Annotated in this window: 51 protein-coding genes, 1 tRNA gene and 1 pseudogene (1 of these 53 running past the window's edge); 34 read left to right on the top strand and 19 right to left on the bottom strand. The window is 70.0% G+C overall.

All coding sequences use genetic code 11. The annotated features are described in order from the left end of the window. The 11 genes from nuoE to recQ form a co-directional block, all read left to right on the top strand. A protein-coding gene (gene nuoE, locus ABZV38_RS24775) for an NADH-quinone oxidoreductase subunit NuoE (protein WP_356330341.1) crosses the window boundary here: on the top strand, positions 1 to 336 show its 3' end. It extends 492 nt beyond the left edge of the window; the window shows 336 of its 828 coding nt (coding positions 493–828); its start codon lies off the left edge, out of view; its stop codon occupies positions 334 to 336. Next, positions 333 to 1715: an NADH-quinone oxidoreductase subunit NuoF gene (nuoF, locus tag ABZV38_RS24770; protein ID WP_356330323.1), complete on the top strand. Its 1383-nt coding sequence runs from the start codon at positions 333 to 335 to the stop codon at positions 1713 to 1715. Before nuoE ends, nuoF begins: the two co-directional genes overlap by 4 nt. Next, positions 1712 to 4219, top strand: a complete 2508-nt coding sequence (locus ABZV38_RS24765; RefSeq protein WP_356330321.1) for an NADH-quinone oxidoreductase subunit G — start codon at positions 1712 to 1714, stop codon at positions 4217 to 4219. Before nuoF ends, ABZV38_RS24765 begins: the two co-directional genes overlap by 4 nt. Further along, positions 4216 to 5634: an NADH-quinone oxidoreductase subunit NuoH gene (gene nuoH, locus ABZV38_RS24760; protein ID WP_356330319.1), complete on the top strand. Its 1419-nt coding sequence runs from the start codon at positions 4216 to 4218 to the stop codon at positions 5632 to 5634. Before ABZV38_RS24765 ends, nuoH begins: the two co-directional genes overlap by 4 nt. After that, complete coding sequence (gene nuoI, locus ABZV38_RS24755; RefSeq protein WP_356330317.1) at positions 5627 to 6256, top strand: NADH-quinone oxidoreductase subunit NuoI; 630 nt, start codon at positions 5627 to 5629, stop codon at positions 6254 to 6256. The genes nuoH and nuoI overlap by 8 nt, the downstream gene beginning before the upstream one ends. Beyond that, positions 6253 to 7080: an NADH-quinone oxidoreductase subunit J gene (locus ABZV38_RS24750; RefSeq protein WP_356330315.1), complete on the top strand. Its 828-nt coding sequence runs from the start codon at positions 6253 to 6255 to the stop codon at positions 7078 to 7080. The genes nuoI and ABZV38_RS24750 overlap by 4 nt, the downstream gene beginning before the upstream one ends. Next, positions 7077 to 7376: an NADH-quinone oxidoreductase subunit NuoK gene (gene nuoK / locus ABZV38_RS24745; RefSeq protein ID WP_024493678.1), complete on the top strand. Its 300-nt coding sequence runs from the start codon at positions 7077 to 7079 to the stop codon at positions 7374 to 7376. Before ABZV38_RS24750 ends, nuoK (ABZV38_RS24745) begins: the two co-directional genes overlap by 4 nt. Positions 7377 to 7390: 14 nt before the next feature. Beyond that, entirely contained in the window at positions 7391 to 9286 is a 1896-nt protein-coding gene (nuoL, locus tag ABZV38_RS24740; protein ID WP_356330313.1) for an NADH-quinone oxidoreductase subunit L, read from the top strand. A 4-nt stretch (positions 9287 to 9290) separates the two neighbouring features. After that, complete coding sequence (locus ABZV38_RS24735; protein WP_356330311.1) at positions 9291 to 10862, top strand: NADH-quinone oxidoreductase subunit M; 1572 nt, start codon at positions 9291 to 9293, stop codon at positions 10860 to 10862. Beyond that, positions 10859 to 12523, top strand: a complete 1665-nt coding sequence (gene nuoN, locus ABZV38_RS24730) for an NADH-quinone oxidoreductase subunit NuoN (RefSeq protein WP_356330309.1) — start codon at positions 10859 to 10861, stop codon at positions 12521 to 12523. The genes ABZV38_RS24735 and nuoN overlap by 4 nt, the downstream gene beginning before the upstream one ends. Before the next feature lie 127 nt (positions 12524 to 12650). After that, positions 12651 to 14687: a DNA helicase RecQ gene (recQ, locus tag ABZV38_RS24725; RefSeq protein WP_356330307.1), complete on the top strand. Its 2037-nt coding sequence runs from the start codon at positions 12651 to 12653 to the stop codon at positions 14685 to 14687. Positions 14688 to 14690: 3 nt separating this feature from the next. Here recQ and ABZV38_RS24720 read toward each other — a convergent pair whose 3' ends face one another. The 3 genes from ABZV38_RS24720 to ABZV38_RS24710 form a co-directional block, all read right to left on the bottom strand. Continuing rightward, positions 14691 to 15335, bottom strand: coding sequence for a GPP34 family phosphoprotein (locus ABZV38_RS24720; RefSeq protein WP_356330305.1), 645 nt, complete (start codon positions 15333 to 15335; stop codon positions 14691 to 14693). Then, positions 15332 to 16561: a fumarylacetoacetase gene (gene fahA / locus ABZV38_RS24715; RefSeq protein WP_356330303.1), complete on the bottom strand. Its 1230-nt coding sequence runs from the start codon at positions 16559 to 16561 to the stop codon at positions 15332 to 15334. The genes ABZV38_RS24720 and fahA overlap by 4 nt, the downstream gene beginning before the upstream one ends. Positions 16562 to 16697: 136 nt before the next feature. Then, entirely contained in the window at positions 16698 to 18692 is a 1995-nt protein-coding gene (locus ABZV38_RS24710) for a CocE/NonD family hydrolase (protein ID WP_356330301.1), read from the bottom strand. A gap of 445 nt (positions 18693 to 19137) precedes the next feature. On the opposite strand from ABZV38_RS24710, the gene ABZV38_RS24705 reads away from it, so the two are divergent. The 5 genes from ABZV38_RS24705 (at position 19138) to ABZV38_RS24685 (ending at position 24421) form a co-directional block, all read left to right on the top strand. Then, a complete protein-coding gene (locus ABZV38_RS24705; RefSeq protein WP_356330300.1) occupies positions 19138 to 20148 on the top strand; it encodes a polyprenyl synthetase family protein in 1011 nt (336 codons plus the stop codon). Positions 20149 to 20376: 228 nt separating this feature from the next. After that, positions 20377 to 21651 (top strand): DUF2092 domain-containing protein, encoded by a 1275-nt coding sequence (locus tag ABZV38_RS24700; protein ID WP_356330298.1) that lies wholly within the window; start codon positions 20377 to 20379, stop codon positions 21649 to 21651. 116 nt (positions 21652 to 21767) lie between these two features. Beyond that, entirely contained in the window at positions 21768 to 22754 is a 987-nt protein-coding gene (locus tag ABZV38_RS24695) for an ABC transporter ATP-binding protein (RefSeq protein WP_356330296.1), read from the top strand. Continuing rightward, positions 22741 to 23631 (top strand): ABC transporter permease, encoded by an 891-nt coding sequence (locus ABZV38_RS24690; RefSeq protein ID WP_356330294.1) that lies wholly within the window; start codon positions 22741 to 22743, stop codon positions 23629 to 23631. The genes ABZV38_RS24695 and ABZV38_RS24690 overlap by 14 nt, the downstream gene beginning before the upstream one ends. A 199-nt stretch (positions 23632 to 23830) precedes the next feature. Next, positions 23831 to 24421, top strand: a complete 591-nt coding sequence (locus ABZV38_RS24685; protein WP_356330292.1) for a TetR/AcrR family transcriptional regulator — start codon at positions 23831 to 23833, stop codon at positions 24419 to 24421. Between the two features lie 37 nt (positions 24422 to 24458). Here ABZV38_RS24685 and ABZV38_RS24680 read toward each other — a convergent pair whose 3' ends face one another. From ABZV38_RS24680 to ABZV38_RS24670, 3 genes are all read right to left on the bottom strand, one after another. Continuing rightward, the gene (locus ABZV38_RS24680) at positions 24459 to 25010 is read right to left on the bottom strand and encodes an NAD(P)H-dependent oxidoreductase (RefSeq protein WP_356330290.1); all 552 of its coding nucleotides are present in this window, start codon (positions 25008 to 25010) and stop codon (positions 24459 to 24461) included. A 146-nt stretch (positions 25011 to 25156) separates the two neighbouring features. Next, entirely contained in the window at positions 25157 to 25963 is an 807-nt protein-coding gene (locus ABZV38_RS24675) for an HAD family hydrolase (protein WP_356330288.1), read from the bottom strand. A 140-nt stretch (positions 25964 to 26103) separates the two neighbouring features. Continuing rightward, positions 26104 to 26553, bottom strand: a complete 450-nt coding sequence (locus ABZV38_RS24670) for a VOC family protein (protein WP_356330286.1) — start codon at positions 26551 to 26553, stop codon at positions 26104 to 26106. 226 nt (positions 26554 to 26779) lie between these two features. On the opposite strand from ABZV38_RS24670, the gene ABZV38_RS24665 reads away from it, so the two are divergent. Continuing rightward, positions 26780 to 27388 (top strand): hypothetical protein, encoded by a 609-nt coding sequence (locus tag ABZV38_RS24665; RefSeq protein WP_356330284.1) that lies wholly within the window; start codon positions 26780 to 26782, stop codon positions 27386 to 27388. A 1-nt stretch (position 27389) separates the two neighbouring features. Here ABZV38_RS24665 and ABZV38_RS24660 read toward each other — a convergent pair whose 3' ends face one another. The 3 genes from ABZV38_RS24660 to ABZV38_RS24650 form a co-directional block, all read right to left on the bottom strand. Next, complete coding sequence (locus ABZV38_RS24660) at positions 27390 to 28928, bottom strand: FAD-dependent monooxygenase (RefSeq protein ID WP_356330282.1); 1539 nt, start codon at positions 28926 to 28928, stop codon at positions 27390 to 27392. Positions 28929 to 29031: 103 nt separating this feature from the next. Continuing rightward, the gene (rarD, locus tag ABZV38_RS24655; RefSeq protein ID WP_356330280.1) at positions 29032 to 30039 is read right to left on the bottom strand and encodes an EamA family transporter RarD; all 1008 of its coding nucleotides are present in this window, start codon (positions 30037 to 30039) and stop codon (positions 29032 to 29034) included. A 140-nt stretch (positions 30040 to 30179) separates the two neighbouring features. Beyond that, complete coding sequence (locus ABZV38_RS24650; RefSeq protein ID WP_356330279.1) at positions 30180 to 31040, bottom strand: SDR family oxidoreductase; 861 nt, start codon at positions 31038 to 31040, stop codon at positions 30180 to 30182. Positions 31041 to 31150: 110 nt separating this feature from the next. Here ABZV38_RS24650 and ABZV38_RS24645 point away from each other — a divergent pair, with 110 nt between their 5' ends. Further along, positions 31151 to 31540 carry a helix-turn-helix domain-containing protein gene (locus tag ABZV38_RS24645; RefSeq protein ID WP_356330277.1) on the top strand — a complete coding sequence of 130 codons (390 nt, stop codon included), beginning with the start codon at positions 31151 to 31153 and terminating at the stop codon, positions 31538 to 31540. A gap of 66 nt (positions 31541 to 31606) precedes the next feature. Here the strand turns inward: ABZV38_RS24645 and ABZV38_RS24640 are convergent, their stop codons facing one another. From ABZV38_RS24640 to ABZV38_RS24615, 6 genes are all read right to left on the bottom strand, one after another. Continuing rightward, on the bottom strand, positions 31607 to 33562 hold the full coding sequence (locus tag ABZV38_RS24640; protein WP_356330275.1) for an APC family permease: 1956 nt from the start codon (positions 33560 to 33562) through the stop codon (positions 31607 to 31609). A gap of 80 nt (positions 33563 to 33642) precedes the next feature. After that, on the bottom strand, positions 33643 to 34722 hold the full coding sequence (locus ABZV38_RS24635) for a 2-oxoacid:ferredoxin oxidoreductase subunit beta (RefSeq protein WP_356330273.1): 1080 nt from the start codon (positions 34720 to 34722) through the stop codon (positions 33643 to 33645). Continuing rightward, positions 34715 to 36679 carry a 2-oxoacid:acceptor oxidoreductase subunit alpha gene (locus tag ABZV38_RS24630; RefSeq protein WP_356330271.1) on the bottom strand — a complete coding sequence of 655 codons (1965 nt, stop codon included), beginning with the start codon at positions 36677 to 36679 and terminating at the stop codon, positions 34715 to 34717. Before ABZV38_RS24630 ends, ABZV38_RS24635 begins: the two co-directional genes overlap by 8 nt. 256 nt (positions 36680 to 36935) lie before the next feature. Further along, the gene (locus ABZV38_RS24625) at positions 36936 to 37595 is read right to left on the bottom strand and encodes a response regulator transcription factor (RefSeq protein WP_356330269.1); all 660 of its coding nucleotides are present in this window, start codon (positions 37593 to 37595) and stop codon (positions 36936 to 36938) included. Between the two features lie 275 nt (positions 37596 to 37870). Next, complete coding sequence (locus ABZV38_RS24620) at positions 37871 to 39226, bottom strand: sensor domain-containing protein (RefSeq protein ID WP_356330339.1); 1356 nt, start codon at positions 39224 to 39226, stop codon at positions 37871 to 37873. Between the two features lie 158 nt (positions 39227 to 39384). After that, positions 39385 to 40590, bottom strand: coding sequence for a sensor domain-containing protein (locus ABZV38_RS24615; protein WP_356330267.1), 1206 nt, complete (start codon positions 40588 to 40590; stop codon positions 39385 to 39387). Positions 40591 to 40769: 179 nt separating this feature from the next. On the opposite strand from ABZV38_RS24615, the gene ABZV38_RS24610 reads away from it, so the two are divergent. The 15 genes from ABZV38_RS24610 to ABZV38_RS24540 all read left to right on the top strand — a co-directional run bounded on the left by ABZV38_RS24610 (position 40770) and on the right by ABZV38_RS24540 (position 53639). After that, entirely contained in the window at positions 40770 to 41171 is a 402-nt protein-coding gene (locus tag ABZV38_RS24610) for an NADH-quinone oxidoreductase subunit A (RefSeq protein WP_356330337.1), read from the top strand. Next, entirely contained in the window at positions 41162 to 41794 is a 633-nt protein-coding gene (locus ABZV38_RS24605) for an NADH-quinone oxidoreductase subunit B family protein (RefSeq protein WP_356330264.1), read from the top strand. Before ABZV38_RS24610 ends, ABZV38_RS24605 begins: the two co-directional genes overlap by 10 nt. Next, entirely contained in the window at positions 41791 to 43098 is a 1308-nt protein-coding gene (locus ABZV38_RS24600; protein ID WP_356330262.1) for an NADH-quinone oxidoreductase subunit C, read from the top strand. The genes ABZV38_RS24605 and ABZV38_RS24600 overlap by 4 nt, the downstream gene beginning before the upstream one ends. Next, positions 43095 to 44063 (top strand): complex I subunit 1 family protein, encoded by a 969-nt coding sequence (locus tag ABZV38_RS24595; RefSeq protein ID WP_356330261.1) that lies wholly within the window; start codon positions 43095 to 43097, stop codon positions 44061 to 44063. Before ABZV38_RS24600 ends, ABZV38_RS24595 begins: the two co-directional genes overlap by 4 nt. Then, positions 44063 to 44659: a 4Fe-4S binding protein gene (locus ABZV38_RS24590; RefSeq protein ID WP_356330259.1), complete on the top strand. Its 597-nt coding sequence runs from the start codon at positions 44063 to 44065 to the stop codon at positions 44657 to 44659. The genes ABZV38_RS24595 and ABZV38_RS24590 overlap by 1 nt, the downstream gene beginning before the upstream one ends. Then, positions 44656 to 45216, top strand: coding sequence for an NADH-quinone oxidoreductase subunit J (locus ABZV38_RS24585; protein ID WP_356330257.1), 561 nt, complete (start codon positions 44656 to 44658; stop codon positions 45214 to 45216). The genes ABZV38_RS24590 and ABZV38_RS24585 overlap by 4 nt, the downstream gene beginning before the upstream one ends. Beyond that, the gene (gene nuoK, locus ABZV38_RS24580) at positions 45216 to 45611 is read left to right on the top strand and encodes an NADH-quinone oxidoreductase subunit NuoK (RefSeq protein WP_356330256.1); all 396 of its coding nucleotides are present in this window, start codon (positions 45216 to 45218) and stop codon (positions 45609 to 45611) included. The genes ABZV38_RS24585 and nuoK (ABZV38_RS24580) overlap by 1 nt, the downstream gene beginning before the upstream one ends. Beyond that, positions 45608 to 47608, top strand: a complete 2001-nt coding sequence (locus ABZV38_RS24575) for an NADH-quinone oxidoreductase subunit L (RefSeq protein ID WP_356330254.1) — start codon at positions 45608 to 45610, stop codon at positions 47606 to 47608. The genes nuoK (ABZV38_RS24580) and ABZV38_RS24575 overlap by 4 nt, the downstream gene beginning before the upstream one ends. 27 nt (positions 47609 to 47635) lie before the next feature. Beyond that, the gene (locus tag ABZV38_RS24570; RefSeq protein WP_356330335.1) at positions 47636 to 49186 is read left to right on the top strand and encodes an NADH-quinone oxidoreductase subunit M; all 1551 of its coding nucleotides are present in this window, start codon (positions 47636 to 47638) and stop codon (positions 49184 to 49186) included. Continuing rightward, on the top strand, positions 49183 to 50757 hold the full coding sequence (locus ABZV38_RS24565) for an NADH-quinone oxidoreductase subunit N (protein ID WP_356330252.1): 1575 nt from the start codon (positions 49183 to 49185) through the stop codon (positions 50755 to 50757). The genes ABZV38_RS24570 and ABZV38_RS24565 overlap by 4 nt, the downstream gene beginning before the upstream one ends. 128 nt (positions 50758 to 50885) lie before the next feature. Continuing rightward, positions 50886 to 51347 (top strand): MscL family protein, encoded by a 462-nt coding sequence (locus tag ABZV38_RS24560; RefSeq protein WP_356330250.1) that lies wholly within the window; start codon positions 50886 to 50888, stop codon positions 51345 to 51347. Between the two features lie 226 nt (positions 51348 to 51573). Further along, positions 51574 to 52437, top strand: a complete 864-nt coding sequence (htpX, locus tag ABZV38_RS24555; protein WP_356330248.1) for a zinc metalloprotease HtpX — start codon at positions 51574 to 51576, stop codon at positions 52435 to 52437. After that, the gene (locus ABZV38_RS24550) at positions 52434 to 52826 is read left to right on the top strand and encodes a YccF domain-containing protein (RefSeq protein ID WP_356330246.1); all 393 of its coding nucleotides are present in this window, start codon (positions 52434 to 52436) and stop codon (positions 52824 to 52826) included. Before htpX ends, ABZV38_RS24550 begins: the two co-directional genes overlap by 4 nt. Positions 52827 to 52928: 102 nt before the next feature. Beyond that, positions 52929 to 53267, top strand: a complete 339-nt coding sequence (locus ABZV38_RS24545; RefSeq protein ID WP_356330244.1) for a hypothetical protein — start codon at positions 52929 to 52931, stop codon at positions 53265 to 53267. Between the two features lie 99 nt (positions 53268 to 53366). Next, the gene (locus ABZV38_RS24540; RefSeq protein WP_356330243.1) at positions 53367 to 53639 is read left to right on the top strand and encodes a GlsB/YeaQ/YmgE family stress response membrane protein; all 273 of its coding nucleotides are present in this window, start codon (positions 53367 to 53369) and stop codon (positions 53637 to 53639) included. Here ABZV38_RS24540 and ABZV38_RS24535 read toward each other — a convergent pair. From ABZV38_RS24535 to ABZV38_RS24525, 3 genes are all read right to left on the bottom strand, one after another. Continuing rightward, complete coding sequence (locus tag ABZV38_RS24535; RefSeq protein WP_356330241.1) at positions 53633 to 54313, bottom strand: alpha-ketoglutarate-dependent dioxygenase AlkB; 681 nt, start codon at positions 54311 to 54313, stop codon at positions 53633 to 53635. The genes ABZV38_RS24540 and ABZV38_RS24535 overlap by 7 nt on opposite strands. A 59-nt stretch (positions 54314 to 54372) precedes the next feature. Continuing rightward, positions 54373 to 54882 (bottom strand): methylated-DNA--[protein]-cysteine S-methyltransferase, encoded by a 510-nt coding sequence (locus tag ABZV38_RS24530; protein WP_356330239.1) that lies wholly within the window; start codon positions 54880 to 54882, stop codon positions 54373 to 54375. Positions 54883 to 55095: 213 nt separating this feature from the next. Continuing rightward, positions 55096 to 55584, bottom strand: coding sequence for a YajQ family cyclic di-GMP-binding protein (locus tag ABZV38_RS24525; protein WP_030926258.1), 489 nt, complete (start codon positions 55582 to 55584; stop codon positions 55096 to 55098). A gap of 169 nt (positions 55585 to 55753) precedes the next feature. On the opposite strand from ABZV38_RS24525, the gene ABZV38_RS24520 reads away from it, so the two are divergent. After that, positions 55754 to 55835 (top strand) — tRNA-Tyr (locus ABZV38_RS24520). A 163-nt stretch (positions 55836 to 55998) separates the two neighbouring features. On the opposite strand, the pseudogene ABZV38_RS24515 reads toward ABZV38_RS24520, so the two are convergent. Further along, positions 55999 to 56320 (bottom strand): annotated as a pseudogene (locus ABZV38_RS24515) (site-specific integrase); the annotation flags it as partial. Between the last annotated feature and the right edge of the window lie 1165 nt (positions 56321 to 57485).

The following is a 57485-nucleotide window of genomic DNA, read 5'->3' as shown; positions in this document are numbered from 1 at the left end:
ATCGCCGGGCGCACCGTCGAACCCACCCGCGGCGCCCCGCTCTGCTCGTACAAGGAGACCGCGCGGATCCTGGCCGGTTTCCCCGACGAGCGGCCCGGCGCCGTCGAGGCGACCGGCGGCGCCGGCCCCGCCTCGCTCGTCGGCCTCCGGCTGGCGAAGGGCGAGGAGCTGCACCCGAAGGTCGTCGCTCCGCGCGGCGAGTCGGCACGCGCGGAAGCTCCGCAGGAGCGCCCGCAGCCGGGCGCCGAGCATCTCAGCTCCCACGACGCACCGCAGCAGACCTCTGCATCCGACCCGGACCACTCGGCCGGTCCCGCAGCTGAGGAGGGGGAGTGATGACGTTGGCAGCCGAAATCAACGACGGGGGCGGCAACGACAGCGGGGCCAGCCCCGAGAAGCTGCTCTCGCCCGTGCTCTCCGCCTTCTGGGACGAGCCCGAGTCCTGGACCCTGGACACCTACAAGCGGCACGGCGGCTACGAGGGGCTGCGCAAGGCCCTCGCCATGTCGCCGGACGACCTCATCGCGTACGTCAAGGACTCCGGACTGCGCGGCCGCGGCGGCGCCGGCTTCCCCACCGGCATGAAGTGGCAGTTCATCCCGCAGGGCGACGGCAAGCCGCACTACCTGGTGGTCAACGCCGACGAGTCGGAGCCCGGGACCTGCAAGGACATCCCGCTCCTCTTCGCCAACCCGCACAGCCTCATCGAGGGCATCGTGATCGCCTGCTACGCGATCCGGTCCTCGCACGCCTTCATCTATCTGCGCGGTGAAGTCGTCCCCGTACTGCGGCGGTTGCACGAGGCCGTGCGCGAGGCGTACGAGGCGGGCTACCTCGGGACGAGCATTCTGGGCTCGGGGCTCGACCTGGAACTCACCGTGCACGCGGGCGCGGGCGCGTACATCTGTGGTGAGGAGACCGCCCTGCTCGACTCGCTCGAAGGGCGACGCGGCCAGCCCAGGCTGCGGCCACCCTTCCCCGCGGTCGCCGGTCTGTACGCCTGCCCCACTGTGGTGAACAACGTCGAGTCCATCGCGTCGGTTCCCGCGATCCTGAGCAAGGGCAAGGACTGGTTCAAGTCGATGGGCAGCGAGAAGTCCCCGGGCTTCACGCTGTACTCGCTCAGCGGGCATGTCGCCAGCCCCGGCCAGTACGAGGCACCGCTCGGCATCACTCTGCGCCAGCTGCTCGACATGAGCGGCGGCATGCGCCCCGGTCACCGGCTGAAGTTCTGGACCCCGGGCGGCTCCTCCACCCCGATGTTCACCGACGAGCACCTCGATGTGCCCCTCGACTACGAGGGCGTCGGCGCCGCCGGCTCCATGCTCGGCACCAAGGCGCTCCAGTGCTTCGACGAGACGACGTGCGTGGTGCGGGCCGTCACCCGCTGGACCGAGTTCTACGCCCATGAGTCCTGCGGCAAGTGCACGCCATGCCGTGAAGGCACCTACTGGCTCGTCCAGTTGCTCCGCGACATCGAGGCCGGCAAGGGGCAGATGGCCGACCTCGACAAGCTGAACGACATCGCCGACAACATCAACGGCAAGTCCTTCTGCGCCCTCGGCGACGGCGCCGCCTCGCCGATCTTCTCCTCGCTGAAGTACTTCCGCGAGGAGTACGAGCGGCACATCACCGGCAAGGGCTGCCCCTTCGATCCCGCCAAGTCGACCGCCTGGGCCGACGAGAAGAACGCTCACCAGGGGGTGAACGCATGACAGTCACCACAAGTGCGCCCTCCGGGGGCGGCGAGGCGGCGGTCCCGCCCGAGGACCTTGTCACGCTGACGATCGACGGCATCGAGATCAGCGTGCCCAAGGGCACACTGGTCATTCGGGCCGCCGAACTCCTCGGGATCGAGATCCCGCGCTTCTGCGACCACCCGCTCCTCGACCCGGCCGGCGCCTGCCGGCAGTGCATCGTCGAGGTCGAGGGCCAGCGCAAGCCGATGGCGTCCTGCACCATCACCTGCACCGACGGCATGGTCGTCAAGTCGCAGCTCACCTCACCGGTCGCCGACAAGGCGCAGCGCGGGGTGATGGAGCTGCTGCTGATCAACCACCCGCTGGACTGCCCGGTCTGCGACAAGGGCGGCGAGTGCCCGCTGCAGAACCAGGCGATGTCGCACGGCGACCCGGACTCCCGGTTCGACGGGAAGAAGCGGACGTACGAGAAGCCCGTCCCGATCTCCACCCAGGTGCTGCTGGACCGTGAGCGGTGTGTGCTCTGCGCGCGCTGCACCCGGTTCTCCAACCAGGTGGCGGGCGACCCGATGATCGAGCTGCTGGAGCGCGGCGCGCTCCAGCAGGTCGGTACGGGCGAGGGCGACCCGTTCGAGTCGTACTTCTCCGGCAACACCATCCAGATCTGCCCGGTCGGCGCGCTGACCTCGGCGGCGTACCGATTCCGCTCCCGGCCCTTCGACCTGGTGTCGTCGCCGTCGGTCTGCGAGCACTGCGCGGGCGGCTGCGCGACCCGCACCGACCACCGGCGCGGCAAGGTCATGCGGCGGCTCGCCGCCAACGACCCCGAGGTCAACGAGGAGTGGGTCTGCGACAAAGGTCGCTTCGGGTTCCGTTACGCACAGCAGCGGGACCGGCTCACCACTCCGCTGGTCCGCGATGAGGACGGCGTCCTCGCACCGGCGAGCTGGCCCGAGGCGCTGGCGGCCGCGGCCACCGGACTCGCCGCCGCACGCGGCAGGACCGGTGTCCTCACGGGCGGCCGGCTGACCGTCGAGGACGCGTACGCATACAGCAAGTTCGCCCGGATCGCGCTCGACACGAACGACATCGACTTCCGGGCGCGGGTGCACAGCAGCGAGGAGGCCGACTTCCTGGCCGCCCGCGTCGCCGGGCGCGGACGCGACCTGGACGGCAGCGGTCTCACGTACACCACGCTGGAGAAGGCGTCGACCGTGCTGCTGGTCGGCTTCGAGTCCGAGGAGGAGGCCCCCGGCGTCTTCCTGCGGCTGCGCAAGGCCAACCGCAAGCACGGCCAGCGCACCTTCGCCGTCGCCTCGCACGCCACCCGCGGACTGACGAAGGCGGGCGGCACGCTGCTTCCCGCCGCACCCGGCACCGAGACCGAGTGGCTGGACGCGATCGCGGGCAGCGTCGGACTCGACGGCGACGGGGCCGCGGCCGCCGAGGCGCTGCGCGGCGAGGACGCCGTGATCGTGGTCGGCGAGCGACTGGCCGCGGTGCCGGGCGGGCTGACCGCCGCGGTACGGGCCGCGACCGCGACCGGGGCCCGGCTGGTGTGGATCCCGCGCCGGGCCGGCGAGCGCGGTGCGGTGGAGGCGGGCGCGCTCCCGTCGCTGCTGCCCGGCGGCCGCCCGGCCACCGACCCGCGGGCCAGGGACGAGGTGGCGGCCGTCTGGGGCGTCGCCGAGCTCCCCGCCCGGTTCGGCCGCGACACCGGCCAGATCGTCGAGGCCGCGGCCAGCGGCGAACTGGGTGCGCTGCTCGTCGCCGGCGTCGAGGCCGTCGACCTGCCGGACCCGGCGCGCGCCCTGGAGGCACTGGACCAGGTCGGCTTCCTCGTCTCGCTGGAGCTGCGGCCCAGCGAGGTCACCGAGCGGGCCGACGTGGTGTTCCCGGTCGCCGCGGTGGCCGAGAAGGCCGGCACCTTCCTCAACTGGGAGGGCAGGGCCCGGATGTTCGAGGCCGCGCTCAAGCCGGAGCAGCTGACGCGGACGCCCGCCCCGACGGACGCCCGGGTCCTGCACATGCTGGCCGACGCGCTCGACGTCCACTTCGCGCTGCCGGATCTGAAGTCCGTACGCCGTGAGCTGGACCGGCTCGGCGGCTGGACCGGCACGCACGCCACCGACCCGCACGCGTCGGCGCAGCCGCTGCCGCGGCCCGGCGACGGCGAGGCGGTCCTCGCGGGCCACCGGCTCCTGCTCGACCAGGGCAGGCTCCAGGAGGGTGACGCCGCGCTGGCCGGCACCCGGCACGCCGCGGTCGCCCGGCTCTCCGCCGTCACCGCCGCCGAGACGGGGGTGAAGGACGGCGATCTGCTGGCCGTCACCGGGCCGTCCGGCAGCGTCGAACTCCCGCTGCAGGTCACCGACATGCCGGACCGAGTGGTCTGGGTGCCGCTGAACTCCGTCGGGCGGGGTGTCCCGGCCGACACCGGCGCCCACCCCGGCGGATTGGTCCGGATCGGCCCCGCCGCACCGGGTACTCCCGACGTCACACCGGAGGTGCGAGCGTGACTGCCCTCGCTCAACTGGCCGCGGCACCCGACCGTGCCGTACTGGCCGCCGAGGATCTCTCGATGTTCGGCACCGACCCCTGGTGGCTCGTCGTCATCAAGGCGGTGTTCTGCTTCGCGTTCCTGATGGTGACCGTGCTCTTCTCCATCGTGTGGGAGCGCAAGGTCGTCGCCTGGATGCAGCTGCGCATCGGCCCCAACCGGCACGGCCCCTGGGGCATGCTCCAGTCGCTCGCCGACGGCATGAAGCTGATGCTGAAGGAAGACGTCATCGTCAAGCGGGCGGACAAGGTCGTCTATGTCCTCGCGCCGATCGTCGCCGCCGTACCGGCGTTCATGGCGATCGCGGTGATCCCGTTCGGCCCGTCCGGCAACGAGGTCTCGATCTTCGGCCACCGTACGGCGATGCAGCTCACCGACCTGCCGATCGCGATGCTCTACATCCTCGCGGTCGCCTCGGTCGGCATCTACGGCATCGTGCTGGCCGGCTGGTCCTCCGGATCGACGTACCCGCTCCTCGGCGGCCTGCGCTCCTGCGCGCAGATGATCTCGTACGAGATCGCGATGGGCGCCGCGTTCGCCTCCGTCTTCCTCTACTCCGGGTCGATGTCGACCTCGAAGATCGTGGAGGCGCAGCAGGACCGCTGGTTCATCATTCTGCTGCCGGTCTCGTTCATCATCTACATCGTCACAATGGTCGGCGAGACCAACCGTGCCCCGTTCGACATGCCGGAGTCCGAGGGCGACCTGGTCGGCGGCTTCAACACCGAGTACTCGTCGATCAAGTTCGCGATGTTCATGCTCGCCGAGTACGTCAACATGGTCACCGTCTCCGCGGTCTCCACGACCCTGTTCCTGGGCGGCTGGCGAGCCCCGTGGCCGATCAGCACCTTCTGGGAGGGTGCGAACCACGGCTGGTGGCCGATGCTCTGGTTCGTCATCAAGGTCCAGCTGCTGCTGTTCTTCTTCATCTGGCTGCGCGGCACCCTGCCCCGCGTCCGCTACGACCAGCTGATGAAGCTCGGCTGGAAGATCCTGATCCCGGTCTCCGTGGTCTGGCTGATGCTGGTCGCGACCGTGCGGGCCCTGCGCAACGACGGCTTCGACTTCACCAGGATCGTGCTGTACGTGGCAGGCGCCGTGATCGCGATCCTTCTGGTCTCCTTCGTCGCCGACATCTTCCGGGACCGGTCGGCCAAGGAGGCCGGGGCGGAACCGGAACCAGGACCCGCGTTCGACCCGATGGCGGGCGGATTCCCGGTGCCACCGCTGCCCGGACAGACCCTGCCGCCGGTACCGCGCCGCAGGCCACGGCATGAGCGGGAGCTCGTTGTCAGTGGCGGGTCGGATACTCAGAGTGACGACAGTCGGATGGGCGGAAGTCCGAGTGACGGAAAGGAGGCTGACGGTGCCTGAGTCATCGGAACCCTCGGGGGAGAAGTTCCAGAACCCTGTGGCCGGCTTCGGCGTGACCTTCAAGGCCATGTTCAAGAAGCGGCTGACCGAGCAGTACCCGGAACAGCAGAAGGTGACGGCGCCGCGCTTCCACGGACGGCATCAGCTCAACCGTCACCCTGACGGTCTGGAGAAGTGCGTCGGCTGCGAGCTGTGCGCCTGGGCCTGTCCGGCGGACGCCATCTACGTGGAGGGCGCGGACAACACCGACGAGGAGCGCTACTCCCCGGGGGAGCGCTACGGCCGCGTCTACCAGATCAACTACGCGCGCTGCATTCTCTGCGGACTGTGCATCGAGGCCTGCCCGACCCGGGCGCTGACGATGACCAATGAGTTCGAGCTCGCCAACACCACCCGCGAGAGCCTCATCTACACCAAGGACGAGCTGCTCGCGGGGCTGGAGGAAGGCATGGTCGACACCCCGCACGCGATCTACCCGGGGATGGACGAGCAGGACTACTACCGGGGTCTGGTGACGGAGGCCGCGCCCGGTACGGAGCGTCAGACCGCTGTCTCCGAGGGCGAGAAACCGTCCGACGGCGAGAACGAGAACAACGGCGCGGCCCAGGAGGTGGACGCATGACCGGCCTCGCCGCAGCGGCCTCCGACACATCGCTCGGGGAGGCCGTCCAGTTCTGGCTGCTCGGCACGGTCGCCGTGCTCGGTGCGCTGTCCACCGTACTGATGAAGAAGGCCGTGCACAGCGCGCTGAGCCTCGCCGGGACCATGATCGTCCTGGCGGTCTTCTACCTCGCCAACGGCGCGTACTTCCTCGGCGTCGTCCAGATCGTCGTCTACACGGGCGCGATCATGATGCTGTTCCTCTTCGTGGTCATGCTCGTCGGTGTCACGGCGGCGGACTCGCTGAAGGAGACTCTCAAGGGGCAGCGCTGGCTGGCCGCGGGCTGCGGACTCGGCTTCGGTGTGCTGCTGATCGCGGGCATCGCCCACGCATCCCTGAACAGCTTCAACGGACTCGGCACCGCCAACGCCGCACACGGCGGGAACGTCGAGGGGCTGGCCAGCCTCATCTTCACCAAGTACGTCTTCGCTTTCGAGCTCACCGGCGCCCTGCTGATCACGGCGACCGTCGGCGCGATGGTGCTCACCCACCGCGAGCGCACCGAACGGGCCAAGACCCAGCGGGAGATGTCCGAGGAGCGCGTACGCGGCAAGCACCTGCCGCCGCTGCCCGCCCCCGGTGTCTACGCCCGGCACAACGCGGTGGACATCGCCGGCCTGCTCCCGGACGGCACCCCGTCCGAGCTCACCGTCATGCAGACGCTGCGCAAGCGCGGCCAGATCCGTGACGTGTCGAACGAGTCGCTCACCCAGCTCAAGGCGCTGGAGCAGCGCTCCGAGGAGCGGCTCGGCCGGGACAACGAAGAAGAGGAGGTCACCAAGTGAACCCGGTCAACTACCTCTATCTCGCTGCCCTGTTGTTCACCATCGGCGCGTCCGGGGTGCTGATCAGGCGGAACGCGATCGTGGTGTTCATGTGCGTCGAGCTGATGCTCAACGCCTGCAACCTCGCGTTCGTCACCTTCTCCCGGATGCACGGCAACCTCGACGGCCAGATCATCGCCTTCTTCACGATGGTCGTCGCCGCCGCCGAGGTCGTGGTCGGGCTCGCGATCATCGTGTCGCTGTTCCGTTCCCGCCACTCGGCCTCGGTCGACGACGCCAGCCTGATGAAGCTGTAAGGGGACGCTGAATCGTGGACAACCTCATTGCGCTGCTCGTTGCGGCGCCTCTGCTCGGAGCGGCCGTCCTGCTGTGCGGAGGCCGTCGGCTGGACCGCTTCGGACACTGGATCGGCACGCTGCTCGCCGCCGTTTCCTTCGTCATCGGTGCGGTGCTCTTCGTCGACATGCTGGGGAAGGGCGCCGACCACCGGGCGCTGCACCAGTACCTGTTCAGCTGGATCCCGGTCGAGGGTTTCCAGGCCGATGTGGCCTTCCAGCTGGACCAGTTGTCGATGACGTTCGTCCTGCTGATCACCGGTGTGGGCACGCTGATCCACATCTACTCGATCGGCTACATGGAGCACGACGAGCGCCGGCGCCGGTTCTTCGGCTATCTGAACCTGTTCCTCGCGGCGATGCTCCTGCTGGTCCTCGCCGACAACTACCTGCTGCTGTACGTCGGGTGGGAGGGCGTCGGTCTGGCGTCGTACCTGCTGATCGGCTTCTGGCAGCACAAGCCCAGCGCGGCCACCGCCGCCAAGAAGGCGTTCCTGGTCAACCGGGTCGGCGACATGGGTCTGTCGATCGCGATCATGCTGATGTTCACCACATTCGGCACGTTCGCCTTCGGTCCCGTCCTGGCATCGACCGGGGAGACGAGCGAGGGCAAGCTGACGGCGATCGGCCTGATGCTGCTGCTCGCCGCCTGCGGCAAGTCGGCCCAGGTGCCGCTGCAGTCCTGGCTCGGTGACGCGATGGAGGGCCCGACCCCGGTCTCCGCCCTCATCCACGCCGCCACCATGGTGACCGCGGGCGTCTACCTGATCGTCCGCTCCGGCACGATCTTCAACGCCGCGCCGGACGCACAGCTGGTCGTCGTGGTCGTCGGTGCGGTCACGCTGCTCTTCGGTGCGATCGTCGGTTGCGCGAAGGACGACATCAAGAAGGCCCTCGCCGGGTCGACGATGTCGCAGATCGGCTACATGATCCTGGCCGCCGGGCTCGGCCCGATCGGCTATGTCTTCGCGATCATGCACCTGGTGACGCACGGCTTCTTCAAGGCCGGGCTCTTCCTCGGTGCCGGTTCGGTCATGCACGGCATGAACGACGAGGTCGACATGCGGAAGTTCGGCGGCCTGCGGACGTACATGCCGGTCACCTTCATCACCTTCGGTCTCGGCTATCTGGCGATCATCGGCTTCCCCGGCCTGTCCGGCTTCTTCTCCAAGGACAAGATCATCGAGGCGGCGTTCGCCAAGGGCGGCACCGAGGGCTGGATCCTCGGCGTCGTCACGCTGCTGGGCGCCGCGATCACCGCGTTCTACATGACGCGCGTGATGCTGCTGACGTTCTTCGGCGAGAAGCGCTGGCAGCCCGACGCGGAAGGCCACGCGCCGCATCCGCACGAGTCCCCGAAGTCGATGACCATCCCCATGATCATCCTGGCGTTCGGTTCGGTCTTCGCCGGAGGCTTCTTCTCCATCGGCGACCGCTTCCTGAACTGGCTGGAGCCGGTCACCGACCACAGCCACGGGGATTCGCCGGTCGGTGCCGCGACCGTCACCGCCGCCACCATGGTGGTGCTCGCCATCGGCGTCGCCATCGCCTGGGCGATGTACGGGCGCCGGCCGGTACCGGTCGTCGCCCCGCGCGGCTCGCTGCTCACCCGGGCCGCCCGCCGCGACCTCCTGCAGGACGACTTCAACCACGTGGTCCTGGTCCGCGGCGGCGAGCACCTCACCCGCTCCCTGGTGTACGTCGACCACACCCTGGTCGACGGCGTCGTCAACGGCACGGCCGCGTCGATGGGCGGGCTCTCCGGCCGGCTGCGCAAGCTGCAGAACGGCTACGCCCGCTCCTACGCGGTCTCGATGTTCGGCGGTACGGCGGTCGTCATCGCCGCGACCCTGCTGATGAGGGCGGTCTGATCACATGTCCTTTCCCCTCCTGACAGCGACGGCGGCGCTCCCGGCGATCGGCGCGATCGCCACCGCAGCCGTCCCGGCCGCCCGGCGGACCACCGCCAAATGGCTGGCGCTGCTCTTCTCGCTGGCCACGCTCGTGCTGGCGGGCGTCGCGCTCGCCCGCTTCGAGCCCGGCGGCGCCCGCTATCAGCTCACCGAATCACACGCCTGGATCAAGGATTTCGGCGTCCGGTACGAACTCGGGGTGGACGGCATCGGGATGGCGCTCATGGCGCTCACCGCCCTGCTGATCCCGTTCGTCATCCTGGCCGGCTGGCACGACGCCGACCCTCTGGAGACGAAGTCCTCGCGCTGGCGTCCCACCCAGGGCTTCTTCGCCCTGATCCTGATGGTCGAAGCGATGGTGATCCTCTCCTTCGAGGCCACCGACGTCTTCCTCTTCTACCTCCTCTTCGAAGCCATGCTCATCCCGATGTACTTCCTCATCGGCGGCTTCGGGGACCGGGCCCACACCGGCAGCGACGAGAACGCCGCAGCGCAACGCTCGTACGCCGCCGTGAAGTTCCTCCTCTACAACCTGGCCGGCGGGCTCATCATGCTGGCCGCCGTGATCGGCCTGTACGTCGTCGCGGGCACCTTCTCGCTCTCCGAGATCGCCGAGGCCCGCGCCAACGGCTCGCTCTCCATGGCTACCAGCACCGAACGCTGGCTGTTCCTCGGGTTCTTCTTCGCCTTCGCGGTGAAGGCCCCGCTCTGGCCGCTGCACACCTGGCTGCCCAACGCCATGGGCGAGGCGACCTCCCCGGTCGCCGTCCTGATCACCGCGGTCGTCGACAAGGTCGGCACGTTCGCGATGCTCCGCTTCTGCCTCCAGCTGTTCCCGGAGGCCAGCAAGTGGGCGACGCCGGTGATCCTGGTCCTGGCGCTGATCAGCATCGTGTACGGGGCGCTGCTCGCCGTCGGCCAGCGCGACATCAAGCGACTGATCGCCTACGCGTCGATCTCGCACTTCGGCTTCATCATCCTGGGCATCTTCGCGATGACCAGCCAGGGGCAGTCGGGTGCCACGCTCTACATGGTCAACCACGGCATCTCGACGGCCGCGCTGATGCTGGTGGCCGGCTTCCTGATCACCCGCCGCGGTTCGCGGCTCATCGCCGACTACGGCGGGGTGCAGAAGGTGGCGCCGGTCCTGGCCGGCACCTTCCTGATCGGCGGTCTCGCCACGCTGTCGCTGCCCGGGCTCGCCCCGTTCGTCAGCGAATTCCTGGTCCTGGTCGGCACGTTCAGCGCATACCCGGCGGCCGGCATCGTCGCCACCACCGGCATCGTGCTCGCCGCGCTCTACGTCCTCGTCCTCTACCAGCGGACGATGACAGGCCCGGTGAAGGCCGGTGTCCAGGGCATGGCCGACCTCAAGGCCCGGGAGCTGGTGGTGGTCCTCCCGCTGATCGCGCTGCTGATCTTCCTGGGTGTCTATCCGAAGCCGCTGACGGAGATCGTCAACCCCGCGGTGCAGCACACCATGTCGGACGTCCAGAAGAAGGACCCCCAGCCTGAGGTGGAGGCCGCCAAGTGAGCGCAACAGCTGTCCACAGCCTGTGGACAATGGCGGGCGGGGTGACTTCGGCCGCCCCGAAAGAGAAGTTCAACGCACCGGTCATCGAGTACGCCCAGCTGACCCCGGTCCTCATTGTGATCGGTGTCGCCGTCGTCGGTGTACTCGTCGAGGCCTTCGTGCCGCGCCGGGCCCGCTACTACACGCAGGTCTTCCTGACCGTCGTCGCCCTCGCCGCCGCGTTCGCCGCGGTCGTCGGCCTCGCGGCCGGGGGGTACGGCACGACGAAGGCACACATCGCAGCGATGGGCGCCATCGCCGTCGACGGACCCGCCCTGTTCCTGCAGGGCACCATCCTGCTGACGTCGCTCGTCGCCGTCTTCACATTCGCCGAGCGCCGGCTCGACCCCGTGGCGCACGGCAACCGGGTCGACTCGTTCGCCGCACAGGCCGCGTCCGTCCCCGGCAGCGAGAGCGAGCAGGCCGCGGTCAAGGCAGGCTTCACCACCACCGAGGTCTTCCCGCTGCTCCTCTTCTCCGTGGCCGGCATGCTGGTCTTCCCGGCGGCCAACGACCTGCTGACGCTCTTCGTGGCCCTGGAGGTCTTCTCCCTCCCGCTCTACCTCCTGTGCGCCGTCGCCCGCCGCAAGCGGCTGATGTCGCAGGAGGCCGCGGTGAAGTACTTCCTGCTCGGCGCCTTCTCCTCGGCGTTCCTGCTCTTCGGGATCGCCCTGCTGTACGGGTACGCGGGCTCCGTCTCGTACGCGGCCATCGCCGATGTGGTCGACGGCTCCGTCACCCAGATCGACCCGGCGCTCGCCGACACCATGGGCAACGACGTGCTGCTGCTGATCGGCGGCGCGATGATCCTGACCGGGCTGCTCTTCAAGGTCGGTGCCGTCCCGTTCCACATGTGGACCCCGGACGTCTACCAGGGCGCCCCGACCCCGGTCACCGGCTTCATGGCCGCGGCCACGAAGGTCGCTGCGTTCGGCGCGCTGCTGCGCCTGCTGTACGTGGTGCTGCCGGGCCTCAGCTGGGACTGGCGGCCGGTCATGTGGGCCGTCGCGATCGTCACGATGCTGGGCGGTGCGATCGTCGCCATCACCCAGACCGACATCAAGCGGCTGCTGGCCTACTCGTCCATCGCGCACGCCGGCTTCATCCTCGCCGGTGTCATCGCGACGACGCCCAGCGGCATCTCCTCGGTGCTCTTCTACCTGGGTGCGTACTCCTTCGTGACGGTCGGCGCGTTCGCCGTCGTCACCCTGGTGCGCGACGCGGGCGGCGAGGCGACGCACCTGTCGAAGTGGGCCGGGCTCGGCCGACGCTCGCCGCTGGTCGCCGCGGTCTTCGCGGTGTATCTGCTGTCCTTCGCCGGTATCCCGCTGACCGCGGGCTTCGCCGGAAAGTTCGCGGTCTTCAAGGCGGCGGCGGAGGGCGGGGCCGGCGGTCTGGTCGTGGTCGGTGTGATCTCGTCCGCGATCGCCGCGTTCTTCTACATCCGGGTCATCGTGCTGATGTTCTTCAGCGAGCCGAAGGCGGACGGCCCGACGGTCGCCGTCGCGTCGTCGCTGACGATGACCACGATCGCGGTCGGCGTCGCGGTCACGCTGGTGCTGGGCCTGGCCCCGCAGTATTTCCTGGACCTGGCGAGCCAGGCGGGAGTGTTCGTGCGGTAACGCGCAGAGACCACGACAACGCCGGACGGGCCCCAGAAGTCAAGCCCGTCCGGCGTTGTCGTACGCGGCGCCTATCGTGGCAGGGACGGTGCCGGACAGAACAGGGCAGACCCCGGGGGACAGAGCGATGAGCGGGACGGGCGTGACCATGGGTGTGACCGAGAGCGACGCATTGCGGACGCTGCATCGGGTGTTCGGGTACGAGGCGTTCCGCGGTGAGCAGGAAGCGGTCGTCGACCATGTGGTGGCGGGCGGTGACGCCGTCGTCCTGATGCCGACCGGTGGCGGAAAGTCCCTCTGCTACCAGATCCCGGCCCTGGTCAGACCCGGTACGGGCGTGGTGGTCTCCCCGCTGATCGCCCTCATGCAGGACCAGGTGGACGCGCTGCGGGCGCTCGGCGTGCGCGCCGGGTTCATCAACTCCACGCAGGACTTCGACGAGCGCCGCGCGATGGAGGCCGCCTTTCTCGCCGACGAGCTCGACGTGATCTATCTGGCACCGGAGCGGCTGCGCCTGGACTCCACTCTCAATCTGCTGGCACGGGGCAAGATCTCCGTCTTCGCCATCGACGAGGCGCACTGCGTCGCCCAGTGGGGCCACGACTTCCGGCCGGACTATCTGGCCCTGTCCGTGCTCGGCGAGCGCTGGCCCGACGTACCGCGGATCGCCCTGACGGCGACGGCGACGAACGCCACGCACCAGGAGATCACCCAGCGCCTCGGCATGCCCGACGCGAAGCACTTCGTGGCCGGCTTCGACCGGCCCAACATCCAGTACCGGATCGTGCCGAAGGCCGACCCGAAGAAGCAGCTGCTGTCCTTCCTGAAGGAGGAGCACGCCGGGGACGTCGGCATCGTCTACTGCCTGTCGCGCAACTCGACGGAGAAGACAGCCGAGTTCCTCTGCCGCAACGGCATCGAGGCCGTTCCGTACCACGCGGGTCTGGACGCCGGGACGCGGGCGCACCACCAGGCGCGGTTCCTGCGCGAGGACGGCCTGGTCGTCGTGGCGACGATCGCCTTCGGCATGGGCATCGACAAGCCGGACGTGCGGTTCGTCGCCCACCTCGACCTGCCGAAGTCCGTCGAGGGCTACTACCAGGAGACCGGCCGCGCGGGCCGCGACGGGCTGCCGTCCACGGCCTGGATGGCCTACGGCCTCCAGGACGTCGTGCAGCAGCGCAAGCTGATCCAGGGCGACGAGGCGTTCCGCCGCCGCGCGGCCGCCCACCTCGACGCGATGCTCGCCCTGTGCGAGACCGCCGACTGCCGCCGCACCCGGCTGCTGACCTACTTCGGCCAGGAGCCGCAGAAGGCGGCCTGCGGCAACTGCGACACCTGCCTCACCCCGCCCGAGACCTGGGACGGCACGGTGGCCGCGCAGAAGCTGCTGTCCACCGTGGTGCGGCTGAAGCGGGAGCGCGGCCAGAAGTTCGGCGCCGGCCAGGTCATCGACATCCTGCTGGGCCGCAAGACCGCGAAGGTCATCCAGTTCGACCACGACCAGCTGTCGGTGTTCGGCATCGGCGAGGAGCTGTCCGAGGCGGAATGGCGGGGCGTGGTGCGGCAGTTGCTGGCCCAGGGCCTGCTGGAGGTCGAGGGCGAGTACGGCACGCTGGTGCTCACCGAGCAGAGCGCCTCGGTGCTCGGCCGGGAGCGGGAGGTACGGCTGCGCAAGGAGGCGCCGAAGCCCGCGTCGCGCTCCTCGAAGGGCGAACGGAGCCCGAAGGCGGCGGCCGTTGCCGAGCTGGTCCCGGAGGCCGTACCGGTCTTCGAGGCGCTGCGGGCCTGGCGCGGCGCCCAGGCGAAGGAGCAGGGCGTCCCGGCGTACGTCATCTTCCACGACGCGACGCTGCGCGAGATCGCGTCGTTGCGCCCCGTCTCCCTGACCGAGCTGGGCACGGTCAGCGGCCTGGGTGAGAAGAAGCTGGCGACATACGGGGAGGGCGTGCTGGAGGTCCTCGCCGGGCTGCCCGCGTCCGAGGAGCCCGGCGCCGCTGCCGACGCCCCGGCCACGGACGGAGGCGCCTCCCCGGCCGCCCCCGCGCCGGCTCCCGCGCCCGCGAGCCGTCCGGCTGCTCCTGCCACGCGCCCTGCCGTGCGGACCACGCCCGTCGATGACCCGCACTCCGGCTGGGACGAGGAGCCGCCCGAGTACGAGTGAGAGTCAGTTGCCGTTCTGGCTGTTCTTGTCCTGACGAACGTTCCGGTGCACCGCGTGCGAGGCCCAGTGCGGGCGGACCAGGGCGCGCATCGCCGAGCGGCCCGGCCGGCCCCGACGGGTCACCGCGTGCGACAGGCCGATGGCGGAGGCGAGTCCGGCCAGGAGCCTGCTGCGGGGATCGGGAAAGCCCGCGGCCTCGGCGGCGGCGAAGCGCTCGCGGACCGGTGCCGACCATTCGTCCGGGCCCGCCGGGTGCCGGTAGTACGGGAACAGGCCCAGAAAGCGGCGGCGTTCCCTGACCAGTGCGCCCTGTCCGACCAGATGGTCCAGGTACAGGCCCGCGATCTCCCGGCCGGTGGCCCTGACCATCCGGTAGGTGCTGGTGCTCCCCGAGAAACGGTGCTTGGCCGGGGCGGGGAAGCTCGCCAGGATCGCGGCCAGGAGCGGGTCGCGCGGAGGCAGCGGGTTGATCACACTCAGTCGGCCGCGCTCCTCCGTGATCCGCCCCTGGAGCTCCAGTTCGGCCAGGGCAGCCCCCACGACCCCGTACCGCAGGAAGCGATTCCTGCAGTACGGGGTACCGCGCAGCGGATCCAGCGCGAGGAGCAGCAGCTCCTCGGGCAGGGTGAAGTCCGGCGGTGCGGTCATGGCGCGGGCACGATCCGTCCCGTCACTTCGCCCAGGCCGACCCGGGTACGGTGCGGCCCGGGTGCCCAGGCCGTCAGGGTGACCTCGTCGCCGTCCTCCAGGAACGTCCGCTTGCCGTCCGGGAGGTCCAGCGGGTCGCGTCCGTTCCAGGTGAGTTCGAGGAGCGAGCCGCGCTGGCCGGCCGCGGGGCCGCTGACCGTGCCGGAGCCGTACAGGTCACCGGTACGCAGCGACGCGCCGTTCACCGTCATATGCGACAGCATCTGGGCCGCCGTCCAGTACATGGTGGCGAACGGCGGCTCGGCGACCAGCTGACCGTTGATCGCGACGGCGATCCGCAGATCGAGGCCGCCGGGCTCCTCCTCGCCCTCGTCGTCCAGATAGGGGAGAAGCGGGAAGTCCCGGGCGGGCGGTGTGATCCGGGCCGATTCCAGGGCTTCGAGCGGGGTCACCCACGCCGATACGGACGTGGCGAAGGACTTGCCGAGGAACGGGCCCAGCGGGACGTACTCCCACGCCTGGATGTCCCGCGCCGACCAGTCGTTGAGCAGCGAAAGCCCGAACACATGGTCGCGGAAGTCGCCGAGCGCGACCGGCCGGCCCTGCTCGGACCCCACGCCGACGAGGAAACCGACCTCGGCCTCGATGTCCAGCTTGACCGAGGGACCGAAGACCGGGGCGGGGTCGGAGGGCGCCCTGCGCTGGCCGGAGGGGCGCACCACATCCGTTCCGGAGACGACGACGGTGCCGGACCGGCCGTGGTAGCCGATCGGGAGGTGCTTCCAGTTGGGGGTGAGCGGGTCACCGTCCGGGCGGAAGATCCTTCCGACGTTGGTGGCGTGGTTCTCGCTCGCGTAGAAGTCGACATAGTCCGCGACCTGGTACGGCAGATGGAGCGTCACCGACTCGACGGGGTGCAGCAGCGGCTCGATGTCCGCACGGTGTGCCGGGACCGTCACCCATGCGGTCAGCGCCCGCCGGACGTCCCGCCAGGCGGTGCGGCCGGCCGACAGCAGCGCGGTCAGGTCCGGCTGCGCGAGGAGCTGCGCGTAGGGCGAGCCGAGGGCGTGTGCTGCGGCTCCGGCGTCCAGCACATACTTGCCGATGCGGACACCGACGCGGCGCTCGCCGGGGTGGCCGGTCGTGGAGAACACACCGTACGGAAGGTTGTGCGGACCGAAGGGATCGCCCTCGGCCAGATCGAGCGGGCTGCTCTGCTCGGGCATCTGTTGCTGCCTCGCTTTCCAGGTCGCTTGGGGGACACGTTACGTCGGTGTGGCCACCGCGCGGCAGTGCCTCAACTTCGCCGCATTCCTGCAAAGTTCCGCCGTACCCCCACGTCGGAGCGGGTGCGGCGGTGGTTCAGTCCGCCGTGCGGGGGATCCGTCTCTCCCAGGTGCGGTGGAAGACGATCTCGTCGCCGTCCGTGCACAGCATCTCGTCGGAGGTGATGAAATCGTGCTCGTCCCCACTGATCTCGGACCGCGTCTCGATCTTCACGTCCCAGGCCATCTCCGGCCGGTGGAGCCTGATCGTCCAGTCGGAGCGGGTGCGCGCCGACAACGGGTCGTTCTCCTGGATCGTGTACGCATCCACCCCGTCCTCGGTGAATTCGAGGCCGTCCGGGTGAACGCGTGTGCCGCCGTAGCGCGGGTCGACCTCCAGCCGCCATTCGCCCTTGGCGACATCGCGGACCACCAGGCGCTCGGGGCGCGGCTCGTAGAGCATCACCGGGAGGACGACGACGAGTGGCTCCGCATGCTCCGCCTCCTCGAACGTGATCGGCGGTTCCTCGGTGCGGTGGCGCACCGGCAGTTCGACGAGGCTGCCGTCCGCGTCCAGGGTGAACCCCGCCGAACCGGCCTGCGGCCAGATCCACGGCCAGTACGAGGAGGAGACGGCGAGCCTGATCCGGTGGCCGGGCGGGAAAGTGTGCCCGATGCCGTTCAGCTCGAAGGTGACGTCCTCGGTCGCGCCGGGCGTCCAGTCGTCGGACCGGTCGCGGCCGTGCCGCGCGGACAGGTTGAGGACGCCGCGGGTGACGAGCGTGGAGGCACCGTCGGGTGCGACGTCGCAGAGCCGGGCGATCGCCTGGCCGCGCGGTACATCCATCCGGATCCGGAGCTTCACCCGCGGGCGGCCCAGGATCTCGATCGGGGCGTCCTCGACCGGGAACTCGAACGAGACCGACTTGGCGTCCTCGTCCCGCTGGTCGGGCGGCAGATCGGCGCCGTTGCCGAACGGGACGAACCGCCCGGCGTCCAGCCCGGTCTGCTGCGGCGAGTGCACGGTCTGCGGCCCGCCCAGGAGGGCGTATGCGACCGGCTCGACGTTCTTCGACGGCCAGGCTGCGTCGCCGACCCACCGGCCGGGAAGCGTCTCGTACACCGTCGCGGGCCGGTGCGACTCGCTGATCCAGGACCGCAGCAGCGGCTCGGACATGACACCGGTGCCCTCGTCCTTCAGATGCTGGTCCCACCAGCGCAGCGTCTCCTGGAGGAAACCGATCGACGGGCCCGGCGGCAGGCCGCGGTCCGGGTACTGGTGCGACCACGGCCCGATCAGCCCCCGCACCTTCGCCGGGCCGAGGTGTTCGACGAGCCGCAGCACGGTGTCGCGGTACGGGTCGTGCCAGCCGCCCACCGCGAGCACGTTCGCCTCGATGGCGGAGTAGTCCTCGCAGACGCTGCCGTGGGTCCAGTAGGCGTCGCGGGTCCGGTGCGCCAGCCAGGTGTGGATGGGCGGGGCGACCGCTTCGAGCCGCTTCAGCCACATGGCCTTCCAGCCGTCGCCGACGTGCGCCGGGTCCGGCGGCCGGGCGGCGAAGGCCAGCGTGGTGGCTGCCCGGGCGTGCATGCCGACGGCGAGGACCGAGCCGCCCATGTAGTGCGTGTCGTTGTCGTAGCGGTCGTCGGTCGAGCAGACCGTGACGATCGCCTTCAGCGGCTCGGGGGCGAGCGCGGCGATCCGGAGCGAGATGGAGCCGCCCCAGGAGATGCCGAACATGCCGACCCGGCCGGAGCACCACTCCTGCCCAGCCAGCCAGTGGATGACGGCGACCCCGTCGGCGGGCCCGGTCGCGTCGTAGGCGTCGCCCGGCAGTCCCTCACTGTTGCCGTGCCCGCGGACATCGACGCGTACGGAGGCGTAGCCGTGGCCCGCGTACCAGGGGTGGCGCTGCCGGTCGCGCGGCGCCGTCCAGTCGCTCAGCCGGTACGGCAGGTACTCCAGGAGTGCCGGTACGGGTTCGTCGGTGATCGGCCGCCAGATCCGAGCGTACAGCCGTGTGCCGTCCGGCAGCGGGATCCGGACGTCCTCGTGGACCGTGTCGTAGGGGAACCGGGTGCGGATGTGCATGGCGTACCTCGGCGGACGGGGCGCATGGGGCGCTTGAGCGGGGGTGCGGCGGCGCCGACGGTGACCTGGACCGCACCGCCGACGATCGGCCGTACGGCGTGGCTCCGGGGGCAAGGGGGAACGAGGCGTGGTGGCTGCGCCCGGCCAGGTGACGCCGGACCGGTACGTACGGGACCGGGCCGAACGTCATCCCGACGGCGGAGGCCACCCGGACCTCGGGGCCGGACAGGGGCGTGAACCCCCCGGCCGGCCGGAAAGGGCGTGGGCGACGCCGCAGGACAGCTGGGTCCGTTCGGCTGCGGCGGTGCTCCGGGACAACACGAACATACCGGCGGTGGCGGGAAGGCGCCCACGGTGATCCAAAGGGGACCGGATACGCTGACTTGAGTGATGACAGCGACACATCGACATTCCGTGTGATCGTCAGCAGACAGGAGATCCCCTCGTGACCGTCGTCGGGCCGTTCGGACTGAGCGTGCGGGACCAGGCTCTTGAGGCCGATGTCCAGACCGGTTTGGCCGCTGTCGAGGCGGGGCTGCTCGATGCCACCAAGAGTGACGTCCCCTTCATCACGGAGGCCGCGCAGCATCTCGTACGGGCCGGGGGCAAGCGTTTCCGGCCGCTGCTGGCCATGCTGGCGTCCCAGTTCGGTGACGCCGACGCGCCGGGGGTCGTCCCGTCCGCCGTGGTCGTGGAGCTGACGCATCTCGCCACGCTCTACCACGACGACGTGATGGACGAGGCGGATGTACGCCGCGGAGTCGACAGCGCCAACACCCGCTGGGGCAACTCGGTCGCCGTACTGACCGGCGACTTCCTCTTCGCCCGTGCCTCGCACATACTGGCCGACCTCGGTCCGGAGGCCGTACGCATCCAGGCGGAGGCGTTCGAGCGTCTGGTCACCGGTCAGATCCTGGAGACCGCGGGCCCGCGCGACGGCCGCGACCCGGTCGAGCACTACCTCGACGTGATGCGCGGCAAGACCGGCTCGCTGATCGCCGTGGCGTGCCGGTTCGGCGCGATGATGGCCGGCGCCGACGAGTCGGCCGTCGACATCCTCACCCAGTACGGGGAACGGCTCGGCGTCGCCTTCCAGCTCGCCGACGACGTACTCGACATCGCCTCCGACTCCCACGAATCCGGCAAGACCCCCGGCACGGACCTGCGCGAAGGCATCCCGACGCTCCCCGTGCTGCACCTGCGGGCACAGGCGGCAGCCGACGGCAAGCCGGACGACCTGGAGCTGCTGGAGCTGCTGGACGGCGACCTCAGCGACGACGCCCGGCTAGCCGAGGCGCTCCGCCGGCTGCGCGCGCACCCCGCGCTGGAGCAGGCCCGGCGGGACACCATCCGGTACGCGGAGGAGGCGCGGGCGGTGCTGGCGCCGCTGCCCGAGTGCTACGCGAAGGCCGCGCTGGAAGAGCTGTGCGACGCCGTGGTGCACCGCGCGGGCTGACCCCGGCAGGTGTGCTGTGCACCCCGACCCCTACGGGTCGGAGGAGGCCCGGCCGGGTGGTGTCATACCGCAGAGGTATGCGGAGTTGCTCCCGCGGGCTGACGCTTCGACACCTCGAATTTGGTCAGATGGAGAACAACCACTCCTGACCAAAACGGGTGAGAATGGCGGCACGGAGTGGACGAGTGCATCCGGACGGAAGCCGCCGACCACGGAGGTAGGGCACACATGGCACCGAACGACAGCGCAGAGACCACCGGTAACGCCGCGGACGAGGCCACCGGCACCACGGCCGGCCGCCGCGGGGCGGCGCGCTACATCGTCCCGGTCGCGGTGGCGGGGGTGGCGGCCGCGACGATCGGGCTGGTCCCGGCGCTCGCGGACTCCGGTGACCCCGATCTGCCGAAGATCACCGCACAGCAGCTCATCGAGAAGATCGCCGCATCGGACACCGAGCAGCTCTCCGGCACGGTGAAGATCAGCACCGACCTCGGCATCCCGTCGCTGGGCGGACTCGCCGGCTCGCTGGTGCCGGGCGGCAGCGGCGACGGGGCGCACGGCGGTGCGAGCGCCGACCCGCAGGAGAAGCTGACGGAGCTCGCGTCCGGTACGCACACGCTGCGGGTGGCCGCCGACGGCCCCGACAAGCAGCGCGTCTCGATACTGGACAGCGCCGCCGAGTACAGCGTGATCCGCAACGGGGACCAGGTCTGGGCGTACGACAGCAAGTCCAACGAGGCGTACCACGCGACCGGGGACAAGGCTTCGGGCCACGCGCAGAAGCGCGGCGGGGCCAGGACCCCGGAGGGCGTGCCGACCACGCCGAAGGCGTTCGCCGAAGAGGCACTGAAGGAGGCCGGCCCCACCACATCGGTGACGGTCGACGGCACGGCGCAGGTCGCCGGGCGTGACGCGTACAAGCTGGTCATCAAGCCCAAGCAGGGCGGCTCGACGATCGGCGCGATCACGATCGCGGTCGATGCGAAGAACGGCGTACCGCTCAAGTTCACGCTCTCCCCGAGCAGCGGCGGCAAAGCCGCGATCGACGCCGGGTTCACCAGCGTCGACTTCGCGAAGCCCGCCGCCTCCTCGTTCACGTTCACCCCGCCGAAGGGCGCCGAGGTGACCGAGGCCGACGATGCGAAGGCGCAGGGGCAGGCCGAGAAGCAGGCACAGGAGTTCACCGCGCCGGGCGGGCCGGCCGGGCTGGACAGGCTGGCCGGCGGCAAGGGCGTGAAGGTCATCGGTGAAGGCTGGAGCGCGATCGCGGAGATCGAGGCACCGGGCGGCCGGGCGATCCTGACGTCGCCGAAGTCCGGTGATGTACCGCCTGAGGCACAGCAGTTCCTGGACTCGTTCGGCGACAAGGTCACCGGCAAGTTCGGCTCGGGCACGGTCTTCAAGACCCGCCTGGTCAACGCACTGATGACGGACGACGGCAAGGTGTACGTCGGGCTGGTCACCAAGGACGCCCTCGTCAAGGCAGCCAACAGCGCCAACTGACGCCCCGGCACCACCCGTACTGCCCGGACGACCCGCACCTCCCGCACGGCGCGACCGCCCCGCCGTACGCTCCGTACGGCGGGGCGGTCGGTTGTCCGACCCATGGGGAGTTACGCATGACAGAGACCGGCGCCGTGATCGAACCCGAGGCGGTGCCCCGGACCGGAACGGCCGTGATCGAGACCCGCGGCCTCACCAAGCGGTACCGCGGCGGCCAGCTCGCCGTCGACAGCCTCGACCTCAGCGTCCCCGGCGGCAGCGTCTTCGGCTTCCTCGGGCCCAACGGCTCCGGGAAGACCACCACGATCCGGATGCTGATGGGCCTCATCGACCCGACGTCCGGCACCGCCCGGGTCCTCGGCCACCCCATGCCGCGCGCCGCCCGCACCGTACTCCCACAGGTCGGAGCGCTGATCGAAGGGCCCGCGCTGTACGGGTTCCTGACCGGCCGGGACAATCTCGTACGGTACGACTCCGCCGACCCGACCGCCGATCCGCGCACCCGCCGGACCCGGGTCGCGACCGCGCTGGACCGGGTCGGGCTCGGCGCGGCGGCGGGCAAGAAGGCGAAGGCGTACTCGCTGGGCATGAAGCAGCGCCTCGGCCTGGCCGCGGCCCTGCTCCGGCCGCGCCGTCTCCTTGTCCTGGACGAGCCGACCAACGGACTGGACCCGCAAGGGATGCGCGAGATCCGCGCCCTGGTCCGGGAACTGGCAGCGGACGGCACCACCGTCTTCCTCTCCTCCCACCTCCTCGACGAGATCGAGCAGGTCTGCACGCATGCCGCGGTGATGGCCCGGGGCCGGCTGATCATCCAGGGCCCGGTCGCCGACCTCGCGGCGGGCACCCGCGGCCGGCTCACCGTCACCACCCCCGACCCGGGCGACGCCGTCCGCATCCTCAAGGAGCTCGGCGTCACCGGCATCACCGCCGAAGGCGACCGGGTGGGCGCCGAGGCCCCACCGGGCGACGTAGAACTCGCCGACCTGAACGGGGCGCTGGTCCGCGGCGGGGTGCGCGTACGGTCGTTCGGCGTCGAGCGGGCCTCGCTGGAGGACGCCTTTGTCGCACTCACCGGAGAGGGCTTCGATGTCGCAGGCTGAAGCAGCCGGACCGGCAGGGGCGGGCCGGTCCCGCAACCCGCTGTGGACCTTCGGGATCCTCCGCTCCGAACTGACCACGACGCTGCGCCGCCGGCGCACACTCGCGCTCCTCGGGGTGCTGGCCGCCGTCCCCGTGCTGATCGGGATCGCGGTGCGGATCGAGACGAGCGATGGCTCGCCGGCCGGCCCGGGCGGGGGAGGCGGCGGCCCGGCGTTCCTCTCCCAGGTGACCAACAACGGCCTGTTCCTGGTCTTCGCCGCCCTCGCCGTGACCCTGCCGGTCTTCCTCCCGATGGCCGTCGGCGTCATCGCGGGTGAGGCGATCGCGGGCGAAGCCGGTGCCGGCACCCTGCGCTATCTGTTGGTCGCGCCCGCGGGCCGGACCCGGCTGCTGCTCGCCAAGTACGCCTCCACGCTGGCGTTCTGCCTGGTTGCGACGGTGGTCGTGGCCGCGTCGGCACTCGCCGTCGGGGCGCTGCTGTTCCCGGTCGGGGAGGTCACGACGATCTCCGGGACGCAGATCGGCTTCGGCGAGGGGCTGTTGCGGGCCGGGCTGATCGCGGTGACGGTGGCGGCGTCACTGATCGGGTTCGCGGCGCTCGGGCTGTTCGTCTCGACGCTCACCGGCAGCGGTATCGCGGCGATGGCCACGACGGTCGGGGTGCTGATCACGGTGCAGATCCTGGACTCGATCCCGCAGTTGAGCGGTATCCACCCGTATCTCTTCCCGCACTACTGGCTGTCCTTCGCGGACCTGCTGCGCGACCCGGTCTATGGGGACGACGTGGTCAAGAACCTGGGGCTGCAGGGGTTGTACGCGGCGGTGTTCGGCTCAGCGGCCTGGGCGCGCTTCACCGCGAAGGACATCACGGCCTGAGCGGTGGGGTGTTCGCGGCGCCCGTGCCGTCGGCCGGGCGAGCCGTCCCCCGATCGGCTCGTCGCGGCACGAACGGCACGAACGGTGCGAACAGCTGGAACGACCCGACACGGCACGTTCCGTTTCCGCCTCTGTATTGTTCGACTTCTGGCGACGGACTGTCAACAAGGATGGGACCGAAGACCCCTATGCTCACCGAATGATCACATCGCCGAGTTCTCTGCGTCGTAGCGAGCGATCACGACGGGCGACCCTGGACGCCGCCCTCGCGCTGTGCACGGAGAAGGGATACGGCCGCGTCACCATAGAGGCGATCGCGGCCCGGGCGGGCGTCAGCAAGAAGACGATCTACCGCTGGTGGCCGTCAAAGAGCGCGGTGCTGCTGGAGGCGTTCACGGAGGCGCTGGTCGACGCCACGCCGTTCGTCGACACCGGCGACATCGCCGCCGACATCCGTACCCATGTGACGAGTGCGGTGAGACTGCTCTCCACGCCGCCGTTCGGCCCCGCCTATGCCGGGATCCTCTCCGAGCTCCACCACGACGACGAGCTCGCCGAAACGGTCCGGACCCAGCTGATCGAACCCCGCTTCGGTGCGGCGGTGGCCCGGCTGCGCCGCGCCCAGGAACAGGGCCAGATACCGCCGGGTGCGGATCTGCCGCTGGCTGTGGAGATGCTCTACGGACCGGTCTACTACCGCCATGTGCTGCGCAAACCGAGCCAGGACGAGGCGACGATCGCGGCACTGGTCACGCATGTGCTGCGGGCGTTGGGTGCACCGGAACCGTGAGGTGGGCGGTGCACCGGAACCGTGAGGTGGGGCGCCGTCAGCCGAAGAAGGTCTTGGCGCGGGTGGTGGCGGCCGTGTCGCCCAGTACGTCACCGGGCCGGGTGCCGACTCCCAGCAGCATCCCGCCCCACTCCATCCGCATGTACGAGGCGATGGTCCGCAGCGTCCCCGTCGCCGGTTCGGCGACGCTCCGGTCGGGCGTCGCGAGCGCGGTGACGCCCCACAGGGTCCGCCCGCCCATCCGCTCCTTGAAGTCCAGGCCGGGCACCCGCATCCACCCCGACCAGTGGTCCAGATACCGCTTGGTGGAGGTGGACATGGCGTACCAGTACAGCGGTGACGCGAGCACCAGATCGGTCGCGCCGAGCGTCGCGTCCAGCAGGGTGGCGGCGTTCCCGGTGGGGACGGGGTAGCGGCCCTCACCGTCGTGCCGCAGGTCCTCGAAGTCGGGGAGGGCCAGTTCGTTCAGGTTCAGCCAGCGCTGCTCGGTCTCGGGCGGCAGCTGTTCGGCGGCGAGCCGCGCGAGTTCCTCGGTGTTGCCGTCGGTACGGCTGCTGCCGAGCAGGAACAGGAACGTACGACTGGTCATGGCTGGGTCCCCCGTGAACGGTTGCGTGCTGCGACTGTATGCGCCTGCACTATATGCGCGTGCATATGGTATGGGAAGGGGGCGCACTGCTTACGCTGCCCGGTGCCGTTCCGGCATCGCACGGATGTCCATCCGGGGAGGGTTGCTCAGCCGAACACCCGCTCCAGCACCACCGCAACCCCGTCGTCCTCGTTCGACCTCGTCACCTCGTCGGCTGCCGCACGCAGATCCGGATGGGCGTCGGCCATCGCGACCCCGTACCCGGACCGGCGGAACATCGGCAGATCGTTGGGCATGTCTCCGAACGCGATCGTGGTACCCGGATCCACGCCCAGGACCTCGGCGGCCAGCGCGAGCCCGGTGCCCTTGTCGACGCCGTACGGCTGGAGTTCGACCGTGCCGGGGCCGGACAGAGTGACGGTGGCCAGATCGCCGACGACCGCGCGGGCGGCGGCGGCCAGTGCGTCGTCCGTGAGCTCGGGGTGACGGACGAGGACCTTGACGATCGGGGTGGCCCACAACTCGTCCCGGTGGCTTGTCCGCTGGGCGGGCAGGGCGGGGTGCGGCATCCGGTAGCCCGGCTCGATCAGCGTCCGGCCCTCGGGCCCGTCCTGGTCCACGGCCGCGAAGACCGGACCCACCTGGGCCTCGATCTTGCCGAGCGCGGTGTCGGCCAGGTCCCGGTCCAATGTGGCCGCGTGCACCATGCGCCCGGTGCCGGCGTCGTACAGCTGCGTGCCCTGGCCGCAGACCGCAAGACCTCGGTAGTCCAGCTCCGCGAGCAGGTTGCGTATCCCCGGCACCGGCCGCCCGGTGACCACGAGATGGAGCGCCCCGGCCGCGGCAGCCCGCGCGAGCGCGGCACGGGAGCGGGGGCTGACGGTGTCGTCGTGACGCAGCAGAGTGCCGTCCAGATCCGTGGCGACAAGGGCATATGCGGGTGGGATGGGCATGGGTCAAGCCTAGGGAGATCCGCTTCCTGCCGTACGGCTCTGACCTGCACGGACGGTCGGGGTCCGGGGTGCGGTGGCGATCCGGCGGGGGCATAGCCGGAGGAACTGCGCAGAGCGGGAAGCCCGGCCCCGCCCCGGCGTCACTGCACGCAGAACTCGTTGCCCTCCGGATCGGCCAGTACCCACCAAGTGCCGCCCGGTTCCGCGACCTTGCGCAGCCGGGTCGCGCCCAGACCTTCCAGCCGGAACGCCTCGGCCTCGCGGCGTTCCGGGCCGGTGTGCACGTCCAGGTGCAGCCGGTTCTTCCCCGCCTTCGGTTCCGGTACGCGCTGGAACAGCAGTCGGCGTCCGAGGCCCGTACCGCTCTCCTCCTCGTACGGATCGTCCGGGTGCCGTACCGCCGCGAGGTCGCGCCAGGCCCGGCGGCCGTGCGACTCGACCGCCGCCGCCTCCGGTACGGCTCCGAGGGCGAGCAGCCGCTCGATCAGCGCGCTGTTGTCCTCGACCAGGTAGCCGAGAGTCCGGGCCCAGAAGTCGGCCTGGGCGTGCGGGTCCGTGGCATCGATGACGAGCTTCCAGTGCAGGGTCATGGAAGCCGTTCATAGTGGCTACCCGAGTGAGTCGGCAACCGGCGCGCCGGGACCGGTACTTCACGCCTGTGAACGGCGCCCCTGCCGCTTCGGTCCCGGCGCCCTCGGCCGACGGCCCGGATCGTTGCCCGCGCCCCCCACGCTGTCGACCGTGAGATACCTTCGCGCAGGTCAGTCAGTGGTGACAACAGCCCCCACTGCCCCCGCCGTCCAGAACAGGCGCCCCGTGACCAACCCGCCCGACAGCAGCCAGTCCATACGCTCCGCCAGGACCTCGACGGCTCGGATCCGCGTACGCCCGGTCCTCGCCGCCGTTCTCCTGGCCGCCCTGCTCACCGCCTGCGGCAGTCCCGCCGTGCCCACCGGCGCCGGCAGCTCCGCCATGCCCACCAGTCCCGGCAGCTCCGCCGGCTCGGGGGTGGGCGACGGCACCGTGCCGAGCCCGCCCGACCGCACCGTCTCGGGACTGCGCGACGACACCCGCCACGTCACGCGGAAGACCACCACGGGCACCCGGCCGCGCATGGTCAAGCGCTGCACACCCCGCGTCAGGAAGGTCAAGCACACCTCCACCAGCGGCACGGGCCGCAGGAAGAGGACCCGGACCTGGTACACCAACGACTCCTACCAGGACTGCAAGAAGGTCCAGCAGGGCACCACGAGCTACACCCGTGTGGTGCGCCAGGCACGCTGGTGCGTCGAACTCGACAATGTCGGTGGCAACTCCACCGAGGACGACATCTGGTACGAGGTCGAATCGGCCGTGTATCACAGGGCCACCGAGCTCAAGGAAGGCGCCAAGCTGTCCTTCACCCCGCTGCGCAGGGGCTGCTGACTCACCCCAGCCGGTCCAGGTAGTCCACGACGGCCCGGCCGTCCGCGGCCGGAGTGATCAGACCCACGTGGTTGTCGGGCCGGACCAGGACGAGGGTGTCCTCGCCCGGTGCGATCCCGTACGCCGGGCGGGCATGGCCCCCGTCGTCGGCCAGGCCGTCCGTGTCCGCCGGGTCCAGCGCGTATGCCCGTACCGTGTCGCCGTACTTCTCGGCCACCTCCTGCAGTGCCTCAGCCGTGCCTGCTCCGAAGCCCAGCAGGGTGAAGTGCGGTCCGGCGAACGCCTCGAACAGGCGGATCGGCGCACCGGTCGCGGTGTTGCGGCAGGGGGCGTCAGGGGCGCGGTCGCCCGCCCGCAGCGGACCGGTGGAGCTCCCGCCCGTGCCGTCGTGGGAGAGGGAGCTCCAGCGGTAGCCGCGGCTCAGGCCGGCGGTCTCCGGGGTGATCGCCGCGTCCAGCCCGCCGCCCGGCGCCTTGATCGCTTCGAGTGTCGCCCGCAGCCGCTCGGAGGTGATGTCCAGCGTCCAGGAGGCAACCGGCAGCCGCTCCTCCTCGTACGTGTCGAGCAGGGCCGGCCCTGCCTGGCCGCCGACGACCAGCGCGAGTTTCCAGCCCAGGTTGAACGCGTCCTGGATCCCGGTGTTCATGCCCAGACCGCCCGCCACCGCGTGCACATGCGCGGCGTCGCCCGCCAGGAACGCGCGGCCCACCCGGTAGTGGTCGACCATGCGGACATTGACCCGGTACGTGGACAGCAGGGTGGCGTTCGACAGGCGGGTGGCCGGCAGCCCGGCGTGCCGGGCGAAGAGCCGGCGGAAGCTCTCCAGCGACGGCGGTACGGGTGCTCCCGAAGCGTCGGTCTCGGGTCCCGCCTGGAACCACCAGCCCGACCGCGTACCCGGGATCGGGCACAGCATCACGGCGCCGTCCTCGTCGAACCACTGGTGCCAGTAGCCGCGGTCGAGGCCGTCCACCTCGACGTCGCCGCAGACCATCATCTGCTCCTCGGTCATCTTCCCCTCGAAGGGAAGAGCGAGCAGTTTCCGTACGGTGCTGTGGCCGCCGTCGCAGCCCACCGCATACCGCGCCACGATCTCCGAGCCGTCGGCGAACGCGGCGGTCACCGATGCGTTCCGCTCCGCCAGCCCCGTTACCTCGGCGCCCAGTTCGACATGTACGCCGTACTCCGCGAGCCGGGCCCGCAGGATCTCCTCCAGCCGCCACTGGGCGATGAGCCACCCCCGGTCGTACGGGGTGTCCGGCGTCGGGCGCGATTCCGCGTACGGGTCGGTGTCGGCGATCGGCACCCCGTTGCGGTACTTGCGCATGGGCAGTGGCGCCGACCCGGCGGCCAGGACCGCATCGACCACGCCGAGATCCTCCAGGACTTCCAGGGAACGGGGGTTGGGGCCCTTCGCCCGCGAGCTGCGCGGGAAGTCGGGGGACTTGTCGACGATCCGTACGGCGACGGAGCGCCGCGCGAGATCGCACGCCAGGGTCAGCCCGGTCGGTCCGGCGCCCACGATGAGTACATCGGTCATGACTGCTCCTCGGTTCTGGTTCCCGTTGGCTCCAGGGAAACGCAACCGAATTAAAAAAGCAACCGGGTAACATTTGTGGCGACGGTGATGCCGTGCGCGCTGATCACTGCTCCCGGGCTGCGTACGGGGAGGAGCCCTCGTCGGCCGGGAGCGGACGCGGAATCCGCTGCGACCGGGGTTGCGGCTGCGGCTCCGTCGACGCCGCGAGCTTCGTCGCCTGCGCCCTCGTCCGCCGTGCCGTCCGGAACGCGTCCCATGTCAGCAGCGTGAGCGCCAGCCACACCAGTGCGAACCCGGCCCAGCGCTCCGGCGGCATCGCCTCGTGGAAGTACAGGATGCCGATGGCGAACTGGAAGACCGGCGCCAGATACTGCAGCAGGCCCAGTGTCGACAGGGGTACCCGGATCGCCGCGGCCCCGAAGAGAACCAGCGGTGCGGCCGTGACGACACCCGTCGCGGCGAGCAGCGCCGCATGGCCGGCGCCCGCGGAGACGAACGTCGCGTCGCCCTGCGCGCCCAGCCGCAGCAGATATCCGAGTGCGGGTATGAACAGCACCGCGGTCTCTGCGCTGAGCGACTCCAGGCCGCTCATGTTGACCTTCTTCTTCACCAGGCCGTACGTCGCGAAGGAGAACGCCAGCACCAGCGAGATCCACGGCGGATTCCCGTAACCGATCGCCAGCACGAGCACCGCGGCGACGCCGGTGGAGACCGCCACCCACTGGGCGGGGCGCAGCCGTTCGCCGAGGAGCAGCACGCCCATGGCGATGGTGACCAGCGGGTTGATGAAGTAGCCGAGAGATGCCTCGACGACATGGCCGTTGTTCACGGACCAGATGTACAGACCCCAGTTGACGGTGATGACCGCCGCGGCGACCGCGATCAGTCCCAGCTTCTTCGGCTGCCGTACCAGCTCGCCGATCCATGCCCAGCGGCGCAGTGCGAGCAGCGCGATGCCGACGACGGCGAGCGACCAGACCATGCGGTGGGCGAGGATCTCGATCGCCCCGGACGGCTTCAGGAGCGGCCAGAAGAGCGGGACAACGCCCCAGAGGCCATAGGCGCCGAAGCCGGACAGCAAGCCCGCCCGCTGTTCATTTGTCCCTGCCACGGGCCCTCCCGGCGTCCCTCGCGTCAGCCATTCAGCTGCACCGTCAACTGGACGACGGTAACGCCATGAGGGCCCGGCGTCATACCCGTATCGCGATACGGTCATGACGCCGGGCCCGGTCCGGTCCGGAGGGAACGCCCCTACGCGGCGGCGACCGCGGCGGCCACCGTCTCGGCGAGCGGCGTCGTCGGGCGGCCGATCAGGCGGGCCAGATCGCCGCTCGTACCGGCGAGCAGTCCGCGCGCGATCGCCTCGTCGACGTCGACCAGGATCGCCGCGAACCCCTCGGGCAGGCCGGCGCCGACCAGGATCTCCTGGTGCACGGCGGCGGGGACGTCGGTGTACGCGATCTCCTTGCCGGTGGCCTTCGACACCTCGGCCGCGTACTCCGCGAACGACCAGGCGACATCGCCGCTCAGCTCGTAGGTCTTGCCGAGGTGGCCCTCGCCGGTCAGTACGGCGGCCGCCGCGGCCGCGTAGTCGGCGCGCGTGGCGGAGGCGACCCGGCCGTCGCCCGCGTTGGCGACGACGGCGCCGTGTGCCAGGACCGGGGCGAGGTTCGCCGTGTAGTTCTCCGTGTACCAGCCGTTGCGCAGGAAGGTGTGGGGCAGGCCGGAGTCGAGGATCAGCTGCTCGGTGACCTTGTGCTCGGCGGCCAGCTGGAAGTCGGCGCCGGGGCCGCCCAGCGCGCCGGTGTACGCGAGCTGCGCGACGCCCGCCGCCTTGGCCGCGTCGATGACGGCGGTGTGCTGCGGTACGCGCTTGCCGACCTCGCTGCCGGAGATGAGCAGGACCCGGTCCCCGGCCTTGAAGATGCCGGTGAGGGTCTCGGGCCGGTCGTAGTCGGCGATCCGCAGCTCGACGCCGCGGGCGGCCAGGCCGGCGGCTTTCTCCTTGTTGCGGACGACGGCGGCGATCTCGCTCGCGGGCACGGTGGCCAGCAGCTCGTCGACGACGAGACGGCCGAGCTCTCCGGTGGCTCCGGTGACGACGATGCTCATGGGGGGTTTCTCCTCTTTGGGTGCTCTGATCCTCGTTCGGGTTTTCTGTCACCCACCTTAGGAGCAGCACTAACCAGGGGAAAGTACCCACTCTGAAGTAAGGTACTGATATGAGCGTAAGCAAGGTCCCCGATGTGAACCGGCAGATGTGCCCCTCCCGGCTGGTGCTCGAACACGTCACCAGCCGCTGGGGCGTCCTCGTCCTCGCCGCCCTGCTGGAGCGCTCGTACCGGTTCAGCGAACTGCGCCGTGAGGTCGGCGGCGTCAGCGAGAAGATGCTGGCCCAGACGCTTCAGACGCTGGAGCGCGACGGATTTGTGCACCGGGATGCCAAGCCGGTGATCCCGCCACGGGTGGACTACACGCTCACCGGGCTGGGCAGGGAGGCCGCCGAGCAGGTGTGGGGGCTGGCGCGCTGGACCGAACGGCGACTCGACGCCGTACATGCGGCCCGCGACGCGTACGACGCGCGGAAAGCGACGCAGGACCAGCCGGGCTGAGGCGGCTCTCAGGGGGCAGTCGGGGAGCGGTCGGGAAGCGGTCGGGCCCAGGTGGGCAGGCGGCGCTCAGTCGGGCTCGGGGGCTCGCCCCTCCTCCAGCGTCCGCAGCGCCCGGGAGACGTCGAACGGCAGGATCGTCACCGCCACGTGCGGCAGTTGTTCCAGCGCGATGGCCATCGCCTCGCCGGTGCCCCGGTGCAGCAGCTTCCCGAGCGCGTTGGAGTACAGCCGCCGCGGCACCAGCACCGTCAGCGAGGTCTCACCGTCCGCCGTGGTCCGGGTCGCGAGCTCCTTCATCGCATGGCGCAGCCGCCGGTCCGGGCACGCCACCAGCTCCAGTGGCACGGACGTCGCGGATGTGGCCTCCCACCGGGCGGCCAGCCGCCTGCCGTGCGCCTCGTCGATCGAGAAGTGCACCGCACGGATCTCGTCAGGACGCAGCTCATGGGCGTACCGCAACGCCTTCAGCGTCGCCAGATCGAGCGTGTCGACGAGGACGAAGACCAGATGGCGCCGGACCCGCGGCCGGTCGGCGCCCGGCACCTGGAGGCTCTGCAGCGCGGCGGCCTCGTGCCGGTACTCGCGGTTGATCCGCATCAGCGCCCAGACACCGAGCGGGAAGATCACCACGACGAGCCAGGCGCCCTCGGTGAACTTGGTGACTGCGAAGATCAGCACCACGGCGGCCGAGATGACCGCGGTCAGCCCGTTGACCGCGATCTTCACCCGGCGGTACGGCTCGCGGCGGCGCAGGTGGTACGCGGTGAGGCCGGACCCGGCCATGGTGAACGCGGTGAACACACCGATCGCGTACAGCGCCACCAGCCTGTCCACGCTGGCGCCGGTGGCCAGCAGCAGCGCCAGCGAGACGACGGTCAGCGCGATGATCCCGTTGGAGAACGCCAGCCGGTGCCCGCGCCGGGTCAGCACCCGCGGCAGGAACCGGTCCTCGGCCACAAAGCTGGCGAGGAACGGGAAGCCGGTGAACGGCGTGTTGGCGCCCGTATAGAGGACCAGCGCAGTCGCCAGCTGCACGAAAATCAGCCCGGCCGTCCCCAACGGCCCGCTGCCGAAAGCGAGATGGGCCTCCTGCGCGATGACGGTCGGCGTGCCGTCGGTGTACGGCACGGCGTGCGTCAAGTGCGCCAGGGTGGACACACCGAGGACGAGGACGCCGAGCACACAGCTCATGGTGATGAGCGTGCGGCGGGCGTTGCGGCCCTGCGGCTCGCGGAACGCGGAGATGCCGTTGGAGATCGCTTCGAGTCCGGTGAGCGACGAGCCGCCGTTGGCGAAGGAGCGCAGCACGATGAAGAGCGAGGCGCCGTAGAGCCAGCCGTTGCCCGGCGTGCCCAGCGGAACCACCCCCGGCGCGTGCAGATCGGCGTGCGGGAGCCCGCCCGTCAGCCCGCGCGCACCGGCGACGACCAGTACCAGGCCGACCGCGGTCATGAAGAGATAGGCGGGCAGCGCGAAGGTCCGGCCCGCCTCGCGGATGCCGCGCAGATTCCCGTACGCGAGCAGCACGATCACCGCGACGGAGACCGGCAGCTGCAGATGGTCCAGACCGGTCCAGCCGCCCCCGATCAGATGGGCGAGGGAGATCAGGGCGTTGGTGCCGGCCGACACCTGGACGGCGACGGTCACGATGTAGTCGACGAGCAGCGCCACGGCGGCGATCTGCGCGATGTTCGGACCGAAGTTCTCCCGGGCGACGACGTACGAACCGCCCGCCCGGGTGTAGATCATGACGACATCGCTGTAACAGAGCGTCAGCAGCAGCAGGACGAGCAGGATCGCGCCGGTCACCGGCATGAGCAGGGTGAAGGCCGCCGCCCCGACGACCGGCACGAGGACCCGCAGCATCTCCTCGGAGCCGTACGCGGACGAACTGATGCAGTCGGAGGCGAGCACCCCGAGCGCTGTCCGGTTGCTCAGTTTCTCGTCGCTGATGCGCTCGGTGGTGAGGGGCTTGCCGAGCAGATGCCGTTTGATGCGGTACGCGGGACGGTCCAGGGCCATGGGCACATGAGAACGGGTGCCGGGCCGGGAGCGGTGAAGACTCCCCGGTCCGGCACCCGTACGGCGTGCCCGCCCGTGTCCTAGCCGATGACCGTCCAGTTGTCGTTGCCCGCGAGCAGCGCGGCCAGGTCGCCCTTGCCGTTCTGTTCGACCGCGGTGTCGAGCTGCTCGGCCATCTGCGTGTCGTAGACCGGGCGCTCGACGCTGCGCAGCACCCCGATCGGGGTCTGGTGCAGGGTGTCGGGGTCGGCGAGCCGGGACAGCGCGAACGCCGTGGTGGGGCTGGCGGCGTGCGCGTCGTGGACCAGGACCTGCGACTCGTTCTCCGCGGTGACCTCGACGACCTTGAGGTCACCGGTGGCCGGGTCGCGTACGACACCCTTGGACTGCCCGGTGCCGAAGCGGATCGGCTGCCCGTGCTCCAGCCGGATCACCGCGTTCTCGGCCTGGTCCTTGTCCTTGAGGACCTCGAACGCTCCGTCGTTGAAGATGTTGCAGTTCTGGTAGATCTCCACCAGCGCCGTACCGGGGTGGGCCGCCGCCTCGCGCAGCACGCTCGTGAGGTGCTTGCGGTCGGAGTCCACGGTGCGGGCGACGAACGACGCCTCCGCCCCGAGGGCCAGCGACACCGGGTTGAAGGGGGCGTCGAGCGAGCCCATCGGCGTCGACTTGGTGATCTTTCCGACCTCGCTCGTCGGCGAGTACTGGCCCTTGGTGAGCCCGTAGATCCGGTTGTTGAAGAGCAGGATCTTCAGGTTCACATTGCGGCGCAGCGCGTGGATCAGGTGGTTGCCGCCGATGGACAGCGCGTCGCCGTCACCCGTGACGACCCAGACGGACAGGTCGCGGCGGGACGAGGCCAGGCCGGTGGCGATGGTCGGGGCGCGGCCGTGGATCGAGTGCATCCCGTACGTGTTCATGTAGTACGGGAACCGGGAGGAGCAGCCGATGCCGGAGACGAAGACGATGTTCTCCTTCGCCAGGCCGAGCTCGGGCATGAAGCCCTGCACGGCGGCGAGAACCGCGTAGTCACCGCAACCGGGGCACCAGCGCACTTCCTGGTCGGACTTGAAGTCCTTCATGGACTGCCTGGCATCGGCCTTGGGTACAAGCTGGAGTGCCGGCAGACCGGTGGGGAGTGCCTCGTCGGTGTTAGGCATCGATGGCCTCCTTGAGAGCTGTGGCGAGCTGCTCGGCCTTGAACGGCATACCGTTGACCTGGTTGTAGCTGTGGGCGTCGACCAGATACTTCGCCCGGACGAGCGCAGCCAGCTGGCCGAGGTTCATCTCCGGGACGACCACCTTGTCGTAACGCTTCAGCACCTCGCCGAGATTCCTCGGGAAGGGGTTGAGGTGGCGCAGATGGGCCTGGGCGATCGCATGCCCGCCCGCGCGCAGCCGGCGGACGGCGGCGGTGATCGGGCCGTACGTGGAGCCCCAGCCCAGGACCAGGGTCCGGGCGCCGGCCGGGTCGTCGACCTCCAGGTCGGGGACCTCGATGCCGTCGACCTTCGCCTGGCGGGTGCGGACCATGAAGTCGTGGTTCGCCGGGTCGTACGAGATGTTGCCGGTGCCGTCCTGCTTCTCGATGCCGCCGATGCGGTGTTCGAGACCAGGGGTGCCGGGGACGGCCCACGGGCGGGCCAGGGTGTGCTGGTCGCGCTTGTACGGCCAGAACACCTCGGTGCCGTCGGCCAGCTCATGGTTGGGCCCGGTGGCGAACTGCACGCGCAGGTCCGGCAGTTCGTCGATGTCCGGGATCCGCCACGGCTCGGAGCCGTTGGCGAGATAGCCGTCCGAGAGCAGGAAGACCGGTGTGCGGTACGTCAGTGCGATCCGGGCCGCGTCGAGCGCGGCGTCGAAGCAGTCGGCCGGGGTCCTCGGCGCCACGATCGGCACCGGGGCCTCGCCGTTGCGCCCGTACATCGCCTGGAGCAGGTCCGCCTGCTCGGTCTTGGTGGGCAGACCGGTGGACGGGCCGCCGCGCTGGATGTCGATGATGAGCAGCGGCAGTTCGAGCGAGACGGCGAGCCCGATGGTCTCCGACTTCAGGGCCACACCGGGCCCGGACGTCGTCGTCACGGCGAGCGAACCGCCGAACGCCGCACCGAGCGCGGCACCGATGCCCGCGATCTCGTCCTCCGCCTGGAAGGTGCGGACGCCGAAGTTCTTGTGCTTGCTGAGCTCGTGCAGGATGTCGGAGGCCGGGGTGATCGGGTACGAGCCCAGGTAGAGCGGCAGATCCGCCTGCCGGCTCGCGGCGACCAGGCCGTACGACAGGGCGAGGTTCCCGGAGATGTTCCGGTACGTACCGGTGGGGAAGGTGTGCGCGGCGGGTGCCACCTCGTAGCTGACCGCGAAGTCCTCGGTCGTCTCACCGAAATTCCAGCCCGCCCGGAACGCGGCCACGTTCGCCTCGGCGATCTGCGGCTTCTTGGCGAACTTCGCCCGCAGGAACGCCTCGGTGCCGTCGGTCGGCCGGTGGTACATCCACGAGAGCAGCCCGAGCGCGAACATGTTCTTCGAGCGCTCGGCCTCCTTGCGGGAGAGCCCGAACTCCTTCAGTGCCTCGATCGTCAGCGTCGTCAGCGGCACCGGATGGACGTTGTACGCCTGCAGCGAGCCGTCCTCGAGCGGATTGGTCTCGTAGCCCACCTTCGCCATCGGACGCTTGGTGAACTCATCGGTGTTGACGATGATTTCGGCGCCGCGCGGCACATCGCCGATGTTCGCCTTGAGCGCCGCGGGGTTCATCGCGACCAGCACGTTCGGGGCGTCGCCCGGCGTGAGGATGTCATGGTCGGCGAAGTGCAACTGGAACGACGAGACACCCGGCAGGGTGCCTGCGGGGGCCCGGATCTCGGCCGGGAAGTTCGGCAGCGTCGACAGGTCGTTACCGAACGACGCCGTCTCCGAGGTGAACCGGTCACCCGTGAGCTGCATACCGTCTCCGGAGTCACCCGCGAAGCGAATGATCACCCGGTCCAGGCGGCGGATCTCTTTCTCGCCGGCGCCCGGTTTCTCGGGCCGGGGGGCTCGCTGCTCCCCGAGAACAGCCTCACTGGCCTGATCGGCGTCATTGGCCTCATCGGCTGGGCTACTGACCTGGCTGGTCACTGAACTGGACCTCCCTCGGGGCGGCGGCTCGGGACCGGCCGGCCCGCCGGCGGTCCCAAGGCCCACCCTACGTCGGTAAGGGTCGCCTTCCCGGGACCGGTCACATGGTGGACGCCACTATGAGACGCCCTTTCGCGCCGTTTTGCCATATTTCGCGAACCCCCTGGGCTGTCCGTCGGCGTGGCCGGCCGCCCGCAGGCGCTCATCACCGGGTCCCGGGCCCGCGCCGGCCATTACCTGACAGGGTGTCAGGTAATCAGGAGTTGAGGTAGGTCAGAACGGCCAGGACCCGCCGGTGGTCCCCCTCGCTGGGTGACAGGCCGAGCTTCAGGAAGATGTTGCTGACGTGCTTCTCCACCGCGCCGTCGCTCACCACCAGCTGCTTCGCGACCGCCGAGTTCGTCCGCCCCTCCGCCATCAGGCCGAGCACCTCCCGCTCGCGCGGCGTCAGCCCGGCCAGGACGTCCTGCTTACGGCTCCGGCCCAGCAGCTGGGCCACCACCTCAGGGTCCAGCGCCGTGCCGCCCTGCGCCACCCGGACCACGGCGTCCACGAACTCCCGGACCTCCGCCACCCGGTCCTTGAGCAGATATCCCACACCGCGGCTGCTGCCGGCCAGCAGCTCCGTGGCGTACTGCTCCTCGACGTACTGCGAAAGGACCAGGACCCCGATGCCGGGGTACTCGTTGCGCAGCCGCACCGCAGCCCGCACACCCTCATCGGTGTGGGTCGGTGGCATCCGCACATCGGCGACGACCACATCGGGCAGCTCGCCCTGCTCGGCAAGATCGCCCACGGTCTTGATCAGCGCCTCGGCGTCCCCCACCCCCGCGACGACGTCATGCCCGAGATCGGTCAGCAATCGGGTGAGCCCCTCCCGAAGCAGTACCGAATCCTCGGCGATGACTACCCGCACCCTGTCCTCCACCACGACGCTCTGTCCCCCTGCTGCTGCTGTCCGTCGCCTCACGGCGGCGACGGAATCCGTCCCCTTGTGCCTCCAGCATCCCAGCATCGGTCCGCGGATGGGGGCTGTGACGGATGCTTGTGCGGGCGGGGGACGCGACGTGGGCGCCCGGACGGGGTCCGGGCGCTGCACGACGATGCGTACCTGCGTACAGATGTGCGGTGCGCGATGTGCTGCGCGAGAATGTGCTGTGTGGCACGTGGTCCCCGGGGAGGCGCTCCGCCTCAGCCACGCCAGGGGAGCTCGGCCGTGACTCTCGTCGGGCCGCCCACCGGGGAGTCGACGACGAGGACACCGTCCACCGCGTCCAGCCGCTCGGCCAGACCGGCGAGACCGCTGCCCGCCGACAGACCGGCCCCGCCCCGCCCGTTGTCGGTGACCTGGAGCAGCAGCCGGTCGGCCGTACGCCACACGTCGACCGTCGCACGCGTTGCATGCGCATGCTTGCTGACGTTCTGCAGCAGCTCGGACACGGTGAAGTAGGCAATGCCCTCGATGGCCTGCGCGGGCCGGGACGCCAGGTCCACCTCGACCGTCACGGGGACGGTGCATCGGGAGGCGATGGCGGAGAGTGCGGCGTCCAGGCCGCGGTCGGTGAGGACGGCCGGGTGGATGCCGCGGGCGAGATCGCGGAGCTCCTGGAGGGCGACCTTCACCTCGCCGTGTGCCTCGTCGACCATGCGGGCGGCGGCCTCCGGGTCCTCGGCGAGCTTCTCCTTGGCCAGACCGAGCCCCATGGCCAGGGCGACGAGGCGGGCCTGGGCGCCGTCATGCAGATCGCGCTCGATGCGCCGCAGGTCCGCGGCGGCCGTGTCCACGACCACGCCACGGTCCGACTCCAGCTCGACGACGCGCGACGCCAGCCGGGACGGGCCGAGCAGCCCGTACACCATCACCCGGTCCACGGACGCCAGACCGCGGATGATCCACGGGGTGAGGAGGACGAGCACCAGACCGAACGCGCTGGTCGCGGCCAGCTCGAACGGCGAGTCGAGATAGATGTTGTGCGTGGCGTCGCCGTACAGCTGCACGCCGTCGACCCCCGCGTACGCCGGGAAGACCCACTGCCACAGCGGATACGTGAACGCCGCCCACCCGTACGCCCAGAACGTCAACGACACGGTGAAGGCGAAGACCGCCCACGGGAAGTGCAGCAGCGCGTAGAGCAGATGCCGCCAGGACACCCCGCTCTTCAGGACCGCACCCACCCAGGACATCAGGCCGCCCGTCCGGCCGCGCACCGGCGCCGGGTCCGCCACGTCCAGCTTCAGCAGCCCCCGCGCCCGGGCCCGCTCCAGCACGCCGAAGCCGCGGCACATCGCCAGACCGAAGGCGAGGACCGGGATGCCGAGGAAGGTGATCAGCAGGCCCGCGCCGAGCGACGTCATGGTGATCGCGAAGCTGAAGAGCACCACGCTGATCGGCAGACTCAGCAGCAGATAGCCGAACTCGCGCCAGGTCCTGGCCTCCAGCGGCGCGCGCAGCACCGCCGGGAAGAAGTGCTTCACCGGGGGGTTGCTCCCGGGGCCGGCACCGGACCGCTGATGGTCCCGAGTGTCCGGTCCGTATGCCGTGGCCATGGGTGCCGTCCGTTTCTTCTGCTCGGCGGTGGTCTTGTCAGGCACAGCCCGTACAGCGGCTGATACATCAAGGGTGCTGTTCTGCGGGACGGGACACCATGAGGCCGGTATCCCTCTTCGACCGGGGGTTTTCCCCACCCCCGGCCTCCGGGCTGCGGCTAGCGGCGCTCAGCGGCGCCCGCGCCGTCCCGACCCCGGTCCCGGTCCCGCCAGGGCAGCTCGGCGGTAACCGTCGTCGGCCCGCCGGCCGGCGAGTCGAGGACGAACAGCCCGTCGACCGCTCCCAGCCGCTCGGCCAGCCCCGACATCCCCGTACCGCCGTCCATCCGCGCCCCGCCCCGGCCGTCGTCGCTGACCTGGATCAGCAGTCGCTCCGCCGACCGCCACACCTCGACGGACGCCGAACGCGCCCCGCTGTGCTTGCTGACGTTCTGCAGCAGCTCGGACACGGTGAAGTAGGCAATGCCCTCGATCGCCTCCGCCGGGCGCCCCGGCAGGTCCACCCCCACCCGCACGGGGACGGTGCATCGGGAGGCGATGGCGGAGAGTGCGGCGTCCAGGCCGCGGTCGGTGAGGACGGCCGGGTGGATGCCGCGGGCGAGATCGCGGAGCTCCTGGAGGGCGACCTTCACCTCGCCGTGTGCCTCGTCGACCATGCGGGCGGCGGCCTCCGGGTCCTCGGCGAGCTTCTCCTTGGCCAGACCGAGCCCCATGGCCAGGGCGACGAGGCGGGCCTGGGCGCCGTCATGCAGATCGCGCTCGATGCGCCGCAGGTCCGCGGCGGCCGTGTCCACGACCACGCCACGGTCCGACTCCAGCTCGGCGATCCGGCGCTCCAGTTCGTCCGAGGGCGAGAGCAGCCCGCGCGCCATCGCCCGGTCCGCACGGGTGAGCAGACGCGCGGTGAAGGGCAGCACGGGCCACAGAACGAACAGACTCACCAACGTCACCGTGAACGTGAGCACGCCCCAGGGCAGCCGGATGAACGAGTACAGCACCGCCCGCCAGCCCACCGGATCTTTGAGACTCGACCACAGCCACGGGAAGAAGCCCTGGTCACGACGGACCAGCGCCATCGAGCTCGGCTCGTCGATCCCTGTCCCGAGCAGCGCCCGGGCCCGGCCCCGCTCCGCCCTGCCGAGCAGCCGCGCACCCTGCAGCCCGGCGGCCAGCAGCGGCAGACCGATCACCGTGACCGCAAGCCCCACGCCGACACCGATCATGAACACTGTGTAAACAAACCCGGCAATCGCCATCGGCAGATTGGACAGGAGATAAGAGATCTCCTTCCACGTCCACGGATCGAGGGCGAAGCGGGCGGGCGGCAGCCGGTCGCCGTCGGGCACCGGGGGGCTCATGGTCATACGCCCAGCCTGCCGGGCCGTACCCGCGCACGCCATGGGGTTCATGGGTGGGGTGAAGTAGGGATAACCCCACCTCTTGCCCGACGCGGCTGCTTACCGTCTCTTTAGCAGGGCCTAGACTCCCGTGCGTACAGATCGTCGAACAGGTATGAGGGAGCGGAGGGGCGGACGTGGCCTACGTGGCGGACCTGCCGGAATCGACCGTTCTCGCGTCGGATTACTTCGACAGCTACTCGGTGGTCGGACTGCTCGCGCTGATCGGTGTGCTGTTCGTGGCCGTGGCCTTCGGGGCCGGACGACTGCTGCGCCCCGTGGTCCCGACACCGGAAAAGCTCCTCACGTACGAGTGCGGCGTGGACCCCGTAGGTGAAGGATGGGCACATACGCAGGTCCGTTATTACGTCTATGCCTTCCTGTATGTGATCTTCGCCGTCGACTCGATCTTCCTGTTTCCATGGGCGACCGTATTTGCTGCGTCCGGCTACGGCGCGACGACGCTGGTGGAAATGTTCATCTTCCTCGGTTTCCTGGCCGTGGGACTGCTCTACGCATGGAAGAAGGGCGTCCTCGAATGGACGTGACGAGCCCGCAGACCCCCGGGCCGCAGCCCCGGCCCGAAACCACCCTGCTGCCGGAGCCGAAACGGCTCGGCGTGCTGTCCCGGCTCGCGCCGGAGCCGATGAAGGTGGTCCTCAACTGGGGGCGCCGCTACAGCCTCTGGGTCTTCAACTTCGGCCTCGCCTGCTGCGCCATCGAATTCATCGCCGCGTCCATGGCCCGGCACGACTTCATCCGGCTCGGCGTGATCCCGTTCGCCCCCGGCCCCCGCCAGGCCGACCTCATGATCGTTTCCGGCACGGTGACGGACAAGATGGCCCCGGCCGTGAAGCGGCTGTACGAGCAGATGCCCGAGCCCAAGTACGTGATCTCCTTCGGCGCCTGCTCGAACTGCGGCGGGCCGTACTGGGACTCGTACTCCGTGACGAAGGGCGTCGACCAGATCATCCCCGTCGATGTCTACGTACCGGGCTGCCCGCCCCGGCCGGAGGCCCTGCTCCAGGGCATCCTCAAGCTGCAGGAGAAGATCGCCCGCGAGTCGCTGGGTGCCCGGTACGCGACGGGCGGTGGCAGCCGGCCCTCCACCGCCGCACTGCGCAGCGGCCTGGTCGCCGCCCCGCCGACACCGGGGGAGGACCGCAGGTGACCAGCACTTCTGCCACCGGCGCGTACGACAGCCTGCCGGACACCGTCACCGAACTCTTCGGCGAGGACGCCACGGCGGAGCACGCGTACGACCTGCTGACCGTCGACGTCCCGGCCACCGCCTGGATCGCCGCCCTCGAAACAGCCCGCGACCGGCTGGGCTGCACCTACTTCGACTGGCTGAGCGCCGTCGACGAAGCGGGCACCGGCTTCCGCGTCTGCGCCCACGTCGCCGCCCCGGCACACGGCAAGGTTCGCCGGCTCCTGATCCGTACGACCGTCCCGCACGACGCTGCCGTCCTCCCCACGGCCGTCGGCGTCTACGCGGGTGCCGCCTGGCACGAGCGCGAGACGCACGAGATGTTCGGCATCGGCTTCGAAGGCCACCCGCATCTGGTCCCGCTGCTGCTGCCCGAAGGCTTCGAGGGCCACCCGCTGCGCAAGGACTTCGTGCTGGCGGCCCGGGTCGCCAAAGCCTGGCCGGGCGCCAAGGAGCCGGGCGAGTCCGAACACGGCGGACCGAAGCGGCGCACGATGCTGCCGCCGGGCGTCCCCGACCCGAACGAATGGGGCCCCCTCAAGGGCCAGCTCCCACCCGCCCCGACCCGTCCGGCCCGTACCGCCCGGGCCACGGGCGACCGCCCGGTGCGCCGCGCCCGCAGCGTGAGCGAGGGCTCGGCGAGCCAGCAGCCGGAGACGGCAGCACCGGCCGCAGGCACGGAAACCACACCCCCGCCCCCGCCCGCGACCCCGCGCCGCGCCCGCAGCGCGTCCCAGGGCTCGGCGAGCCAGCAGCCGACGGCGGAGCCGACAGCGGCAGCGCCGGAGCTTGAAACGCGCGAGGCGGCGCAGCCGGGCGCGGCGACACCGGCGCAGACCGCGAAGCCGGCAGCCCCGGAGGCCAAGGAGCCTGCGGCACCCCACCCGGAAGCCGACGAGTCCGCGGCGGCCGAGCCGGAAGCCTCGGAGCCGGCCGCGGCGACCCCGGAAGCCGAGGAGCCGGCGCAGACGCAAGCAGCGCTGCAGCGCCGCAGCCCGGATGCGCCCTGGCGCCACGCCCGCCCCGCCTTCGACACCCCCTCCGACGCCTCCGGCCCCGAACCAGGCACCTCACAGCCCCCCCGGCGTCCGAGGAGCGAGAGCCCGGGGGCCGAGCCCCCGGCTCAAGAAGAGGCAGGCAGGGGAGAGGCCCCGCGCAGCGGCCCCAGCCCCACCCCGGAGACCAACCCCGACACCGCACCGCCCACGGACACCCCCGACCAGCCCGAAACCCCCGACCACCCCGCCGGAGGCGATACCGCGTGAACGACGTACTCGACGTCGCCCTCCGGCTCATCATCGTCTTCGCGGTGTTCATGGTCGTCCCCCTCGTCGTGGGCCAGACCGAGCACAAGGTGATGGCTCACATGCAGGGCCGCCTCGGCCCCATGTACGCAGGTGGCTTCCACGGCTGGGCCCAGCTCGTCGCCGACGGCGTGAAATTCGCCCAGAAGGAAGACATCGTTCCGGCCGACGCCGACCGCCGCATCTTCCAGCTCGCGCCGGCCGTCGCCCTCCTCCCCTACCTCCTGGTCCTCGTCGCCATCCCGATCGGCCCGAGCGAGGGCGCGGTCGGCCAGGTGGTCGACGCGGGCATCTTCTTCGTGCTCGCCGTCATGGGCATAGGAGTGCTCGGCTCGCTGATGGCCGGCTGGGCGTCGGCGAACAAGTACTCCCTCCTCGGCAGCCTCCGCACCGCCGCCCAGCTCCTCGCGTACGAACTGCCGATGCTGCTCGCCGCGGCATCCGTCGCGATGGCGGCCGGCACCGTCTCCCTCCCCGGCATCGTCAACGCCTTCGAGTGGTGGTGGCTGCCCTGGCAGATCGTCGGCGCCCTGGTCTTCTTCGTGGCCGGACTCGCCGAACTGCAGCGCCCGCCTTTCGACATGCCGGTCGCCGACTCGGAGATCATCTTCGGCGCGTACACCGAGTACACCGGTCTGCGGTTCGCACTGTTCCTGCTCGCCGAGTACGCGGGCATCGTCGTCCTGTGCGGACTGACCACCGTCCTCTTCCTCGGCGGCTGGCACGGCCCGCTCGGCGCCGAGGGACTCGGCTGGGTCTGGACGCTCCTCAAGACCGCGGTCCTCGCATTCGTCGTCATCTGGCTGCGGGTGAGCTACCCCCGCCTCCGCGAGGACCAGCTGCAGAAGCTCGCCTGGACCGCACTCATCCCGCTCGCTCTCGCGCAGATCGCGCTCACCGGCATCGTGAAGGTGGCGATCAACTAATGCCTCCGATCCCCGGCTCAGGCCTGGCCAAGGGCCTGGCCGTCACCCTGCGGACGATGACGAAGAAGACGGTCACCGCGCAGTACCCGGACGTCCAGCCCGAACTCCCGCCCCGCTCCCGCGGTGTCATCGGGCTGTTCGAGGAGAACTGCACGGTCTGCATGCTGTGCGCCCGTGAGTGCCCGGACTGGTGCATCTATATCGACTCCCACAAGGAGACGATGCCCGCCGCCGTCCCCGGCGGCCGCGAGCGCAGCCGCAACGTCCTCGACCGCTTCGCGATCGACTTCGCGCTCTGCATGTACTGCGGTATCTGCATCGAGGTCTGTCCCTTCGACGCGCTGTTCTGGTCGCCGGAGTTCGAGTACGCGGAGACGGACATCCACGACCTCACCCATGAGCGGGACAAGCTCCGCGAATGGATGTGGACGGTGCCCGAACCGCCCGCGCTCGACCCGGGCGCCGAGGAGCCGAAGGAGATCGCCGCCGCCCGCAAGACGGCGGAGAAACTCGAAGCCCAGCGCGCGCAAGAAGCCGAGCAGGCCAAGGAAGCAGCCCAGCCGTCCCAGCAGGCCCAGGAAGAGGGGGAGGAGTGACACTCGCAGCCACCGCGGCCACGGCCCACCCCGGCTTCCTCTCCCCGACCGGCATAGAGATCGCCTTCGTCCTGGTCGGCATCGCCACCCTCGGCGCGGCCCTCATCACCGTCACGACCAAGCAGCTGGTGCATGCCGCCCTCTGGCTGGTCGTCGCGCTCGGTGGCCTCGCCGTCGAGTACCTCCTGCTCACCGCCGAGTTCATCGCCTGGGTGCAGGTACTGATCTACGTCGGTTCCGTCGTCGTCCTCCTTCTCTTCGGGCTGATGCTCACCAAGGCCCCCATCGGCCACTCCCCGGACGCCGACTCCGGCAACCGCTGGGCGGCCCTCGGCGTGGCGGTCGCCGCCGCGGCGGCCCTCGTCTGGGTCGTCGTCGACGCTTTCCGCACCACCTGGATCGACCTGGACGGACCGGCCCACGGGTCCACCGAGGCAACCGGCGCCTTCCTCTTCCGGCACTGGGTCCTGCCCTTCGAAGCACTCTCCGTCCTGCTGCTCGCCGCCCTCGTCGGTGCCATCGTCCTGTCCCGCAAGCGCAGTAAGGAGCAAAGCTGATGCACCTCGCCTATCCCGCCGTGCTCGCCGCCCTCCTCTTCTGCATCGGGGTGTACGGAGTCCTCGCCCGCCGCAACGCGATCCTCGTCCTGATGTCCGTCGAGCTGATGCTCAACGCCGTCAACCTCAACCTGGTCGCCTTCGACGTCTGGCTCCGCGACGCCCTGCACTCCGGCCAGGCCCTCACCCTCTTCACCATCGCCATCGCGGCGGCGGAGATCGGTATCGGCCTGGCGATCGTCCTCGCCGTCTACCGCAACCGCGGCAGCTCGGACGTCGACCGCCTCCGCGACACCGCCGAAACCGACGCCGCCGAAGCCCTCCCCGGCGACAGCACCGAAGACCAGGCCACTGCTCCGGCAGGGAAGGCAAAGAAGGCAGAGGCCACCGCGTGACCACCACGACCCTCGCCGTCCTCGTCCCCCTCCTCCCGTTCCTCGGTGCCGCAGCCGGCCTGCTCCTCGGCCGCACCGCCCCCGGCTACGTACGCCCCCTCGCCGTCCTCCCCACCCTCGTCGCAGCCGTACTCGCCGTCGTCGTCGCCGCACGCCAGGGCGGCGGCCCGGCCATCGACGCCGCGACCCGGCTCACCCCCACCGGCTCGGTCCCGATCGACCTCGCCCTCCACCTCGACGGCTTCGCGGTCCTCGTCGCCGTCCTGGTCGGGCTCGTCGCGACCTGCGTGCAGATCTACTCGACCGCCTACCTGCGCGACGACCCCCGCTACCCCTCGTACGCGGCCCTCGTCTCCCTCTTCACCGCCGCCATGCTGCTCGTCGTCTACTCCGGCGACCTGATGGTGCTGATGGTCGGCTGGGAGATCATGGGCATCTGCTCGTACTTCCTCGTCGGCCACTACTGGGAGACACCCGAAGCACGCGCCGCCTCCCTCAAGGCCTTCCTGGTCACCAAGCTCGGCGACGTCCCCTTCCTGATCGGCCTGTTCGCGCTCGCCGCCGACACCGGCACCTTCCGGATCACCGGCATCCTCGGTGCCGTCGCCAACGGCGGCCTGGACCATCCCACCGTGATCGCCCTGCTGCTCCTCGCAGGCGTTGCCGGCAAGTCCGCACAGTTCCCCCTGCACACCTGGCTGCCCGACGCGATGGCCGGCCCGACCCCGGTCTCCGCGCTGATCCACGCCGCGACGATGGTCGCCGCCGGCATCTACTTCGTGGCCCGGCTCCTCCCCGTCTTCGCCGAATCCGGCGCCGCCCTCGTCGTCCTCGCCGTGATGGCCGCGGTCACGATGATCGGATCGGGACTCGCCGCGCTCGCCCAGGACGACATCAAACGCGTCCTTGCGTACTCGACGATCGGTCAGCTCGGCTACATGTCCGGTGCGCTGGCCGTCGGCGACCGCGGGGCCGCTGTCTTCCACCTCCTCTCGCACGGCGCATTCAAGGCCGTCCTCTTCCTCGCGGCGGGCGTCGTCATCCACGCCGCCGGGACCAACTCGCTGGCCGCCATGTCCCGCATGGGCGGACTGGCCAAGCGCATCCCGGACGCCTACTGGACGATGACCGTCGCCCTCCTAGCGCTCGCCGCCATCCCGCCGTTCGCCGGCTTCTTCTCCAAGGAAGCCGTCCTCGTCGCCGCCGAACACACCGCGCTCGGCGACCGACACGTCGCCCCGGCCGCCGCCGGCTGGACCGTCCTCGTCGCCGGTCTGCTCGCCGCCGTCCTCACCGCCGCATACGCCACCCGCCTCTGGCTCCTCGCCTTCCGCGGCCGCGGCGCCGAGGTCCCCGACCACGGCAAGCAGCCCATCGCGATGACCGCCGTCCTCTGGGTCCTCGCCATCCCCACCATCGCCTTCGGACTGACCGTGGGCGTGATCACCGACTGGTTCGACGGCCACAGCCTCACCCCGTCCGTGACCACCGCCGTCCTGTCCACCGGCGTCGCCCTCGTCGGCGGCCTGGTCACCTACGGTGCCTGGCGGCACACCACGGCACTCGCCGCCCGCACCCCCGTCGGCGCCGTCGTCACCCACCCCGACGCCGAACCCGCACTCGTCGAGGCCGAGGCCATGACCCACCACACCGCCGGCTACGGCGACACCCCGGGCACCCCCGACCCGGCCGACCCGGGCCGCCTCCTGCTCGGCCCGCTCCACCGCCACGCCGCCACCGGCTTCCACCTGGACGCCCTCTACACACAACTGTTCGTCCGCCCCGTCCAGGCCGCGGCGAGCCTCGTCCGCTTCCTGGACCGCGAGGTCGTCGACACCTACGTACGCGGCTCCGGCACCGGCGCACGCTGGCTCGGCACCGCCGTCCGCCGCGCCCAGACCGGCAATGTGCAGACCTACCTCAGCGCACTGCTCGCCGGTTCCCTTGTCCTGGCGATCGCCGCCGTCGTTTTTGCCACCGTCAACGCCGGGGCGTGAGCCGTGATCGATATCAGCGAATCCGTGATGCAGTTCCTTCTCGCGTTCATCGTCGTAGGCCCGCTCATCGGCGCCGTCGCCGCCCTCCTGCCGGCCCCGCCCGGGCTGCAGGGAAAGAGCCCCGACCAGGCCGTGCTCCGCCACGGCGTGACCGTCACCGGCGCGATCCTCATCGCCGCGATCGTGCTGGCCCTCGGCTTCGACCACGACCACCCGTCGAAGATGCAGGCCACCACCGACATCAGCTGGATCCCGGCGCTCGACGTCCGCATCCACCTCGGCATCGACGGCATCTCGCTCCCCCTTCTCGTACTGACCGCGCTGCTGACCTTCCTCTGCGCGCTGTACAGCTACTTCAAAATGCCCGACGGCCCCTCCCCGAAGGCCTTCGTCGCACTCGTCCTCGTCCTCGAGTCCGGCACCCTCGCGACCTTCGCCGTCCTCGACCTGCTGCTGTTCTTCCTGGCGTTCGAGATGGTCCTCATCCCGATGTACTTCCTCATCGCCCGCTGGGGCGGCGCACAGAGGCAGGCCGCCGCCTGGAAATTCATCCTCTACACGCTGCTCGGCTCCGTGATCATGCTGCTGGGCCTCCTCCTCATCGGACTGAAGAGCGGCACCTTCGACATGGTGGCACTCGCCACTGACAACGGCCGAGGACTCACCTCGTCCGTGCAGGTCATCGCCGTACTCGCGATCGGCGTCGGACTCGCCGTCAAGACCCCGATGTGGCCGCTGCACAGCTGGCTGCCGGACGCCCACACCGCCGCCCCGACCGTCGGCTCGGTGCTCCTCGCAGGCGTTCTGCTGAAAATGGGTACCTACGGATTCGTCCGCATCCTCCTGCCCATCGCCCCCGACGGGATGCACACCTTCGCGCCGTACCTCGCCGCGTTCGCCGTCGTCGGCATCGTCTACGGATCCCTCGCCTGCCTGGCCCTCGCCCGCCCCGGCTCAAAGGGCGACCTGAAGCGGCTGATCGCCTACTCCTCCGTCGGCCACATGGGCTTCGTACTCCTCGGCATCGCGACCATGACCCCCACCGGCGTCAACGGCGCGCTCTTCGCCAACATCGCCCACGGCCTCATCACCGGCCTGCTGTTCTTCCTGGTCGGCGCCGTCAAGGACCGGTACGGGACCGCCGACCTCGACACCCTCTCCGGCGCCACCGGAGCTGCCCTCTACGGCCGCGCCCCCCGCCTCGGCGGCCTCCTCGCCTTCGCCGCCGTCGCCTCGCTCGGCCTGCCCGGGCTCGCCGGGTTCTGGGGCGAGATGCTCACGCTGTTCGGCGCCTTCGACCCGGCCCAGGGCCTCAGCCGCCCGGCCTTCCTCACCTTCATGTCGATCGGCGCCTTCGGCACCCTGCTCACCGCCGCATACATGCTCATCGTCGTACGCCGCGTCTGCATGGGCGAGAAGCGCGAGGAACCGCACCCCATCGCAGACATCCAGACGTACGAATTCGCCGCCTGGACCCCGCTCGCCGCCCTCACCGTCCTCGCCGGCCTGTGGCCCGCCGCCCTCCTCGGCCTCACCGACCCGGCCGTGCAGAAGCTCCTCGCAGGAGGCAAGTCGTGACCACAGCGGCCGACAGCACCACCAGCCTCGTCCAGTCCGTCGACTGGCTCGCCATCGCGCCCCCCGTCATCGTCGCGACGGTCGCCCTGATCATCCTCGTCGCCGACCTCTTCCTCCCCGAGGAACGCAAACCCCTCCTCGGCCGGGCGAGCATCGCCGGACTCGTCGCCGGACTCGCCTTCCTCATCCCGCTGCGCGACGGCAACCACTCCACCTTCTGCCTCACCACGGGAACCGGCACCGAAGCCTGCAGCTACACCGCCGACCACTTCGCCCTGATCATCCAGGTCCTCGTCCTCGGCGGCGCCCTGCTCACCGCGCTGCTCTCCCTCGGCGACACCCGCAGACTCCCCGCCGGCGAATTCTGGTTCCTGCTCCTGTCCTCCGCGGCGGGCGCCGCACTCCTGCCCGCCGCCCGCGACCTCGCCACCCTTGTCGTCGCCCTCGAAGTCGCGTCCCTGCCCGCCTTCGCCCTCGTCGGCATCAAACGCGACGACCGGCGCTCCTCCGAGGCGGCCCTCAAGTTCTTCCTCTCCTCCGTCGTCGCGACCGCCGTGATGCTCCTCGGCGTCAGCTTCGTGTACGCGACGACCGGCACCCTGCACCTCACGGAACTCGCCACCCTCCTCCACGACGTCCCCGATCAGTTCTCCACCCTCGCCGAGGCGGGCGTCGTCCTCACTCTCGTCGGCTTCGCCTTCAAGACGGCCGCCGCACCCTTCCACTTCTGGGTCCCCGACACCTACGTCGGCGCCCCGCTGCCGGTCGCCGCCTACCTGTCGGTCGTCGGCAAAGCCGTCGGCTTCTCCGGCCTGATCCTCGTCACCGTGATCGCGTTCCCGTCGTACGCAGATGTCTGGGGACCGGCCCTCGCCGTCGTCGCCGCCCTCACCATGACCATCGGCAACGTCGCCGCCCTGCGCCAGACCGCCACCCGCGCCCGCAGCGCCGTGCGCCTGCTCGCCTGGTCGTCCGTCGCCCAGGCCGGCTACCTCCTCGTGCCGATCGCCTCCGCCGCGTACTCCAGCGACGAACAGATCGGCTCCACCGTCGCGTACGCCCTCATGTACGCCGTCGTGAACCTCGGCGCCTTCGCGGTGGCCGCCCTCGTCGCCCGCACAAAACCGGACAACCGCCTCTCCGACTACCGAGGCCTGTACGCCACCCGCCCGCTCACCGCCCTCGCGATGGGCTTCTTCCTGCTCTGCCTGGCGGGCCTCCCACCGGGCATCGTCGGCCTCTTCGCCAAGGTCACGGTCTTCTCCGCGGCCGTGGACGCAGGACTCGGCTGGCTCGCGGTCGTCATGGCCGTGAACGTCGTGATCGCGCTCTACTACTACCTGCAGTGGACGACGGCGCTGTTCCGCACCCCGGAAGAGGCCGAGCCGGCCGCCCCGGGCCCGGCCGCCGCCCTGGCAGGCAGCCCGGCGGCTGCGGTGCAGACCCTGCGCGCACCCGTGGCGGCACCCGTCTCCCTCACCGCCGCGATCGCCCTCACCGCCGCAGTCGGCATCGTGCTCTCCGGCGCCCCGCAGCTGGTACTCCGGTTCGCCGCGGTCAACCTCTTCTGACCGCACGCCCCGCCCAAGATCGGTTTGCCCCGGGCGGACCGAACAGGGCAGGGTCATGCCCGCACACGACACAGACGTATGACACATCTGTGCGACACACACGCACACACCGAAGAGGAGCGAGAGCAGTGCTGAACGGGTTCAAGGACTTCATCCTGCGCGGAAACGTCATCTCCATGGCGATCGGACTCGCCGTCGGAGCCGCGTTCACCGCAGTCGTCACCGGCTTCAGCACCGCCTTCATCACTCCCCTGATCGGCCTCGCCACCGGCTCGGTCGGTGACTTCAGCACGGCGAAGTTCACGGTGGAGGGCGCCGAATTTCCGTACGGAAAGTTCCTCGCCGCCGCCATCGCCTTCCTGATCACCGCAGCAGTGCTCTACTTCTGCGTCGTCGTCCCGATGGCCAAGGTCCAGGACCGCTTCGCGCCCAACAAGGACCAGAAGGTCGACATCAAGGCCGCCCTGCGCGACTGCCCCCGCTGCTACACCGAGATCCCCGCCATCGCCTCCCGCTGCGCCCACTGCACCAGCGAGATCAAGCCCGACCCCGAGGCACTCGCACTCGCCGGCCTCCCCGCCCAGCGCTGACCCACCCCGCGCCGCCCCACCCCGCGCGCCCCCGACACCCATACGGCCCAATGCCTGCTCCGGCCCGAACAGCCGGACAGGCCACCGGACACGGCCCGCCCTCCGGCCGCACGCACAAGGGAACTAGCTCTCCTCGCCTGGCGTTGACCAGTACAGGAGGCTCCACTGGGGAGTGGAGCACCACCAGCAAAAGGGTTCCCCTGCTGCACCACTTGGAGGGCGTACCGTGCACCGCCGGCACAACGGGCTGAAAACCGCCGTACTCCTCGGGGGCCTGTCAGCACTCATCATCGTCATCGGCAGCTTCTTCGGACGTACAGGCCTCGTCGTCGCGCTCGTCGTAGCACTGGGCACCAACGCCTACGCCTACTGGAACAGCGACAAGCTCGCACTCAGAGCCATGCGGGCCCGCCCGGTCAGCGAGTTCGAAGCACCACAGCTCTACCGCACCGTCCGTGAACTCTCCACCGCAGCCCGGCAGCCCATGCCACGGCTCTACATTTCCCCGACCCAGGCACCCAACGCATTCGCCACCGGACGCAACCCGCGCAACGCGGCAGTCTGCTGCACCGAAGGCATCCTCCAGATCCTGAACGAACGCGAACTGCGCGGCGTCCTCGGCCACGAGCTCAGCCACGTCTACAACCGCGACATCCTGATCTCATCCGTCGCCGGAGCACTCGCCTCCGTCGTCATGTTCCTGGTGAACTTCGCCTGGCTGATCCCTGTGGGCCGATCCAACGACGACGAAGGTCCCGGCATCCTCGGCATGCTGCTGATAATGATTCTGGGCCCCCTCGCCGCCTCCGTCATCCAGCTCGCCGTCAGCCGCTCCCGCGAGTACGAAGCAGACGCGTCGGGCGCCCAGCTGACCGGCGACCCCCTGGCCCTCGCCAGCGCCCTGCGCAAACTGGACGCCGGAACAAAACAGCTCCCGCTGCCCCCCGAGCCGAAGATCGAGACCGCGAGCCACATGATGATCGCGAACCCGTTCCGCCCCGGCCAGGGCATGTCCAAGATGTTCTCGACACATCCGCCGATGGCGGAGCGCATCGCCCGACTCGAGCAGATGGCAGGTCATCGCCCGTGAAGACAATCCTGAACGTCATATGGCTGGTCCTGTGCGGCTTCTGGATGTTCCTCGCCTACATAGCCGCCGGCATCCTCCTCTGCATCACCATCATCGGCATCCCGTTCGGCCTGGCCGCCTTCCGTATCGGCCTCTACGCCCTCTGGCCCTTCGGCTACACAGTCGTCGACCGCCGCGACGCCGGCGCGCCCTCCTGCGTGGGCAACATCCTCTGGCTGGTCCTCGCCGGCTGGTGGCTCGCCCTCGGCCACATCACCACCGGGATCGTCCTCTGCCTCACGATCATCGGCATCCCACTCGGCATCGCCAACTTCAAACTGATCCCGGTGTCCCTCATGCCCTTCGGCAAGGAAATCGTCCGGACGGACCAGCCGTTCGCCGGACGGTAACGCAGACAGGACAACGGGACAGCGAGGCGGCACAGCCCGCCGAAGACCACCTCGCCGACCCGCCACGGGCCCACTGTCAGTGCCGTCGTCCACCATGAACCCATGAACCACACCGCATTGCTCACAGCCATCGAGAAGACGGCGCACACCACCTTGCGCCGGGCGAAGCACCCCCTCCCCACAGCCCTGACCACCGAAGACGTGGCCCGTGCGGCAGCGACCCCCGGCCTTCCCGTGCCGCCACCGCCCACCGCTCTGCGCACCCGCATCACCAACGGCGGACTCGGCCCGGAACGCGGGCTGCCCCGCACCGGCGGACCCAACCCCCACGGGCAACAGGCCGTCGTCGCCCTGCTGGACGGAACCGGCTGGTACGGAGACGACCCCGACGACGACACACTGGAACCGCAACCCTGGCCGGACTACAACGCCCGCACCTGAGCCCGCTGTGACCTGCCGCTCTTTCCGCTCAACCGGCAACCACGCAGGCCTGCGCAACGTCTTGGGTTTCACAACCAGGCGAAGGGTAGGTTCCGCAACATGAGCATCATCGGTTGGATCATTCTCGGACTGCTGGCCGGAGCCATAGCCAAGATCCTGCTCCCCGGCCGTGACCCGGGCGGGCTGGTCGGCACCACCCTCATCGGAATCATCGGCGCCTTCATCGGCGGCTGGATATCGTCGCGCTTCCTCGACCGCCCCATCTCCAACGGCTTCTACGACACCGCGACGTGGATCTCCGCCATCGGCGGCTCACTGGTACTGCTCATCATCTACCGGCTGCTCTTCGGGAACTCACGCGAACGTCACTGACGCCCGCCCCCACCCGGTCCGCCCAGCCCGGTCTCACGCAGCGTCACATTGAGCCGGCCGCCGCTCATACCCGTCGCAGGATCGGCGGTCCCCGGACAGACCTTCGGCACACCGTGAAACGCCAAACGTGACGGCCCGCCGAAGACGAACAGGTCACCGGAAGCCAATTCCACATCCGTGTAAGGCCGTCCACGGTCCTCCGTATTGCCGAAACGGAAGACACATGTATCGCCGATGCTGAGCGAGACGACCGGAGCGCCCGACCGCTCCTCCTTGTCCTGGTGCATACCCATCCTCGCTGCACCGTCATAGAAATTGATCAGTGCAGTGTCCGGCGCATACGTCGCGGCCAGGTACTCCTCCCCGTACGCCTCGACCAGCGCCGCCCGCCCCAACTTCGCCAACCAGTCCGGGAATGCGGCCACCCGGGCACCGTTCACATCATCCGCGGTACGCGAGTAGCGGTACGGCTGCCAGTGCCAGCCCACACAGACCGACTGCACGGACATCACCCCGCCACCCGGCAACACCGTGTGCCGCAGCGGCACGGGCCCCCGCGCCCACGCCCGGCACGCCTCGACCAGCCCCCGCTGCCGCTCGACCGACAGCCACTCCGGCACATACACCGCCCCCGGCGCCACAATGGTCCGCGGCCTGGGGAAGAGACCCGCCATTCAGCACACCGCCCTTCGGTACTCAGCCGCTCGGCACACACCCAGGGAGCGCACCGCCCTCAGCGCACCACCGGAGCACCTTCCAGCCCCAGAAGCTGTTCTTTGCGCTCCAGGCCGCCCGCGTAACCCCGCAGCGCCCCGTCCGCACCGATTACTCGGTGGCACGGGCGCACGACCAGCAGAGGGTTGCGCCCGATCGCGGTCCCCACGGCCCGCACGCCCGCCCCGGGCGCGCCGATCCGCTCGGCAATCTGTCCGTACGACACCGTCTCCCCGTACGGAACGGTGTCCAGCGCGCCCCAGACCCGGCGCTGGAACTCCGTGCCCTGCCCCGCCACGTACGCGATGTCGAAGTGAGTCAGCCGGCCCTCGAAGTACGCCCGCAGCTGGGCGGTGATCCCGGCGAAGGCCTCCGGCGCGTGGATCCAGCCGTCCTGGACGACCGCGGCACCCTTCTGGCCGGGCATGGAGAGCGACGCGAGCGCCACACCACCCGCCTCGGCGGTTGCCTCCTCGCCGACCAGCAGCAGTTCGCCCAGCGGGCTGTCGACGGTCGCATGCATGGTCATGGCCGGTCCCTCTCTTCTCCGTACAGGGCGACGAGTCACCGAGTCACCTGAATCGCACGAATTTCCCGATTCTTCGTTCCTTACGGACAAGTCTGCGCCCGTCCGGCCCATACGACCGGCGGTATTCGGACATCGCATCAGGAGGTGCGAGGCCAGCCGGCACATGCCACCCGCCCCGACCCCGCGCCGTGCCCGGCCGGACGACCGAAGGGCCTACCGGTAGTTCACGAACTGCACGGCGAAGTCGAAGTCCTGGCCCTTCAACAATGCCTGCACGGCCTGCAGGTCGTCCCGGCTCTTCGAGCTGACCCGCAGCTCATCGCCCTGAACCTGCGCCTTGACGCCCTTCGGACCCTCATCGCGAATGATCTTCGCCACCTTCTTGGCGTTCTCCTGGGAGATGCCTTCCTCGATCGTGGCGAAGATCTTGTACTCCTTGCCGGACAGCTGCGGCTCGCCCGCGTCCAGCGACTTAAGCGAGATGCCCCGCTTGATCAGCTTGGACTGGAAGATGTCGAGGATCGCCTTCACGCGCTCCTCGCCGTTCGCCTCCATCAGGATCTTCTCGCCGGACCAGGAGATCGAGGCGCCCGTGCCCTTGAAGTCGTAGCGCTGCGAGATCTCCTTGGCGGCCTGGTTGAGGGCGTTGTCGACCTCCTGCCGCTCGACCTTCGAGACGATGTCGAAACTGGAGTCGGCCATGACGTGTGGCTCCTTGCGTCGTATGCGGTGGGATACAGGGCAAAGCCTAGCCACCGTCGACCGCCGCGAGCACTGATCAATCAGGTGGCGGAGCACCCCCGGTCATCAGGTATCGTTTACGTCGTCGCCAAGGAGCCCCAGTCAAACGGAGTTCCGATGCGTCGTTCGAGGCGGTGTGCCCGAGTGGCCAAAGGGAGCAGACTGTAAATCTGCCGGCTCAGCCTACCCAGGTTCGAACCCTGGCGCCGCCACACGAACAAAAGGGTCTGTGACCAGCGGAAACGTTGGTCACAGACCCTTTCGCTTTGGGTGGGGCTCGACAGCTCGTTATGGGGTCTTTGTCTCACCTTGTCGCGTCAGATCTCGCGTGGTGACCAGCTTGTGTGGGGCAGGCGTGGGGCTGCGTTCAGCGGGCTACCTTCCGCCCCGCAGCGTCGCTTCGATCCGGGCGTTCGCCGTCGCCGCGGCACCATCCAGACACTTGGCGTAGACGCGGAACAGTACGGCCACGCTGTGGCCGGCGCGTTGCGCCACCACCTGAGGTTCCACGCCCGAACTGAGCCACGTCGAGACTGCCGCATGACGTAGGTCGTATGGGCGTTTGGCCAGCGAGGAACTCCGCTGGGCAGGCGTCAGGGCGCAAGCGGGCTTCTGCCCATACCTCGCCGTACCCGGTGTCCTGGATCAGCCCGTCGCGCTGGGTGCGGAAGAGTCGACCATCGGGGGCCACTCCGTAGGTGAAGTTCCCCCACCTGTCCCCCGACAGCATTGAACTTCCAGGCTGGACCAGGTCAGGATGGATATAGGCGACCCTCTGCAAATCTGTCGACTGCCGACACCAGGTGGCTTGCCGGGCCGTCTCTGGGCCGTCGGAGGGTGCCCCAGGGCAACCAGCGACGACCATCAACGACCACTCCTCCGCAGGCCAGCAGCACGACGAATTGCATCGTCGGAGATGGCGGACCCGCCCGCCCCGTCCCCTGGGACGTGTTGCGGGTCTGCGTCTGCCGCCCGAGCGGACCCGGCAGTCTCATTCGCCGCCGTTCGCGGCTGTTCAGCTCTCCTGCAGCCCCCTTGGGGACCGGCCCACGAACGACCGTGAACAACGGCGAACAGGTCCGTGCAGAGTTCGAAAGCGTGCCCCGCCCAAGGTGGCATCTCGGCGCTGACCTGGCAACGCGGTCTTGAAAGCCGGGCCGCACCACGTAGCTGGAGCGGTGTGGGCACGATGAAGGGCATGACGGACGAGGAGGACAGGCAAGCGGCTCTCCGCCTTGCTAATCGGGCCCACGAAGTCGGGCGCGCGTACGGGTTAGAGCCCTTACGTCAGGTGATCCGCCAAATCAGCCGCGGACGTTGGGGCCGCCAGAAAGGCTGGCCTCGTGTCCCCACCTTGGAGACCCCATGGCAGGACACGGTCTCCCCGGCTCGGACTGGTTGGCGCCAGCGCGCGGCCCGGTTGGACGGGGAAGTCGTGTTCGGTGTCGACTACAGGGTCTGCCGACGCTACGGACTTGGGTGGGTTGAGGAGCCGCACACGGACCCCGAGTACGAGCGGTGTGGACTCGCCAGAGCAGGTTTGACCGCCCTTCGCAGCGACCACCCAAACGTGGCATGGCACATGCTCGGAGGCCACTTCGTGAGCGCGCAGGCGTTCTGGAAAGCCGTAGGCACCGGAGTGCCGGGGGCTACCAACAGCGTTCACCCTGCCCCATCCTTGATCTTGTGTGGGTATCCCCGGCTTCAGCCGGGGAGGGAAACGCATCTTTGGAGCGGAGGCGCGGAGCGCCGGAGTTCTCTTCGTCTGGGGGGGACGGTCAGATAGGGCGCTTCTGGCCCTCGATGTACTGCCGTATCACGGTCAGCGGTGCCCCGCCGCAGGAGCCCGCGAAGTAGGAGCG

Origin of the sequence: Streptomyces sp. NPDC005181 (genome assembly GCF_040608395.1) — a bacterium.
In the GTDB taxonomy this organism is placed as follows: Bacteria; Actinomycetota; Actinomycetes; order Streptomycetales; family Streptomycetaceae; genus Streptomyces.
Note: the sequence above shows the minus strand (reverse complement) of the source record. Positions and strands in the feature narration are given on the sequence as shown.

What these genes read in the sequence shown, in the direction of transcription:
- ABZV38_RS24700 (WP_356330298.1), top strand. Translation starts at nt 20,377, where the DNA reads ATGGCACCGAACGACAGCGCAGAGACCACCGGTAACGCCGCGGACGAG.
- ABZV38_RS24545 (WP_356330244.1), top strand. Translation starts at nt 52,929, where the DNA reads ATGAACCACACCGCATTGCTCACAGCCATCGAGAAGACGGCGCACACC.
- ABZV38_RS24680 (WP_356330290.1), bottom strand. Translation starts at nt 25,010, where the DNA reads ATGACCAGTCGTACGTTCCTGTTCCTGCTCGGCAGCAGCCGTACCGAC.
- nuoK (WP_356330256.1), top strand. Translation starts at nt 45,216, where the DNA reads ATGCACCTCGCCTATCCCGCCGTGCTCGCCGCCCTCCTCTTCTGCATC.
- ABZV38_RS24675 (WP_356330288.1), bottom strand. Translation starts at nt 25,963, where the DNA reads ATGCCCATCCCACCCGCATATGCCCTTGTCGCCACGGATCTGGACGGC.
- ABZV38_RS24660 (WP_356330282.1), bottom strand. Translation starts at nt 28,928, where the DNA reads ATGACCGATGTACTCATCGTGGGCGCCGGACCGACCGGGCTGACCCTG.
- fahA (WP_356330303.1), bottom strand. Translation starts at nt 16,561, where the DNA reads ATGCCCGAGCAGAGCAGCCCGCTCGATCTGGCCGAGGGCGATCCCTTC.
- ABZV38_RS24590 (WP_356330259.1), top strand. Translation starts at nt 44,063, where the DNA reads ATGCCTCCGATCCCCGGCTCAGGCCTGGCCAAGGGCCTGGCCGTCACC.
- ABZV38_RS24615 (WP_356330267.1), bottom strand. Translation starts at nt 40,590, where the DNA reads ATGACCATGAGCCCCCCGGTGCCCGACGGCGACCGGCTGCCGCCCGCC.
- ABZV38_RS24690 (WP_356330294.1), top strand. Translation starts at nt 22,741, where the DNA reads ATGTCGCAGGCTGAAGCAGCCGGACCGGCAGGGGCGGGCCGGTCCCGC.
- ABZV38_RS24735 (WP_356330311.1), top strand. Translation starts at nt 9,291, where the DNA reads ATGTCCTTTCCCCTCCTGACAGCGACGGCGGCGCTCCCGGCGATCGGC.
- ABZV38_RS24525 (WP_030926258.1), bottom strand. Translation starts at nt 55,584, where the DNA reads ATGGCCGACTCCAGTTTCGACATCGTCTCGAAGGTCGAGCGGCAGGAG.
- ABZV38_RS24685 (WP_356330292.1), top strand. Translation starts at nt 23,831, where the DNA reads ATGATCACATCGCCGAGTTCTCTGCGTCGTAGCGAGCGATCACGACGG.
- ABZV38_RS24670 (WP_356330286.1), bottom strand. Translation starts at nt 26,553, where the DNA reads ATGACCCTGCACTGGAAGCTCGTCATCGATGCCACGGACCCGCACGCC.
- ABZV38_RS24535 (WP_356330241.1), bottom strand. Translation starts at nt 54,313, where the DNA reads ATGGCGGGTCTCTTCCCCAGGCCGCGGACCATTGTGGCGCCGGGGGCG.
- ABZV38_RS24765 (WP_356330321.1), top strand. Translation starts at nt 1,712, where the DNA reads ATGACAGTCACCACAAGTGCGCCCTCCGGGGGCGGCGAGGCGGCGGTC.
- ABZV38_RS24695 (WP_356330296.1), top strand. Translation starts at nt 21,768, where the DNA reads ATGACAGAGACCGGCGCCGTGATCGAACCCGAGGCGGTGCCCCGGACC.
- ABZV38_RS24635 (WP_356330273.1), bottom strand. Translation starts at nt 34,722, where the DNA reads ATGCCTAACACCGACGAGGCACTCCCCACCGGTCTGCCGGCACTCCAG.
- ABZV38_RS24570 (WP_356330335.1), top strand. Translation starts at nt 47,636, where the DNA reads ATGCAGTTCCTTCTCGCGTTCATCGTCGTAGGCCCGCTCATCGGCGCC.
- ABZV38_RS24605 (WP_356330264.1), top strand. Translation starts at nt 41,162, where the DNA reads ATGGACGTGACGAGCCCGCAGACCCCCGGGCCGCAGCCCCGGCCCGAA.
- ABZV38_RS24620 (WP_356330339.1), bottom strand. Translation starts at nt 39,226, where the DNA reads ATGGCCACGGCATACGGACCGGACACTCGGGACCATCAGCGGTCCGGT.
- recQ (WP_356330307.1), top strand. Translation starts at nt 12,651, where the DNA reads ATGAGCGGGACGGGCGTGACCATGGGTGTGACCGAGAGCGACGCATTG.
- ABZV38_RS24645 (WP_356330277.1), top strand. Translation starts at nt 31,151, where the DNA reads ATGAGCGTAAGCAAGGTCCCCGATGTGAACCGGCAGATGTGCCCCTCC.
- ABZV38_RS24650 (WP_356330279.1), bottom strand. Translation starts at nt 31,040, where the DNA reads ATGAGCATCGTCGTCACCGGAGCCACCGGAGAGCTCGGCCGTCTCGTC.
- ABZV38_RS24750 (WP_356330315.1), top strand. Translation starts at nt 6,253, where the DNA reads ATGACCGGCCTCGCCGCAGCGGCCTCCGACACATCGCTCGGGGAGGCC.
- ABZV38_RS24530 (WP_356330239.1), bottom strand. Translation starts at nt 54,882, where the DNA reads ATGACCATGCATGCGACCGTCGACAGCCCGCTGGGCGAACTGCTGCTG.
- ABZV38_RS24710 (WP_356330301.1), bottom strand. Translation starts at nt 18,692, where the DNA reads ATGCACATCCGCACCCGGTTCCCCTACGACACGGTCCACGAGGACGTC.
- ABZV38_RS24540 (WP_356330243.1), top strand. Translation starts at nt 53,367, where the DNA reads ATGAGCATCATCGGTTGGATCATTCTCGGACTGCTGGCCGGAGCCATA.
- ABZV38_RS24640 (WP_356330275.1), bottom strand. Translation starts at nt 33,562, where the DNA reads ATGGCCCTGGACCGTCCCGCGTACCGCATCAAACGGCATCTGCTCGGC.
- ABZV38_RS24720 (WP_356330305.1), bottom strand. Translation starts at nt 15,335, where the DNA reads ATGACCGCACCGCCGGACTTCACCCTGCCCGAGGAGCTGCTGCTCCTC.